The sequence below is a fragment of the Arthrobacter sp. Y3225209 genome (genome assembly GCF_059090685.1).
On record NZ_JBNHFW010000015.1, the window covers coordinates 1 to 55,365 of the forward strand.

Consider the following 55,365-nt stretch of genomic DNA (forward strand, 5'->3'; position numbering starts at 1 on the left):
CACCCACTCGGAATCCGCCACGGATGTGCCGCTGCTGGGCAATTACACCGCCGAGCAGGTGGCAGAGATGGATACGCGCGGCTTTGATGTCGGCGGCTCAGGAAGGGGAGGTCGGTGCGGGGAGCCGACGATCGGTTGACGGCCATCGCCTAGAGATCGAATCCGAAGTCGGCGGCCAGCCCGCGCAGGCCAGTGGTGTACCCCTGTCCGAGGGCACGGAATTTCCAGTCCTCCCGGTGCCGGTAGAGCTCACCGAACATCATGGCGGTGATGGTGTCCCGGTTGGCGGCGGGCAGGTCGAAACGGACCAGTTCGCTGCCGTTGGGGCGGGCCACACGGATGTGGGCGCTGCGAACGGCGGCAAAGTTGCCCGGTCCGCGCATTTCCGGATCCGCGTAGACGGCAAAAACAATCTTGGACACCTGGGCGGGCACGCGGGAGAGGTCCACGTCGATCTGCTCGTCATCCTCCTCGCCGAGGAACTGCACGGAGGCTTCCGGGCTGGCGATCTGGTTGAAGAACACCAGATGGTCATCGGAGAGGACACGTCCGTCGGGGCCGCACAGCAGGGTGAGCGGGACCAGCTCGGACTGCGGTCCGCGGCTGGGAATCACGTCCCAGCCCATGCCCACCAGGATGGAGGTCAGGCCGGGGTTCTCCGCGGTCAGTGCGGCGTTGGCGCCGGCTACCAGGGTGCCCATCAGCGGTCTCCGAAGGTCAGTGAAGAGGGGGAGAACTTGTCGTCCAGGAACCGGCCGTGGGTGGACAGTTCAGCGATGGCACCGGTGCGGACCTGGTTTTCCAGGTCCCGGGCGATGCCCTCGAGGATGGTCAGTTGTTCAACGAGCAATGCAGTGGCCTCGGAATCGTCGGTCCGCTCCCGTTCGTTCAGGGCCACGTAGGCCCGCAGGGGAGTGGGGAGGTAGCTGGTAATGATGGAATTCAGCAGCACCCGCTGCTCGGTGGAGGCCCCGTTGCTGCCGATGTACTCCACCAGCGGCGCCAGGATGTCATCGATCTGGCGTACCTGGGAGGAAATCAGTGTGGGCATGGCAGCTCCGGCGCGGCGGACGGCGGTACGCAGGTTCACCAGGGAGCGTGCGGTCTCCCGGTGCTCGGCGTCCGGACCCGACGGCGGCTGGGCGGCAAGCTGTGCCTGCTGCGCCTGGCCGTCCGCGGGCCCGGACTCGGATGAGTTGCCAAAGAGAGATCCGATGAACCTGCCGATTACCACGTGGATGTCCTTTGCCTCGGAGCTGCCGTGCCCGGCACCTAGCGGGACTCGCTCTGGCGGGAGCGCTCCAGGTAGGGCTTGGCCTGGGTAATGGTGGACTCCAGCGACTTCACGGTGCCCTCCATGTTGCGGGCGGCCTCGGAACGGAAGGTGTCAATGGCGTCCATGGTCTGGAACACGTTGTCGAACGCCTTCTGCAGCGTTTCCACGCTCACTCCGGAGCTGGAGGCCTGCTGGTGGATCCGGGCCGTCTGGTCCTTGAGCATTTCGCTGGTGCTCAGGATCATGTTGTTGGTGGTGGCGTTCACGGCGTCGATCTGGTCCAGCACCATCTTCTGGTTGGCCAGGGCCTGGGCCACGATGACGGCGGTACGCAGCGCGGAAATGGTGGTGGTGCGGGCGCGTTCCACGCCCTTGATCAGTTCCACGTTGTTCTTGCGGATCAGGTCCATGGCCAGGTAGCCCTGCACGGAGACGGCCAGCTGGGTGAGGATGTCCTGGCGGCGCTGGCGGATCGGGAACAGCACGTCCGCCTCCAAGGCGTTGGCCTGCTCAATCTGCCCGGAGTTCTTGAGCTTGTCCACCTTCTCCACGCACGCGGCGTCCAGGGATTCGGCCAGCACCGAGTATTCGCTCAGGGTCTGCATGGTCTTCCACAGCTCAACCTTTTCCCCGGCAAGGGAAGCGTTGTCCTTGAGCAGTTCATCCTGCCCGGCCATCAGGGACTTGATGATGTGGTCCAGCTGCACCTGCGCGGATTCGTACTTCTGGAAGTACTTGGCCAGCTTGTTGCCGCCCGGGATCAGGCCCAGGATCTTGCGGCCGGTGCCCAGGTTCGCCTGGTTGGGGGTCAGGTCCTCCACCGTGCTCCGCAGGTCGCCCAGTGTTGAGGCCACCTTCTTCTGTGCGTCGTCACCGGAGCGCTTGGCGCCGGCCACCGAGGTGGAGGAACGGTCCAGCAGGCGGGTGGAGTACCCGGCGGAGGCGGTCATTTCCGCGCCGGCGAGCTTGTTGATGGAGTCCACCTGCGCCGTAAACTCCGGGCTGCGGGCATCAAGCTTGGAGACCTCATCCATGAAGGAACGGGCCTGGGCGGCGATTTCCTGGCGGCGTTCCTCCGGGACCGGGACCATGCCCGGGGCGTCGGCCGGAGCAACCGGGGCGGGCGGTTCGGGCGCCTGAAGCACCAGGGAGGCTTCGGAGGCGTCCGGAGGAGTCAGAGGTGAGGTCATTATTCAGCCTTTTCGTAGGTGAACTGCGGTATGGGTGCGGGGAGTGTTCCGGCCCGCGGAACACTCCCCGCAGGGTAATGCCAAGAAGGCGAGCCTAGCTGAGCTGCACGCCGAAATCGGTCACGATGCCGGCCAGTCCGCTGGCGTAGCCCTGGCCGACGGCCTTGAACTTCCATTCGCCGTTGTTGCGGTAGATCTCGGCAAAGATCATCGAGGTTTCCGGTGCGGCGTCCTCGCTCAGGTCAAACCGGACAATTTCGCTGTCGCTGTCCTGGTTGACCACGCGGCAGTAGGCGCCGCGGACCTGGCCGAAGTTCTGGTTGCGGACATCGGCCTGGTCGATGGACACCACAATAACCACGCGCTCGACGTCGGCGGCCATGGTGCTGAGATCGATCAGGATCTGCTCGTCGTCGCCGGCGCCCTCACCCGAACGGTTGTCACCCAGGTGGGTGACGGATCCGTCCTTGGCGGCGGGCTGGTTGTAGAAGATGAAGTCATCGGAGGACCGCACCTTCCCGTTGGCGGCGATCATCAGTGCCGAGGCATCCAGATCGAAGGGCTCGCCCGTGGTGGTGCGGGGATCCCAGCCAAGGCCCACGAGGGCCTTCTGCAGTCCGGGATCGGTTTTGGTGAGGGAAAGGTTGTTGCCCTTGGAGAGGGACAGACCTGCCATGGTGTTCAGCTCCTTGTAACGAGGTATGGGGAATTAGTCGAGGACGACGCCGAAGTCGGTGGCGATGCCGTACAGGCCGGAGGCGTAACCCTGGCCGATGGCACGGAATTTCCATTCGCCGCGGTTGCGGTAGACCTCGGCGAAGATCATGGAGGTTTCCGCTGCAGCGTCTTCGCTGAGGTCGTAACGGACCACTTCGGCGTCGGTGTCCTGGTTGACTACGCGGCAGTACGCATCGCGCACCTGCCCGAAGTTCTGGTGCCGGACATCGGCCTGGTCAATGGAGACCACAATGACCACGCGGTCAACGTCGGCGGGCAGGAGGCTGAAGTCAATCAGGATCTGCTCGTCGTCGCCGTCGCCCTGGCCGGTGCGGTTATCGCCCTGGTGGACCACCGAGTTGTCCTTGGCCGCCAGCTGGTTGTAGAAGATGAAGTCGTCCTGGGAACGCACCTTGCCGTCGGCGCCCAGCAGCAGTGCCGAGGCATCCAGGTCAAACGGGTCCCCGCTGGTGGTACGCGGGTCCCAGCCCAAGCCCACCAGGGCCCGTTCCAATCCGGGATCGGCTTTGGTCAGGGATAGGTTGTTGCCTTTGGTCAGTGTCAGGCTGGACAAGGTGCGCTCCTTCGCGACGTTCGGTTTAGAGTGTGCGGGCTGCCATGGGAATCAGGTCCATGACAGTGCGGCCCTGGGCGCGCTCGCCGAGGGCCTTGAAGGTCCAGCCTGATCCTTCGCGGGCAACCTTGGCCATGATCATGGCGGTGTGGTTGCCCGAGTCGGTCAGCTGGTAGCGGGCGATTTCCGGGCTGCCGGGAGTGGAGTCATCCACCAGCCGGCAGAACGCGTTCTCCACCTGGTCGAAGGTCTGGCGGCTGTAGCTGGAGATGACGAAGACAATCTGCTGCACGGCCGGGGATACGGCCTGCAGGTTGACCAGGATGACTTCGTCGTCGCCCTCGCCGGCGCCGGTCAGGTTGTCTCCGGTGTGCTTGGAGGAGCCGTCCTTGCTGGCCAGCTGGCCGTACCAGACCTGGTCCAGGGCGTTGCCGTTGGCATCAAAGAAGATGGCCGAGGCATCGAGGTCCACTTCAGCGGCCTTCTTCGTGCCGAAGAGTCCGCGCTTGACCGGGGCTGCGGAATCCCAGCCCAGTCCCAGGCGCGTCTTGCTGAGTGCGCCGCCGTCCTTCTTCGTCAGTGACAGCGACTGACCTTTTTGCAGGCTCAGGCCCATGATTCTCCCTTGTTAGTTCGAGTAGACAGGTTTTGTGGGGGTGCCGGAGGACGCGCTGCGCCTGTTGCGCACGATCGAGGAGATCAGGGACGCCAGAATGAAGACGACGCCAATCAGGCCGGTGATGATCTCGTTGATTTCCAGTTCAATGGTCAGCAGCAGGATCGCGGCGAGGGCGCCGATGGCCCAGTGCGCACCGTGGTCCAGGTAGACGAACTCATCCAGCGTGCCCTGCCGGACCAGGAAAACGGTCAGCGAGCGGACAAAGATCGCACCGATCAGGCCGAGGCCGAGGGCGATGATGATCGGATCCGAGGTGATGGCGAAAGCGCCGATGACACCGTCGAAGGAGAAGGACGCGTCGATCATTTCCAGGTAGAGGAAGAGCATAAACGCTGCCTTGCCGGTGGCCTTGACCAGCTCGCCGTTGCCGGACTTCTTTTCCACCCGCTTGATGGCGTCTTCGTCATCGAAGTCGCCGTCGCCGTCGACGTCAAACAGGCCACCCAAACCGGTGACAAGAAGGTAGGTGATAAGGCCTGCGGAACCGGCGACAAAAATATCGGTGGTGTGCTCGGCGTCGGCCAGGCTGGCAGCTGCCAACAGGACCGCAAGGCCGGCAATCAGGGACGCACCGTTAAGCTTGCCGATTTTGGCCAGCGGGGCCTCGATCCAGCGCAGCCAGCGGATGTCCCGGTCCTCGAACATAAAGTCCAGGAAGATCATCAGCAGGAACATGCCGCCGAAGGCAGCGATCTGCGGGTGCGCCTCGTGCAGCAGGTAGCCGTAAGTGCCCGGCTGCTCAGGGTCGCCCTTCTCCAAGGCCAGCCGCAGCGCTTCAATCGGATTCATGCTGGCTGTGACGCCCACAATGACCAGCGGGAACACAATGCGCATACCCACCACGGCAATCAGAATGCCTACGGTGAGGAACATTTTCTGCCAGAAGGGGCTCATTTTTTCGAGGATGCGGGCGTTGACTACCGCATTATCGAAGCTGAGGCTGATCTCAAGAACACCGAGAATGGCACAGAGGATGAGTGCCTCTATCCCCCCGTAGAAGAACGCTGTGACCAGCGCGGCGGCCGTGATGGCGAATGACCAGCCGAAAGTCTTGAAAAACACTCTGCCTTGCAGCTCCTTCAGTTCCTGCACGCAGCCGGCGGCCGGATAAGGCAAAAACTTTGATAGAGGATTGCTCGATCCAAGAACGAATAGGCTTCAGTATGTCGCACCCCGGACACCGCGGGCAACTATCTCCGGCCGCTGCCGCGCGGAATCCTAGCCTGCGCCGGGGGCGCCGGGCCAGAGCCGGGGCCGGTTCCGGCAGCATCCGGGTGCGTCTTTGTCTTCTCCCGTCCCCGATCAGCGCTGCCGGTGCGGACGGTTTGGGCTTGGTGCCGGGGTCTGCAAGGATGATTGAAAGCCTACTGATAAAGGCCCGCGTTTGAAGGAGGACTGCATGCAGGACGAGATTCAGAAGCCAGGACACCGGACGGCAAGCCCGGTCATGAACATTCCCGCTGCCGATGTAGTGGCGGATGCCGGTGCCTCCGCCGCCCCGGCCTCCCGGGTGAATCCCGCGGAAGTGGCCCTCCTGGCGCAGGCCGAGGATCCGGGGACCAGCTCCCTCCGGCTGCAGGAGCTGGCCACCGATCACCCGATGGTGCGCCCGGCGGTGGCGGCAAATCCGGCAGCCGGTCCGGAGCTGCTGAGCTGGCTGAAGGCACTGAACGACGACGGCGTGAACGCCGCCATCGCCCGCCGCGGCGCGTAGCCGCCGCCGGACGAGGCTGACGGCGGCTACGGCCGCCGTCAGCGCCTGTCTACAGCTCGGCCGAGGCCAGCAAAGGCAGCGTGGGGGTTTCTGAGCCGCCCTCCGGTTCCACCGTCATGGCCACAGCTCCTGCATCGGTGACGTTGCCGCTGAGCCAGATGCGGACGTCGTCCCCGCCGTCGAAGCGTACATTCGGGATCGGGGTCTCTTCCTCCAGCAGCCACAGCTGGTATTCCCGGCCCTCGCCGGGATCCGGAAGGTCTCCGGCAACAAACAGGGCAGAGTCCGCGTCCCGGGAAACCACCAGGGTGGCCGGAACACCGTTGACGTCCAGCTGGCGGGTGGTGACGTCCGGTGCCGCCAGCAGCCGGTTCTCCCGACCCTGCTCGGCAGCCGCGATCTGCTCCTGTTCCCGCTGTTCGGACTGGACGCCCAGCGCCCAGCCGCCCAAGGCAATGCCCGGCACCAGCACGGCAGCCGCTGCCGCGGCGAGCACCATACGGGTCCTGCGCCGCCGCCGGTCCTGGAGGGAAGTGACTTCCTCAGCCGGTAGTAGGCGGGTCCCGGAAATGGCGGAGAGCACGGCGGTGCGCAGCTCCGGCGGTGCTTCCTGTGCGGCTCCGGCGGCCAGGGATGCTCCGACCTCCGAGTAGTCCGCCACCTCGGCACGGCACTGCGCGCACCCGGCCAGGTGCTGTTCAAAATCGGCCCGCTCCTGCGGGTCCAGGGCGTCCACTGCGTACAGCGGCGCCAGATCATGGGGGCTGCCGGCGTCATGGAAGCCTCCGGATCCCGGCGAATGGTTGTGGCTGCTCACCGTTCACCTCCCAGTGCTGAGCGGAGACTTTTCAGGCCGTCCCGGATGCGGGCCTTGGCCGTTCCGAGGGGAATATCCAGGTATTGGGCCACCTGGCGGTACGTCCGGCCCTGATAGTAGGCCAGCGAAACTGCCTCCCGTTGGAGGGGGCTGAGGGTATCCAGCCCGTCGCGGACCTCATGGGTGTCCATGCTCTGTTCCACTTCCTGCCAGGTCTGGTCAACCGGTGTGTCTGTCCGCTGGTCCTCGTACGTCTGTTCCCGCTCACGTTCCCTGGCCACCTGGCGGATCCGGTCCACGGCCCGCCGGTGGGCGATGGTGCACAGCCACGCCAGCACCGAACCCCTGGACGCATCGAACCGCGCCGACTGCTGCCAGGCCATCAGATAGACCTCCTGGACAACTTCGGCGGCAATCTCCGGCGACCGCGTCACCCGCACGGTGAGGCCGTAAACCTTCGCCGAGGTGGCGTCATACAGGGCGGCGAAGCTCGCCTCATCCCCTTCACCGCTGCGGCGCAGCAGGCGGGCCAGCTCGGCAGCCTGATCCTCCCGGCCGGTCGCGGCGACGGGCTCCGGAACGCCGGGCGGCGAACCGGCGCGAAAAGCATCAGGGGAGGGCAGCTCAGTCATGCGCTTCCAAGGACGTTCCCTTCGACGACGGCGCCCCGCCGGGTCGGCGAACGGGGACATTCCCGGGGAGAAGACTGCCACATCTTCGCTCGGGGCCGCCAGCCGGGGCAGCACCGGGCCGGCCGGAGCCGGGCTTCGGTGATGCAGGGGAATGTCCATACCTGCTGTTCGGTGCGGGTGGCGGAACGGACGGGTGCCCGTCGCTGTGCACGTGTTTCAAAACTTTTTTCAGGTATTTCGATCCGGGACACATCCGCCCGGCGCTCAGCTCCGAACCTGTGGTGTTGCTAGAGAACCCACGACGAAGGACACGATGATGAATAAGAAGATGCGTCTGCTTGCCGTCCCCACACTGGCCCTGGGAGCCCTGGCTCTTTCCGGCGGTCCCGCCATGGCACACGGCGAAGATTCCTGGAGCAGCCAGGCCACGCTGAACACCATGAACAATTCCGGCACCACCGGACAGGCCATGGTGGATGTGCACGGCACCGAGGCAGTTGTAACCGTCAACGTTTCCGGTGCAGCGGAAACCTTCATGGACGGTCCCTTCCCGCACGCCCAGCACATCCACATCGCGGCGCAGGGAACCTGCCCCGGCCCGGAAGCGGATACCGACGGCGACGGCGTGGTGAACACCACCGAGGGCCACCCCTTCTACGGCCACATCGGCACCTCGCTGACCACTGAAGGCGATTCCAGCCCCGATTCCGCCCTGGCGGTTGAGCGCTTCCCGGGCGGATCCGCCTACACCTACGAGCGGACCCTTGAACTGAGCCCCGAGACCGCTGCGTCGCTGAAGGACGGCAGTGCGGTAGTTGTGGTGCACGGTGTTGATCCCACCAAGATGCCTGCTGCGGCGGCTGAGAAGATGTCGGACCTGGATCCCAGCCTCCCGGCAGCGGCCACCCTTCCTGCAGCCTGCGGCACCCTGGTCGGTTCCCAGATGGCTGCCATGCCCGAGGGCGGAGCTGACACCGGTGTGGAGACGGCCTCCGACAACGGCGTTGCCGGCACTGCAGTTGCCGGTGCGGGCGTTCTGGCCCTGGCCGGTGCGGCAATGGTGGCCCTCCGCCGCCGGGCCCGCGCCTAGGGAACCCGTGAGTAGCTGAGGCGATCCCCATGAAGGAATCCCCGAACGGCCGCCGTGCAGGTCTGCTGACCTGCGCGGCGGCCGCGCTCCTCCTGTTCACCGGGTGCAGCACCGCGTCCGCGCCGGAGGCCGGAGCCCCGACGAGCGCGTCAGCGACCGCATCCTCCGCCGCGCCGTCAGCCCCCGCGCCCACAGCGGCCACTCCGTCGCCGGGGACCGCTGCACCGGCTGAAACGCCGGCCGCCGCGCCGCCTGCCTCCCTGTCCATCCCGTCCACCGGAACGGAATCCGCGCTCCTTCACCTGGGGTTGCGCGAGGACGGTTCCCTGGAAGTGCCGCCCGAACCGCCCGGCTCACCGGCCAGCTGGTTCACCGGCTCGCCGGCTCCCGGCGACCAGGGTCCGGCGGTACTGCTGGGCCACGTCAATGCCACCGGCGGGGGACCGGGCGTGTTTGCGGACCTGCGGGCCCTGAAACCCGGGGACCGGATCAACATTGCACGCGAGGACGGCTCCACGGCGGTATTTGCCGTGGACAAGGGGGAGCAGTACGGAAAAACGGACTTTCCCACCCTTGAGGTTTACGGAAACACCGAGCAGCCCGAACTGCGCCTGATAACGTGTGACGGTTTTGATGCCGCCAGCGGGGAATTCGAGGATAACTACGTTGTGTATGCCACGCTGATCCCGTAATTCCCCTCCGCGGACATTCGCCCCGGGCCCCGTCATAACCGGCGGTGCATATATGCCCCGTGTTAGGGTTTTATGCGAACGTATCTGTTGGCTCGGGGGGACCATCACTTACTCCTTCCGGGCGTTTACTACCTGGGGGAGAATTGAAGAACTGCACGTCCTGCGGCGCTGAACTACAGTCGCACTGGAAATTCTGTACCAATTGCCAGGCGCCGCAGCCGGCACAGAGCGGCGGCAGTGCTGCCGCCGAAACCACTCAGCCGGACCACGACGCCGTCCGCAGCGAGCAGCCCACGCAGCGATTTGAGCAGGCACCCGGCCAGAGCGCCGCAGACGGGCAGCCGGGGCAGCGGGCAGAGAGCACCGCAACGTCCACATCGGTTTTTGATCCGCCCGTTATGGCGCCGGCCGCCAAGTCCGCCGACGCGACGGGTACCAGCGGTTCCGGCTTCGCCGCTCCCGGCACCCCCGCCGGTCCCGGCGGCACGGGCAACAACGGTCCCGGCGGCATGGGCAACAACGGCCCATCCGGTCCGCAGGGCCCCGGCGGAACGAACACGCCGCCCTCCGCCCCGAAGGGACCCAGGAAACGGTCCCGCAAGGTCATCATCCTCGTCTCCGTCCTCGTTGTCCTGCTGGCAGTGGGGATCGGGGCCTTCTTCTACGTCCAGAACCTGATCCGCGGCGGAGCCAGCTCCCCGCAGGGTGCTGCAGACCAGCTGATGGAGTCCATTGAAACCAAGGACATGATCGGCCTTGCCACGCTGGTCCCGCTGGAAGAGCGCGAACCCATCCAGCGGATCCAGGAGCACCTGGCGGACAAGATGGAGGAGTTCAAGCTCGAGGAAGCCCTGACGAAGGTGGGACGCGATGAAGAGCTCAGCGAGGACGAGTTCTCCTTCGACGGCGTCACCATTTCCATGGAAGGCGTCGAACCGGAAATTAAGGAAATCGACGAGAGCACCGCGCTGATCAGGTACGCCAGCGGCGAAGTCAAGGTCGACATCGATCCGGCGGCAACCACCGGAACACTGCGCACCATCTTCGATTCCCTGGAAGAGGAAGAAAAGGTCAGCGAGACCATCGAACTGGGCGAACTGGGCCCGGACGGATCCCCGCTGACCCTGGTCGCCACCGAACGCGACGGCCGCTGGTACATCAGCCCCATGTACAGCGTTGCCGAAATGGTCAACGCCAGCGAAAGCTATGACCGCGGCAGCGTCCCGGAGGCCTCCACCGGCAGCAACAGCCCGGCCGAAGCAGCCAAGGCCATGGTCGAAGCCGTGCCCTCCGTGATCTCCGAAGGAAGCCTCAGCCCGCTTGCCGGCACGCTCTCCATTCATGAAGGCAGCCTGCTCTACCTCTACCAGGACATGTTCGACGACGCGATGTCGGGCATGAACGGCGAAGAGATCAGCGTCAGCGACGTCCGTTTCACGGAAGGCGAGAAGGACGGCAACCGTGCCACCGCCGTCGTCGACAACATCAAGCTGGAAAATGACTACGGCGACGAAATCACCCTGACCAGCGAATGCATCAAGGGTGAAAGCGATTCGGACAGCTTCTGCCTCAACGGTTCCGGTTACACGGTTGAACCGTCAGCCCAGATGTTCGGCGGCCTGCAGAACCTGTCGGTGACCACGCTGGAGGAAAACGGCAAGTGGCGGGTCAGCCTGGGCCACACCCTGGCCGACGCGGTTATTGACTGGACCGATTCCCTCACCCGCGAGCAGGCCCTCGCGCTGCTCTCCCTGGCACACAGTGAAGATGCCTCCGGCGACATTGCCGTGGATGACTCCACTGACGTGACCTTCAATTCCGCCGGCTTCGCGGTGCTGAACCTCCGCGTTGACGAGGAAATGAGCCTGGCCGCCGAAGACGAGTACGACTTCGGTGACATGACCGTCTACTCCAAGGACGGCAAAGAGGAAATCACCACTCTCGGCTACGGCGACGAGATCCCTGAAGGGGACTACAAGCTCGTGGTGTTCGCCGGCCCGGAATGGGACGAGGAACGCGCTGAAGACGGCGGCGACATTGACTACTCCAAGGAACTGACGCTGGTGGAGGACTCGGGTACCTCCTTCTCGGACTCCTACCTGGACCCGGGCAAGGATTACTTCTACGGCCTGCTGTCCCTGAGCGGGGAGGCCATGACCCACACGCTGAAGGGCATTGAGGACGACGGCGAGCTGATGTTCGAGGTGTCAGGTTCGGTGCTGCCCATCGGTACGCCCGGCACAGTAGTAGTGACCATGGACGGTAAGGAACACGAACTGAAGCTCGTGGCCGGCGAGCCGGCCACCGTAACCATCCCGTACCCCGGTGACGGTGAGGAACACGAGGTCACCGTAGAGCTGTTCCCCGGTGAGGAAGCCACCACCGCGTTCCTCAGCTACAACGGCGAGCTGAGCGCAAACTAATACCCAGGGACGGTCCTGCCGCAGCGCGCGGCGGGACCGTCCTGCCCTTTGCCGGCTACGGCATCCACAGTTTTCGAAAATCCAAGGAAGGCACCATGAAATTCTGTCCCGAATGCGGCAAACAACAGGAACCCGGAGGCCGGTTCTGTCCGGAGTGCGGGTTCGCGATGGGCACTGATGCCTCTGCCGCGCCGTCAGGGGCGCACGCTCCCGCCACAGCATCAGCGGCTGCCTCACCGGCAGCGTCACCGGAACGGCAGCCCGAGTTCGCAGCAGCCGGCCACCCCGGCCAGGGCATGAGCCAGCAGCACCAGGACCAGCACCTGGGCCAGGCGCAGCAGTACTCCGGGACCCCCGCCCCCGGGAATTCCCCCTACGGCCAGGCGCAGGCTCCGGCTCAGCCGGCCCAGAAGCGTCCCTCAGCCTTCGCCGGAGTTCCGGTCAGCGACTACGTGCGGGACGGTATTGCCGTCCTGCTGCTGTTCTTCTCCCTCTTTATGACCTGGACCTTCGGCTCCGGAAGCTACTACGGGGCCGAGTCGACGGCGGGCACCCGACTGGACGTCCTGCTGATTACCCTGCTGAGCATCTTCTCGGTGGGCGTGAGCTACCTCTGGCGCGCCGGGGTCTTTGGCCCCAAGATCGGCTACCGCCAGGTCCAGGACATCAAGGCACTGGCCAACCTGCCCTACCTCATCCTCGTGGTGGTGTATCTGGTGATGAGCATGGCGGCAGCGGGTTCCTTCGACTCGAGCCTGAGCATCCTCGATGCCGCTCCGGCCTTCGGCCTGGCAGGCGCCATCATGGCGGCACAGCCCCGCCGCGGCGAAATTGCCCCCGGCACCGTGGACGCACCCCGGAACCGGCGCTGGGTCTTCGTCACCATGGGAATCGCCGGCCTTGCCGCAGTGACGGTCCTGGCACAGATCATCATCCGCATTGTGGAGGTTGCCGGCCGCGGCGACGATCCCATCTACCAGTCCCTGGGACTGGGCAACCCCTGGATCCCCACCCTGCTGCTGTCCCTCGTTGGCCTGGTCTCCGTAGTCGTCCTGGCGCTCGTGGCACTGAACGTCTTCCGCGGATCCGACACCTGGCGGTTCACCGGAGTCTGCATCGGCGTCGGCGCCTTGTTCCTCGGCCTGATCTCCCTGATGGGCGCCTACGGCGTATCCCTGGACTACTACGCCGGCTCGCCGTCCTTCTCGCTGATCTTCTGGATGGCCTTCGGCGCTGCCGTTTCGGCGCCGTCGGTCGCACGCCTGACCCAGCACACCCAGGCAGCACCGGCGGACCGGCTCACCGCGCTGAAGCCGGCGATCCTGCTCACCCTCATCCTGACGTCCGCACTGGCCGCCCTGTCCCTGTTCTCCATGGTCTGGACGCTCGTTGAAGATTACGACGGCGCCGCCACCTGGGCCATCTCCTTCGTCTTCGCGCTGGTTATGGTTGCCGGCGCCGTCATGCTGCCCAAGGTAGCTGCCCGCGAGCAGCGTTCCGCCTACGTGATGGGCAGTGCCTACGCAGCCATCCTGTTTGTGCTCGGACTCATCCTGATGATCATCCGGATTGTCCGCAACGACGGCTCGGCAAATGAAGTGGGCACCGGCAGCACGGCCACCATCATCATGGTGCTCACCTGGGTCATGCCGTTTGTGATCCTGGCTGTCCTCTGGCTGGACAAGGCGGCCCGGGAACACTTCAGGACACTGGCACCGACCGGCGGCGTTGGCGCCGGCTTCACGTTCGACGCCGCTCCGCAGCAGCAGGCGCCGGGTCACAACGCACCGGTCCAGCACGTACCGGGTCAGCCGGTTCAGCAGACTCCGGTCCAGCAGACTCCGGTCCAGCACGCACCGGTTCAGCCGGCCCCGGCCTCGGCCAGCCAGGCAGCTCCGGCCGCCTCGGCCGCAGGACAGGGTGCTGGCGTGGAAGCCCCGGCTGCCGGATCCCCGGTTGCCGGCACCGGCAGCACCGCTGACGAGAGTGTTCAGCCCGCCGCAACAGGAACGGCTCCGGAAGCCGAAAACGCTGCCGAAGCCGGAACAGCTGCGGACCCGGATGCCACACTGATCGCCGAGGCCGCTGATCCGGCCACGGCTCTGGCCCGGCTGCAGGAACTGGCCACCCACCCGCGGGCACGGGTGGCCGTTGCCGGCAACCCGTCCACCTACCCGGATCTGCTCAACTGGCTGGGCCAGCTGGGGGATCCGGCAGTGGACGAGGCACTGCGGCGCCGGCAGTAAGCATGAAACGGCTGGCGGCGGGTGTCGTGGCAGCGGTGGTAATCCTCACCGCCTGCACGGCGACGCCTGCCGCCGGCCCCTCCGGCCCGGCCGGAGAAACAACAACATCGGGGGTGTCACCATCGGCGGAAGCCCCGGTGTCGCCGTCGGCGCCCGTACCATCGGCACCCGTACCTTCAGCATCGGAGCCTGAACCCTCCCGTCCCACCGGCTGGCTGGCCGCCGTCACCGGCGACACCGGGCGCTTGGCCATCCTGGGGGATTCCTTCGCCTCCGGCGAGGGCGCCGGCAGCTACCGGCCCGCCGGCGACGCTCGCCGGGATTCCTGCCACCGCAGCACCTACGCCGTGGCCTCCGAGCTCTTTCCCCCGGACAGTATTGCCAACCTGGCCTGTTCCCGGGCGACCACCGGGCATCTCACCGCCCCGCAGAAGCTGGCGTTCCGTGAGCCCACACAGCCCGGCGCCGGGCCGGGGGCCGTCCCGCCCCAGCTGCAGCAGCTGCAGGGCTTCGACCCCACGCTGGTGATCCTTTCCGTGGGCGGCAACAACCTGGATTTCGCCGGTATTCTGCAGGCTTGCCTGCTGGATACCAGGCCCTGCACCGAAAACCCCGCCCTGCGCGCGGATGCCGCTGTGCAGCTCGCGGCGCTGCAGCCGGACCTTGAAGCGGCCTATTCAGCACTGGCCAGCGCCGTTGCCGCACCCGTCCTGGTGCTTCCCTATCCCCAGCTTTTTGATGCGCCCGACGGCGGCTGCGGGCGCCTCAGCGTCGAGGAACAGGGGTTCGCCCGGGAGCTGGTGGGAGAACTGAACACCGTGATCCGTGCGGCGGTAAACAATGTCCCGCAGGCAAACGTGTATTTCGTGGAGACCGCGCAGGACGCCCTGGCCGGCCACGGTGCCTGCAGCGAGGAACCCTACCTGCATGCCGCCAATGTCTCCGGCCTGCTGCAGGCCGCCGATTCGCCCACCGCCAACCAGGAACTGCTGCACCCCACCCGGCAGGGATACCGGGCCATGACTGATGCCATCGTCGAATGGGCTGCGGCGTACCCCGTCACAGCCGGATAACCGGCCCCGCCCTCTACCAGGGACTGCCGCCGTCACCGCCGGAAGGACTGCCGCCGTCGGCAAGGGACCCGGCAACCACTGGACCTAGCCACAGGACCCGACAACCACAGGACCCGGACACGGAAAGACCCCCGGGACGTGATGTCCCGGGGGTCCGGTAAAGCCGTGGGGCGGACTATGCCTGCGTTGCGGCCTTGCGGGCGTCCTGCCCGGCAGCGTCCGGCAGTTCGTCCTGGGTGCTGAAGCTGTCCGAGCTGGCGTACCCGTCGCCCATGTTCCTGGACCGGGCCAGCAGGCCCAGCACACAGCCGATGGTCAGGCCCACGTGCACCAGGGCCAGGGCGACCACCGCCAGGATGGAGCCGCTGACGTTGAGCAGGTACTGGCCCATCATGGGCGCCGTCCCGGCAAACAGGGTGGAACTGAGCTGGTAGCTCAGGGAAATGCCGGTGTAGCGGATATTCGGCGGGAAGGATTTGGCCAGGATCCCGGCCAGCGCGGCGTAGTACATGGAGTGCGGGATGGTGGCCACCGCCATGCCCACCACGGCCAGCAGGTAGTTCCCGGTCCCGATCATGATGAACATCAGCGGCATAAAGACCAGTTCCGGCACCAGCAGCAGCAGGACGGCCTTGCGCAGGTCCATCTTCGAGGCGATGACGGCGCCGAAGGGCTGCACGCAGAACTGCACCACCAGGGCAATGGTCACGATGGTCAGGAAGGTGGAGCGGTCAAACAGCCCGCTGTCCACGGCCCAGGCCAGAGCGAAGGTCCCCTTGAAGTAGGTGGCGGAGACGGCGATGATGCAGGCGCCGATGCCCAGGACCACAATGCCCTTGGAATGGCGCAGCACCTCGGTGAACGGGGTCTTGGCGACGGTCTTGGTGACCATCATTTCCTTCATGGCCGGGGATTCCTCGATGCTCAGCCGGATGAACAGGCCAATGCCCACCAGGACGGCGGAGAGCAGGAACGGAATGCGCCAGCCCCAGGAGAGGAACTGTTCGTCCGGCAGCTGTGCCACGGCGAGCCACACCAGGGTGGAGAGCAGGTTGCCCATGGGGGAGCCCTGCTGGGCGAAGGCGCCGTAGATGATGCCCTTGCCCTTGGGTGCGTGTTCAGCGGCCAGGACGACGGCGCCGCCCCACTCGCCGCCCATCGCGATGCCCTGGATGAGGCGCAGGAACACCAGGATCACGGCGGCCCACATGCCGATCTGTCCGTACGTGGGCAGCAGCCCGACGGCGGTGGTGCAGATGCCCATCATCAGCAGGGTGGTGACCAGCGCCTTCTTGCGGCCGAACTTGTCACCGAAGTGGCCGAACACCACGCCGCCCAGCGGCCGGGCCAGGAACCCGACCCAGAAGGTGGCGAAGGCGGCAAGCGTGCCCACGGCGGCGTCCTCGGCCGGGAAGAAGATCTGCCCGAAGACCAGGGCCGAGGCGGTGCCGTAGGCGTAGAAGTCGTACCACTCGACGGTGGTTCCGGCGAAGGAGGCGAAACCGGCCTTCTTTGCCATCCGGGTGCGCGTTTCCGCGTCAACCGCTGGGGTTTGATTAGTGCTCACAACAGCTCCGGTGTAAGTGACGGGGGGGATGTGTGACAGGCCACACATAAAGATTTCCTCACTCACCTTGCCAGTACGCACTGAGAGCGTCCAATAACCAATCTGACCAACAGTAGGACGAAATATTACTGAATTACCGAGGAGGGCCGGCTTTCCTCGGGAATCGGGGTGGGAAGGACTTCTTCGGCAATCTTCAGCACCGCCTGAACCGCTGCGGAAGCATTGTCCTTCCGCCAGGCCAGGACGGCGGCCATCTCCGGAATATCGTCATCGAGATTCCGATAAACCAGTCCGGGGGTATTGATGTGCTGGACCGAAGAAACCGTAATTGTTACGCCAACGCCCGCCGCCACCAGGCCCAGGATCGTGTAGGAATCCGGAGCCTCCTGCATGATGCGCGGCGTGAAGCCGGCATTCATGGCCACCTGGATCAGGGCATCCCGGACGGTGGAGCCGCGGGTCCCCGGGAACGTCACGAAGGGTTCCTCGGCCAGGTCCGCCGCACTGATGCTCTCGCGGCCGGCGAGGAGGTGGTCGCTCGGCAGGGCAGCGACCAGCCGCTCGTATTCGTACACCCGGGTGCTCAAGGCCGAATCACGCACCGGCAGCCGGGCAAAGCCGATGTCCAGGGTGCCTGCCGTGACTTCGGCCAGGGCCGCGCCGGCGTAGGTCTGGCCCTGCAGGACCAGCTCGATGCCGGGTTGTTCGGCGCGTACGGCCCGGGCCAGTTTGGGCAGTGCGGCACGGCTGCTGGCGCCGGCGAAACCCACCACCACCCGGCCCACGATTTCCGAGTTGCCCAGCACCGCTGCGCGCTTGGCCACTTCGACGTCGGCGAGCACCTGCCGGGCCGGGCCCAGCAGTGCCGCACCGGCGTCACTCAGCGTCACGGACCGGGTGTTGCGGTGGAAGAGCTGGACCCCGAGTTCCTTTTCCAGATGCCGGATCTGCTGGCTCAGCGCCGGCTGGGCCGTGTGCAGGCGCGCGGCGGCCCGGCCAAAATGCAGTTCCTCCGCCGTTGCCACAAAGCCGATCAAATGCCGAAGTTCCATGGTCCGTCCCGCTACTAGGTAATCATTGAGATCTATTTCTTATCACACAAGGCATTTCTAGGTATTGGACCGTTATAGATCGGCGGTGCCAGTATGAGGGGCACCACAAAAACCCGGAGGCCGTACAGAAATGATCCAAAAGCAGTATTCCCTTCAGGATGCCGTTGCCGAATTCGTCAAAGACGGGGACACGGTGGCGCTGGAGGGATTCACGCACCTGATTCCCTTTGCCGCCGGGCATGAAATCATCCGGCAGGGCCGGACCGGACTGACCCTGGTGCGCATGACACCCGACATTGTGGCGGACCAGCTGGTAGGTGCCGGCGCCGTGGACAAAATGATCTTCGCCTTCACCGGCAACTCGTCGGTGGGCTCCCTCTACGCCATCCGCCGTGCCGTGGAGGCAGGCGGTCCCGGGTCACTCACGCTGGAGGAATACAGCCACTACGGACTCCTGGCCCGCTACCAGGCCGGCGCTGCGGGGATCCCGTTTATGCCGGTGCGCTCCTACGCCGGCAGCAGCCTGCCGGAGGTGAACCCCAATCTGCGCAAGGTTGCCTCGCCCTTTGACCCAGGGGTGGAGACCTACGTGGTTCCGGCACTGAATCCCGACGTTGCCATCATTCACGCCCAGCGCGCGGACCGGCACGGCAACATCCAGAGCTGGGGCATTCTCGGACCGCAGCAGGAAGCGGCGTTCGCCTCCAAACGCACCATTGCCCTGGTGGAGGAGATAGTGCCTGACGAGGTGATCCGCTCGGATCCGAACCGCACCGCCGTCCCGGGGTTCGCCGTCGACGCCGTGGTGGAGGTGCCCTACGGTGCCCACCCCTCCTTTGTCCAGGGCTACTATGACCGCGACAACACGTTCTACCGCTTCTGGTCGGCCATCAGCAAGGACCCTGAACGCCTTGAGGCCTGGCTGCAGGAATGGGTCCACGACACCGGAGACCACGCCGGCTACGTCGCCAAACTCGGCCCGGACTTCTTTGCCCCGCTGACCCCCGAACCGCACCTGTCCACCCCGGTAAATTACGGAAGCGTCCGATGACTCCCTTCACCGCCCTCCCGAACGACACCGCCGCCGCAGACGACGCGGCCGCACCCGCATACACTTCCAGCGAACTGCTGGCAGCGGTCAGCTGCCGTTACCTGCAGGGCACCCGCCGGGTCTTTGCCGGCATCGGACTGCCCACCCTCGCCGTGGCCCTGGCCCAGAAGTCCACCAGCCCGGACATTGAGCAGGTCTATGAATCCGGCGTCTGCGGCGCCCATCCGCCCCGGCTGCCCGAGACCATTGCCGATGCCTCGCTGGCCACCGGTGCCGAGGCCATCCTCACCATGCCCGTGCTGTTCGGCTACGTGCTCCAGGGCGGCTGGATTGACGTGGGGTTCCTGGGGGCGGCGCAGATTGACCGGTTCGGCAGCCTGAACTCCAGCGTCATCGGAGACTGGGAGTCTCCGGACGTCCGGTTGCCCGGTTCCGGCGGCGCGGCCGAAGTGATGGCCAACTCCGCCGAGGTTTTTGTGGTGATGCGCCGGCACAACCCCACCTCCTTTGTCCGCGAGCTGGATTTCTGCACCAGCCCCTCACCCCGGATTGCCCGGGAAAAGGACCCGCTGGTTCCCGCCCAGGGCCGCGGGGTGACCACCGTCATCAGCGATCTTGGCGTGCTTAAGGCGGATGAAACCGGGGAACTGTGCCTGGCCACGGTGCACGAGGGTGTCAGCGTGGAACAGGTGATCGAGGCCACCGGCTGGCCGTTGAAGGTGCTGCCCGGCTTGTCCGTGACCCCCGCACCCACCGCGCAGGAACTGGACCTGCTGCGCAATGAGATCGATCCCGGCCGCGTGTACCTGCGCTGATCACGGACAAGGAGACCAGCATGTTCAGTACCCCCGTTTTCGCCGGGCGCACCGCCCTGGTGACCGGCGGCAGCGCGGGCATTGGCCTGGCGATCGCCGGGACACTCGCCGGCCTCGGCGCGAAGGTAGCGGTGGTCGGCCGGAACAAGGACCGGTTGGACGACGCCGTCGAACAGCTCCGCGCCCACGGCGGCGAGGTGCGCGGCTACGCAGTGGATGTCCGGGACGCCGCGGAAGTGGCAGCCGTGGTGGACGCCGTCACCGGCGACCTTGGCCCGGTGAGCCTGCTGGTGAACAACGCGGCGGGCAACTTCCGCGTGGACCCGCTGCAGCTCTCACCCAACGGATGGGCCGCCGTCGTGGACATCGTCCTCACCGGAACCTGGAACGTCACCTCCGCGGTGGCCCGTACCGCCGTGGATACGGGCACCGGGCTCTCCGTGGTCAGCATCGGCACCTCCGCCGCCGTCACCGGCAGCGCCAGCACCGTCCACTCAGCCAGCGCCAAAGCCGGCGTGGAAGCCATGACCAAATCACTGGCCAAGGCCTGGGCACCGCACGGTTTCCGGCTCAACGTCCTGACCCCGGGACTCACCGAGGGCACGGGCGGCACCACGGCGCTCTACCCGGACGCGGACGCGGTGCAGGAGCATGTGCACCGGATTCCGCTGCGCCGGCTGGCCCGCCGCGAGGAAATAGCCAATGCCTGCGCCTATCTGCTCAGCGATTACGCTTCCTACATCACCGGCACCACACTGCTGATCGACGGCGGCCGGCAGCTGGGCGACCAGTGAGCCCCGCACCCGTTTCTGTTCCACCGACCCTAAGCGAGACCTGACAATGACGTCCCTTTTTGCCGAATCCGCGTTCACCACGCTGCTGGTCACCGAGACCGAAGACCGGATCCAGGTCCAGCTGAACCGGCCCGAGGTGCGCAACGCCATCGACGCGGCCATGGTGGAGGAACTGCACGCCGTCTGCGCCGTGCTGGAGCGCCACCCGCGGATCCTGATCCTCTGCGGCACCAGTGCTGGCGGCCGCGGGGTGTTTGCCTCCGGCGCCGATATTTCCCAGCTGCGCGAGCGCCGCCGGGATGACGCGCTGGCCGGCATCAACTCCAGCGTTTTTGCCCGCATTGCCCAGCTGCCGCTGCCGGTGATTGCCGCACTGGACGGTTTCGCCCTGGGCGGTGGCGCGGAACTCGCGTACGCCGCCGACTTCCGGCTGGGCACACCCACGCTGAAAATCGGCCAGCCGGAGGTGGGTCTGGGCATTATGGCCGCCGCGGGGGCCACCTGGCGGCTGAAGGAACTGGTGGGGGAGCCGCTGGCAAAGGAACTGCTCCTGGCCGGCCGCATCCTCAACGCGGAGGAAGCCCTGCAGGCACGCCTGGTCACCGAACTGCACGAACCCGTGGACCTGCTGCCCGCCGCCCATGCCCTGGCGGACCGTATTGCCGCACAGGATCCGCTGGCCGTCCGGCTGACCAAAAGCGTGTTTGCCGCCCCGCGGGAGGCACACCCGATGGTGGAAACCCTCGCACAGGGCATCCTCTTTGAATCCGAGGCCAAGTTCGAGCGGATGCAGTCCTTCCTGGACCGCAGTGCCGCCCGGCAGGCCGCCAAGCAGGCAGCGGCACCCGCCGCATCCAGTTCCACGCCGGCATCCACTTCCACACCCGCACCGAATTCCACTCCCGCACCGAAGGACAACGCATGAGCACCGCCGAAAATCTTTCCGCCCCGACCAACCCGTCCGCCGAAACAACCGAGGCCGGCACCGCTGCCGTGCCCGCCGTCGTCGGCGTCCTGGGCGGCGGCCGGATGGGCGCCGGCATAGCCCACGCCTTCACCGTCGCGGGTGCGGACGTGGTGGTGGTGGAGCGGGACCAGGCCGCGGCCGACGCTGCCCGTGAAAGGGTGGCAGCCGCGCTGGCCAAGAGCGTGGACCGCGGTACCACCACACACAGCCTCGATGAGCTGACCGGCCGGCTGAGCGTCTCCACCGACTACGCGTCCTTTGCCGGGTGTGATCTGGTGGTTGAGGCCGTGCCCGAGGACTTTGAGCTGAAGTCCTCGGCCCTGAAAGCTGTGGAGGAACATTTGGCCGACGGCGCCTGGCTGGCCACGAACACGTCCTCGCTGTCCGTGGCGAAACTGGCTGCCGGTCTGGCCCGGCCCGAACGCTTCTGCGGCCTGCACTTCTTCAACCCCGTTCCCTCCTCGCTGCTGGTGGAGGTGGTGCTGACGGATAGCACGTCCGCGGAACTGGGGGAGGCCGCCCGGGAGTGGACCGCCGCGCTGGGGAAAACCGCCGTCGTTGTCCGGGACGCCCCCGGCTTCGCCTCCTCCCGCCTGGGGGTGGCCATTGCGCTGGAAGCCATGCGGATGGTCGAAGAGGGCGTGGCCTCGGCCGAGGACATTGATGCGGCCATGGTGCTGGGCTACAAACACCCCGTGGGACCGTTGCGCACCACCGACATGGTGGGCCTGGATGTGCGGCTGGGCATCGCGGAGTACCTGCACGAGACGCTCGGAGAGCGGTTCGCGCCGCCGCAGATCCTGCGGGAGAAGGTGGCCCGCGGGGAATTGGGCCGCAAGAGCGGCCAGGGCTTCTTCAGCTACTGATCCGCTTCTTCAGCTACTGATCCGCGTCTTCAGCTACTGATCCAGGGCCAAAAGTAAGGGCCGGGGCACCATGCCCCGGCCCTTCCTTTATGTGCGCTGCGCTGCTGCTGCCTACTCGCCCTTGAGCGCGTTGATGCCGGTAATTTCGCGGCCGATCAGCAGGGACTGGATGGAATCCGTTCCTTCATAGGTGTAGACCACCTCCATGTCCGTCATGTGCCGGGCCACCTGGTACTCCAGCAGCAGGCCGTTGCCGCCGAGCATGTCCCGGGCCTCGGAGCAGATCCAGCGGGCCTTCTTCGCGGTGTGCATCTTGGCCATGGAGGACATGGGGCCGGTGAGCTTGCCGGCCTCCTGCAGATTGGTGATGCGGAAGCAGATCAGCTGCATGGCGGTCAGCTCGGCCAGCATGTTCGCCAGCTTGTTCTGGACCAGCTGGAACCCGGCAATCTGCTTGCCGAACTGCCGGCGCTGCAGCGAGTAGGCCAGTGCTGCTTCATAGGCCGCCATGGCGTGGCCCAGTGCTTCCCAGGAGGCGTTGCCGCGGGTGGCCATCAGCACCCGGCTGACATCGCGAAATCCCTTGGAATCCACCAGCACGTTCTCCGCCGGGATGCGCAGGTTGGTGATGGTGATGTCCGGCTGCAGGATGGCCCGCTTGCCCACCTTTCCGGTGATGACCTCCGCCTGGTATCCCTGCGGATAGGTGCCGTCCGCGTTCTTCTCCATCACGAAGCCCTTGACCTTGCCGTCGGCTTCATCCCGCGCCCAGATCACGACGACGTCGGCGAAGCTGGCGTTGCCGATCCACCGTTTTTTGCCGTTGAGGATGTAGGAATCCCCGTCCCGGCGGGCCGAGGTCTCCAGCCCCACCGAATCCGAGCCGTGGTCCGGTTCGGTGAGGGCGAAGGAGCCGATGGCGTCCAGGTTCGCCATGCGCGGCAGCCAGCGGGTTTTCTGTTCCTCGCTGCCCAGCAGGTTGATTGAGCCCATGGTCAGGCCGGACTGCACACTCAGGAAGGTGTTGACGCTGCCGTCCACCCGGGACATCTCCATGGAGACCAGGGCGGAGGAGAGCCGGTCCATGCCGGGGCAGCCGTAGCCCTCAATGGTCGTGCCCACCACGCCCAGGCCGGCCAGCTTGGGAACCAGCTCAAAGGGGAACTCGGCACGGTCCCAGTAGTCGTTGATGATCGGTGCCACCTGCTCGTTCGCGAAGGTGCGAACCCGCAGCTGCACCTCGCGCTGCTCATCGGTCAGGGATTCCTCGAGGAGGTAGAAATCGGTTGCGTCGGTCATTGCTTCTCCGTAGTTCTGCCGGGGCGAGCCGGGTGGTTATCGTGGGGGTTCGGTGGGGGAAAGGTAGCGGGACAGGTAGTCCGTTTCGGCCGGCTGCAGCGTGCGTGAGGTTCCGGCGGCCGGGTCCAGCGGCACCAGGACGGTGCTGCCGGTAAAGCAGGCCTCACCGGACTGCAGTGCCCGGTAGGCAATGGTGAAGGACCGCGAACCGATCCGGCTGATCCACAGTTCCATCTCCAGCTGCCGGTCATATTCCACCGGGCGGCGGTACTCCACGTTGAGGGAGGCCACCACCTTGGGATCGCTGAAGCTCCCGACGCCGGCGGAAGCCGCCTGCCGGTTCAGCCACAGGATGCGTGCCTCTTCCATGAGGGTCACAATCCGGGCGTTGTTCACGTGCCCGTTCAGGTCCTGGTCCGACCAGCGCAGCGGCAGGACACAGGTGAACATACCGGCGTCGGCTTCTCCTGGTGAGGCTGTCCCGGGTGAGGCCGTCCCGGGTGCGGCTGTCCCGTGCGGGGGCGCCTGGTCATGCGCGGCGGAAGTGCCATTCATGGGAGTGTCCTTTGGTGATAACCGGTGGGGTCGATAACCGGTGCGGCCAGGGATAGGTGAACAGAGGAACCGGTGGACTTAGCGGCCGGTGAATCCGGGGGAGCGGCGCTCGCGGAAGGCAGCCTTGCCCTCGGCGAAGTCCACGGTGAAAAACAGCTTGGGCTGGTGTTCGGCCTCTGCTTCCAGCGCGGCTTCCAATGTGGGTGTTCCGGAGGCCAGAACGGCCTTCAGTGCGGCGACCGCCAGCGGTGCCTGTCCGGCCAGGCTCTCTGCCTGCGCCAGGGCAGCGGCGGGCAGATCGGCGGCGGGATGCACGGCGTCGGCCAGCCCGGCTGCCAGGCACGCGTCCGCATCCAGGACGTCGGCCTCCAGCAGGATCTGGCGTGCGCGGGAGGCGCCCGCCCGCTGCGCCAGCGTGGCGAGCAGGCCGCCGTCCGGGATCAGGCCCAGGCGGGTGAACGGGAAGAGCAGGCGCGCGTCCGCAGCCATCAGGACATAGTCGCAGGCCAGGGCCAGGCCGGCGCCCATGCCCGCGGCAGCCCCCTCCACCACAGCGATGGTGGGAACGGGGAAGCCGGCCAATAGCCGGATCATGTCCCCAACGTCGCGGAGCCGCCGAGCGGCGGTGGCCGGGTCTTCGGGCGGCATGGCGGTGAGATCGCCGCCGGCGCAGAAGCTGCCCTGCGCCCCGCGCAGCAGCACCACCCGCACCTGCGGGTCCCCGGCGGCCGCCGTCAGTGCGGCAGTGAGCTCCTCGCGCATGGCATTGCCCATGGCGTTGCGCCGTGCCGGGTCATTGAGGGTCAGCGTCAGGATGTGATCCTGCCGGTCCGCTTTGATGAGCAACTGCGTCTCCTGTTTTATTTAAACCGGATGTGTCCGCTGCCACTCTTCCAAACGCGATTATAAATATCCAATACTTATTGCCTATCCGATTTATCGGTAAATCAGCTTAGTGAGGAATCATTCATGCACTCACCGGTACCTGTTAAGCACGTGGCGGTCCTGGGCGGAGGCATCCTGGGGGTTTCGACGGCGGTGCACCTGCTCCGGGACGGCGCGTCCGTGGTGCTGGTGACGGAAGCAGGCGTGGCCAGCGGGGCCTCCGGGCGGTCCCTGGCCTGGCTCAATTCCGCCGGCGGCCGGCCCGAGGCCTATCACCGGCTGCGGATGGCCGGCATTGACCGGTACCGGACCCTGCTGGCGCAGCATGCCGGGATTGACTGGCTGGGATTCGGCGGCGGCATCCACTGGGACGGACCCGGCAGCGGGGAGGCTCTCCGGGAGCGGCACGACGCCGAGACCGGCCATGCTTATGCCTCCCGTCTGCTCCGCGAGGGCGAGGTTGGGGAAGCTCTCGCCGGAATTGATCCCGCGGTGGACCTCGGATCGGTAGCCGGTCCGGCGGTGTCCAATCCCGGCGAGGGATGGGTCAGCCTTCCGCACCTGATCCGGCACCTGCTCGTTGAGTTCCGGGCCCTGGGCGGCGAGCTGCATGAGCATGCCGGCAAGGCCGCCGTCGCCGTCGAAAACGGCCGGACCGTCGGGCTGCAGCTGCCCGGCGGCGGTACCGTGCGCGCGGATGCGGTGCTGGTGGCTGCCGGTGCCGACACCCCCGCCGTAGTGGGGGAGCTGGGCATTAACCTGCCCGATGCCTCGGACCTGGCCATGCTGGTGATTACCGAACCCGCCGGTACGCCGCTGTCCTCGGTGCTGAACACGCCACGGGTTTCGGTACGCCCGCACCCCGGCAACCGCCTGGCCATGGACCATACCTGGTTTCTGGACCGCATCATCCGGGATCCCTCCGGCGCCTACAGCATTGATCCGGCCACCGTGCAGGAACTGGCCGATGAAGCCTCCCGGGTCCTCGCCGGGCACCCGGCCCTGCATCCGGCGGAATATCTGATCGGCCGGAAACCGGTCCCCGGAGACGGGCTCCCGGTACTGGGGGAACTCAAGGGTGCACCCGGATGCTTTGTGGCGTTCACGCACTCCGGTGCCACGCTGGGGCTGATTGCCGGCGAACTGCTGTCGCGGGAGATCCTCACCGGCCGCCGGCATCCGATGCTGGCGGAGTTCCGGGCGGAGCGGTTCAGCTAGCTTCGGTGGCCGCTATGCCGTGCGAGGGGGCGGCCAGCAGCGGGGCAAAGGCCAGTTCGGCGGCGCCCACCAGCAGCAGCTCCGAGCGCAGCTCGGCCCGGCGCAGGCTCACCCGTTGGCCCAGGCCGGCAATGGCCTCTGCCGCCACGGCATCGGCGAGCCGCTCCGGTGCGCAGGAAAACAGGGTGCCCAGGAAGCCGCCCAGCACCACGGTTTCCGGGTTGAAGATGTTCACGAAGTTCGTCAGTGCCACCGCCAGGTAATCAAGCTGCCGTTCCACCTCCGTCTGGAGTGCCGGGGTCCGGGGGCCGGTCATCGCGGTGTCGAGCGCATCCTGGTCAGCGCGCTGGAGTCCCAGCACCCCCAGTAGCCGGGCCAGGCTCACTTCGGTTTCCAGACAGCCGCGGCGGCCGCAGTGACACTGGGCGCCATCGGTGCGGACCAGGGTATGGCCCAGTTCCCCGGCATACCCGTCGGCACCGCGCAGCGGACTGCCCGCTGCCATGATTCCGCCGCCGATGCCGCTGGCGCTGCCGTTGAGATATACCGTGTTCCCGGCGTCGGCGGCAGCGCCGAATAGGCTCTCTGCCAGTGATCCCAGGGTGGCGTCGTTGCCGGCAGCCACCGGCAGCTCCAGTGCCTCGGCCAGCGGCGCCGCCAGCGGTTCCTGCCGCCAGCCCAGATGCGGAGCCAGCAGGACCAGCCCGTCGGAGGTGCGGGTGAGTCCGGGAACGGCGACTCCTACGCCAACAATCCGGTCCATGGCGGCCAGATCGGTGGACATTCCGGCCAGCACGGCCCGGGTGATGGTGACGGTCTCGGCGACGCTCGGAGCGGCGGTGGTGTCGTGCCGGACGCGCCGGTGTACGCGCCCGCCCAGCCCCACGAGGCCCACCGTCACGGCGTCCACATCCGGATGCACCACGACGGCGGAAACCTGCGAATTCGGGTGCACCAGCGGGCTCGGCCGGCCCACCCGGCCGGCGGGGGGATCGGTTTCGTAGGCCAGTCCCATGGCTGCAAGTTCCGCGGCCAGGGCGCCGACGGTGGAGCGGTTGAAGCCGGTCAGCCGGGTCAGTTCGGCCCGGGAGAGCGGGCCGCGGCGGTGCAGCAGAGTCAGCACCCGGGAAAGGTTGGCGGTGCGCAGGCTGTCGGAGCCGCCACCTGCAGGCGCCGGTGGGGTGCCGCCGTTGCTACCGTCCATCGCCGTGCCTTCCCTGAATCCGTTGCGTCAGCCTCCACAGTACCTGTCCCGGAAGCGGATTAGTTGGGATGGCAAACAAATGGGGCTACCACCGGCTCCGCTGTGCGGTGGAGTACTGGGGGCGCGGCCGAAACGGCGGATCGGTCAGTTGAGAAAACCATTGACAGGCCGCGTGCAGGCCAATATGTTGTGGCTACCAACTAATTCTGTGATCTGGAGCTAACGTGACAATGACGCCATCGCCTTCCGACCGGTTTACCTTCGGCCTCTGGACCATCGGGTGGACGGGAACGGACCCCTTCGGCACTCCCACCCGTGCGGATCTGGACCCCGTCGAGGGCATGCACAAACTCGCTGAACTCGGCGCCTACGGGGTGACCTTCCACGACAATGACCTGGTTCCCTTCGACGCAACGCCGCAGGAACGGGACCTGATCCTGAAGAACTTCACCAACGCCCTGGCCGAGACCGGTCTCAAGGCACCCATGGTGACCACCAACCTGTTCACCCACCCGGTCTTCAAGGACGGGGGCTTCACCTCCAATGACCGCTCGGTCCGCCGCTTCGCGCTGCGCAAGGTACTGCGCAACATCGATCTCGCCGCCGAACTCGGGGCGGAGACCTTCGTGATGTGGGGAGGCCGCGAAGGCAGCGAATATGACGGGTCCAAGGACTTCGCCGCCGCCTTCGAGCGGATGAAGGAAGGCGTGGACACGGTTGCCGGTTACGTCAAGGACAAGGGCTATGGGCTGCGCCTGGCCATTGAGCCCAAGCCCAACGAGCCGCGCGGCGATATTTTCCTGCCCACCATCGGGCACGCCCTGGCTTTTATTTCCCAGTTGGAGCACGGCGACATTGTGGGCCTGAACCCGGAAACCGGGCACGAGCAGATGGCCGGGCTGAACTTCACCCACGGCATCGCCCAGGCCCTCTGGTCCGGGAAGCTGTTCCACATTGACCTCAACGGGCAGAAGTCCATCAAGTTCGACCAGGACCTGGTCTTTGGCCACGGCGACCTCACCAGTGCCTTCTTCACCGTGGACCTGCTGGAAAACGGCTTCCCCAACGGCGGTCCGCGCTACGAGGGTCCGCGGCACTTCGACTACAAGCCCTCCCGGACCGAGGGTTATCCCGGCGTGTGGGAATCGGCCAAGGCCAACATGGACATGTATCTGCTGCTCAAGGAACGGGCCGCGGCCTTCCGGGCCGATTCCGAGGTGCAGGAAGCGATGGCCTACGCGGGCATCGGTGAACTGGCCGAACCCACGCTCGCCGCGGGCGAAACTGTCAGCGATTTCCTCGCCGATGCCGCCTCCTTTGAAACCTTCGACGCCGCTGCCGCTGCGGAGCGGGATTTCGGTTTTGTGAAGCTGAACCAGCTGGCACTGGAACACCTGATGGGTGCCCGCTAGGCTGCCTCCACCACTCAGCACCGGTAGTAAAAGACTGCTGCCGCCCGGCCTGTGACGGGCCGGGCGGCAGCACCCCGTGGAAAAGCAGCACCCGTTGAAAGGCGCCGCCCGTTGAAGGGCGCCCTCGTTTGAAAGGCACAGCCATGCCCCTTGTCGCCGGAATCGACAGCTCAACCCAGTCCTGCAAGGTTGTCATCCGCGACGCCGCAACCGGCGCGCTGCTGCGTGAGGGCTCGGCCCGCCATCCCGCCGGTACCGAGGTGGACCCCGAGGCCTGGTGGACAGCCCTGCAGCAGGCCGTGGCCGCGGCCGGCGGCCTTGCTGATGTTGCCGCGGTATCCGTGGGAGGGCAGCAGCACGGCATGGTCTGCCTGGATGAGACCGGCGCCGTCGTCCGCCCGGCGCTGCTGTGGAATGATGTCCGTTCCGCTGCCGCGGCGGAGAAAATGGTGGCCGACGCCGGCCCGGACGGCGCTCGCTACTGGGCGGAGCGCACGGGGTCGGTGCCGGTGGCCTCGTTTACCGCTGCGAAGCTGCGCTGGCTGGCGGAAAACGAACCGGCGAACGCCGCGCGCACGGCTGCGGTCTGCCTGCCGCACGACTGGTTGAGCTGGCGGCTGGCCGGCTACGGACCCGGATCAGGTGCTGACGGCCTGGCCGCACTCACCACCGACCGGTCCGATGCCTCCGGCACGGGCTACTGGTCACCGGCCAGCGGAGAATACCTGCCCGACGTCCTGGAACAGACCCTGGGTCATGTACCCCGGCTTCCCCGGGTGCTCGGGCCGCTCGAGGCGGCGGGACGGACCCCGTCCGGCGCCCTGATCGGACCCGGTGCCGGTGACAACGCTGCGGCCGGGCTGGGTGTTGCCGCCGGTGTGGGGGACGTTGTGGTTTCCATCGGCACGTCCGGCACGGTGTTCGCCGTCGCCGATGCCCCTACGGCGGATTCCACCGGGCTGGTGGCCGGCTTCGCTGATGCCGGCGGGAACTTCCTGCCGCTGGCCTGCACTTTGAACGCCTCACGGGTGCTGGATGCCACCGCCGGGATGCTCGGCGTCGACCTGCCCGAACTGACCAGGCTGGCACTGACCGCGCCGAGCGGGGCGGAAGGCCTGGTTATGGTGCCCTATTTCGAGGGGGAGCGGACCCCTAACCTGCCCGATGCCACCGGCTCGCTGCACGGGATGACGCTCACGAACTTCACCCCCGCCAACCTGGCCCGCGCCGCCGTAGAGGGCGTGGCCTGCTCCCTCGCCGACTGTTTTGCCGCCCTCAGCGACACCGGCGTCACGCCAGAACGCGTGATCCTGGTGGGCGGTGCCGCCCGATCCGCGGCGATGCAGCAGATGATCGCGGCAGTCTTTGAGCTGCCGGTGAGTGTGCCCCCACCCGGGGAGTACGTGGCCGACGGCGCCGCCCGGCAGGCCGCCGCCGTCCTCACCGGTGCCTGGCCGGCCTGGGATGACGCGGCGTCCACCACCGTGATCACTGCCGATCCCGCGCCCGCGGTGCTGCGCCGCTACCGGCAGGTGGCCGGACACGCGGGACTGCCCGCCACCCGATAGGCTCGATGCCATGACTACTTCCTTCGGCCCCAACGGCACCCCCGTGGAACTGTCCGCCGGCCCGTACCGCGCCACCGTTTTCCCCGTCGGCGCCACTCTGGCCGCCCTCACCCGCGACGGCCGGCACGTGGTGCTGCCGCTGGCCGAGGACACCGTGCCGCACGCCTATACCGGCAAGGTGCTGATGCCCTGGCCCAACCGGATCACCGGCGGCCGCTACTCCTTTGAGGGCACCGACTACCAGGTGCCGGTCAACGAGCCCGAGACCGCGATGGCGCTGCACGGGCTGGTCTGCTGGGACGAGTGGGAGGTCGCGGACTCCGCGCAGGACCGGGTGGTGCTCAGGCATCGGCTGATGGGCCAGCCGGGCTATCCGTTCCCGCTGGAGCTGGAAGCGGTCTACATGCTCGACGCCGAGACCGGGCTCAGCGTGGAACTGGCCGCACGGAACGCCGGCACCTCGGCGGCCCCGTACGGTGTCTCCACCCATCCGTATCTGACCGCAGATCTGGCGCCGGTGGACCGGTGTGTGCTGGAGGTGCCGGCGGCGCAGGTTCTGGGCGGACCGGACCAGCCGGGACGTCCCCTGGACCTGTCCGAACTGCAGGATGTAGCGGGCAGCCCGCTGGAGTTCACCTCCGACGAACCCATCGGCAGCCGCACCGCCGATCACGCCTATGCCGGCCTGCCCGACGGCGAGTGGCAGGTGCGCCTGACCGATCCGGAAACCGGCATCGGGTCCGTACTGTCGGCGGACGGTAAGTCCGCGCCCTGGCTCCAAATCTACTCCGGCGAGCAAATGGGCCGCCTCGGTGTTGCCGCCGAACCCATGACCTGCCCGCCGGATGCCTTTAACTCCGGCGAGGGCCTGATTGTGCTGGCCCCCGGGGAAGAACACCGGCTCGGATTCCGGATCGCCGGGATCTAAGCGCCGGCCTCTGTTCCCGGCAGCCCTGGGCAAGTCAGTACCCTGCCCAGGGCGGACGTAGACTGCTCCGATGCTGACCCTCGAAACCCGCCGGCTGCTGCTGCGCCCGTACACGTCCGCAGACGCGGACTTCGTTCTGGACCTGTACTCGCGAATGGAGGTCCAGCGGTACATCGGCAATCCTCCACAGCTGATGCAGAACCGGTCCGAGGCACTGGCCCTCATCGAAGCGTGGCATCGGCGGGACGACGGAACCTGCGGCATCCGGGCGGTGGAGGACAAGCACTCCGGAGAACTTGCCGGGACCCTGCTGCTCAAGCCTATTCCGGCGTCGGGCCCGGAACGGCGGCCGTCCGGTGATATTGAAATCGGCTGGCATTTCCACCCGGATAGCTGGGGAAAGGGATACGCGTCGGAAGCGGCAGCCGTTGTGTTGCAGCATGCGTTCGATGCCGGCCTGCCGCGCGTTGTGGCGGTCACCATCCCTGCGAATGCGGCGTCCATGCGGGTTTGCGAGAAAACCGGCCTGCAGTACCGGGGACCTACGGATCGCTACTACAACACTGTGTGCGAGCTGTTTACTGCTGATAACCCGCAGGCGTAGGTCCTGACCCGTCCTACCCGCCGCCGAGCTGTTTCTGCAGGAAGTCCAGTGCGGCCAGGTCATCTTCGATACCGCCGGCCTCGTGCCCGTTAAAGGGCCACACCCCCAGATCCTTGGGACCGGCATAGTTGTTGTATGCGGCGTAGACCGTGGACGGCGGAGTGATCGTGTCCATCAGACCTACGGAGAACAGCGCCGGCGCCTTGGAGCGCCGGGCCAAATGGACGGCGTCGAAATAGCGCAGTGTTTCCATCACCCGGTCGGTGGACCCGCGATGGACGGCAAGGAAGTCACAGACTTCCCGGAAAGGGTACGCATCTGTGACGCTCACCGCCCGCGGAATGTCTGCGAGGTACGGGACAAAGGCGACGACGGCGGCCACCTGGGGACAGAACGCCCCGGCTGCCAGTGCCACGGATCCTCCCTGGCTCTGCCCCAGTACGGCCACCCGGTCCGGATCCACGACGCCGCGCAGGTCAGCAGCACCGTCCGGACCGCCAACTTCGGCTGAATCCAGTGAACGCAGGGACTGCACCGCCCGTACGGCGTCAGTAAACAGCCGTCGGTAGTAATAGGTCTCCGGATCCAGTATCCCGCGGGTCATCACACCGGGACCCTGCGGGCCGGCACTGCCCGCGCCGTCGGGCGTTGCGCCCTTACTCCAGCCGGCGCCCTGGCCGCGGGAATCCATGTGAAGATGCGCGAAGCCGGCGGACGCCCAGAACAGGTTCTCGTGTGCGTCGCCGCGGCCACCGCCGTACCCGGCAAACTGCACCACACCCGGGATGGGGCCCTCGGTGCGCAGTGGCTGGGCCGGCAGCCGCAGCCAGGCGCGGATCAGTTCACCGCCGAAGCCGGAAAAGACGACGTCGTACAGTTCCACCGTGCGCAGTGTTGCCGGGCACGGGGTGACTTTCAGCGCCAGCGGGTAGAGCCGGGCATCGTCCAAGGTGTCTTCCCAGAACGCATCAAAGTCCTTGGGCTCGCTGGTGGTGCCGCGGTACGTGGCGAGCTGGTCGACAGGCAGATCGGAGTACATCGGCGGGTCCTCGTTTTCAGTGCTTGTTCCGGTGCTGGTGTCAGGCCGGGGTCACGGCCGCGGGGCAGTGCAGCCGCCGGGTGTGGTCCACCTCCCGGACTGTTCCGATCAGGCTAACCGGCAGGGCGGCGCGGATGTCGCCGCTGGAGGCCCCGAGTCGCAGTTCCAACTCTCCGGGCTCCACAATACGGTGCCCGTCCCGACCGGTGAAGGACGCAGCGTCAGCGGGCACAGTGAAGGACACCCGTGCCGACGCGCCCGCGGCCAGCGGCACCCGGGCGAACCCGGCCAGCCGCTGCACCGGACGGACCACGGACGCCACCGGATCATGCAGGTAGAGCTGGACGATCTCCGCGCCGTCGCGTTCGGAAGTGTTGGTGACCGTCACGCCAACCGAGGTTTCGCCGTCGACGCCGAACTCCGCCGGACCTTCCAACGCGGCATCGGACCAGGCGAAGGTGCTGTAGCCCAGCCCGTGGCCGAACGCGAACGCGGGCGTCGGGTCAATGCTGGAAACGTCACTGGACTGTGCCAGCGGCGCCGCCAGGTAAGTGGAGGGCTGGGCGCCGGGGGAGGCCGGCACACTCACCGGCAGCCGGCCGCTGGGATTGACCCGGCCGCTGAGTACCCCTGCCACGGCAGGTCCGCCTTCCTCGCCAGGAAAAAAGGCCTGCACTATTGCTGCTGCCCCGGTTACTGCACGGCCCAGCGCGTAGGGACGGCCGGTCAGCAGCACCAGGACCACCGGGGTCCCCGTGTCCAGCAGTGCCTCGAGGAACTGCTGCTGCACGCCGGGCAGTACCAGCGATTCGGTGTCGCAGCCCTCCCCGCTGGTGCCGCGGCCAAACAGCCCGGACCGGTCACCCAGGACGGCTACGGCAACGTCCGCGCCCCGGGCCGCTGCGAGCGCGGCAGCGAATCCGTCGGCTTCCGGCCCGTCCACGCTGCAGCCCTGGGCCACGGTGATCTCGCTGTTCGGGAACTCGGCCCGCAGCGACGCGGCCACGGTGGGCAGTTCGATTCCGGCGGCTACTTCCGGATGCTGCACTCCCACGTGGGCGGGGAAGGAGTAACAGCCCAGGAAGGCCATGGGGTTATCCGCATTGGGCCCGACGACGGCGATCCGTCCCGGCGCTGCCAGGGGCAGAATGCCGTGGTTGGCGGTCAGCACCAGTGCCTGTTCGGCCACTTCGGCGGCCAGGGCGCGGTTCTGCGGTCCGTCCAGGTCCACGGAACCCCGGACGGCGGCGGGGTCCGGATCCGTCCCGGACAGGACCGGGGGTGCGGGGGACCAGTCCGGGTCCAGCAGGCCCAGCTGGATCTTCTGGGTCAGGACGCGGTGCAATGCCGTGTCGATGACGGCTTCGTCCAGCCGGCCGGACTCCAGCTCGGCCAGCAGCGGCTCGCCGAAGGCATCCACGGTGGGCAGTTCGACGTCGACGCCGGCGGTCAGCGCCGCCGCGGCGGCCTGGCCCATGGTGCCGGCCACGCGGTGCAGTTCCTTGAGGAACCCGACACCGAAGTAGTCCGCGACCACGGTGCCCTCGAACCCCCACCTGTCCCGCAGCAGCCCGGTCAGCAGGTCCCGGTCCGCGGCGGAGGGCACGCCGTCGACGTCGGTATAGGCGTGCATCACCGAACGCACCCCGGTTTCCCGCACCGCCATTTCAAAGGGGACCAGCAGGACGTCGTTGCGCTCGCGGACGCCGATGGACACGGGGGCGAGGTTGCGCCCGGCCTTGGACGCCGAATAGCCCACGAAGTGTTTGAGGGTGGCCACCACGCCGGCGCCTTCCAGGCCCCGGATGTAGGCGGAGGCGATACTGCCCACCAGATAGGGATCCTCGCCGATGGTTTCCTCCACCCGTCCCCAGCGGGCGTCGCGGACGACGTCGAGCACCGGGGCCAGGCCCTGATGCACGCCCACCGAACGCAGGTCCGTACCGATGGCGGCCCCTACCCGGCCAATGAGCTCCGGGTTGAAGGTGGCGCCCCAGGACAGCGGCACCGGATAGGCGGTGGCACCCCAGGCAGCGAAGCCGGCAAGGCATTCCTCGTGCGCCATGGCCGGGATGCCGAACCGGTTGGCTGCGGCGATCCGCTCCTGGGTGCGCATCAGGGACAGGGCCCCCATCCCGGCATCCACCGGATGGGTGCCGAACGGCCGGGTGAGCTGGCCGAGTCCGTCGGGGAGCAGGTCCTCCAGCGGTACGGGTTCCTTCATGTCGTGCTGGTGCGGAGCCACCTGGCCGCCTTCGCTGGAGGCTCCCACCCAGACGCCGAAGAGCTGGGCCACCTTCTCGCGACGGGTCATCTGTGCCGCCAGCAGGGAGGCACGGTCCTCAGTGGTCCGGGAGGTGTCCCGCCAGGGGAGGTAATCAACGGTTGTTTCGCTCATGTCTACTTTCCGCCCACGCCCATAAGGCCCTGGACCAGCGCTCGGCGCGCGAAGAGGTACACCAGCAGCACCGGAACCATGGAGAGCATCACTGCGGCGAGGATGCCCGGCACGTTGATGCCGTACTGGGTTTGGAAGTTGAAGAGGCCCAGAGTGACCACCTTCGTGGCATCGGACTGGGTCAGGATCAGCGGCAGCAGGAACCCGTTCCAGCCCTGCAGGGCGGCAAAGACGGCAATGGTGGACAGCCCGCCCTTGGACAGCGGCAGCACCAGGCGGATAAAGGTCCGCCAGGTGCTCGCACCGTCCACTGACATTGCCTCATAAAGCTCGGGGGTAATGTCCCGCATGGTTCCCGAAAGGATCAGCGTGCAGATGGGCAGGGCAAAGGCCGCAGTGGGCAGGATGATGCCCAGCAGCGTGTCATACAGGCCCACCGAATTGATCAGGTAGAACATCGGCACAATCACGGCCTGGACCGGAATAGCCAGGCCCAGCAGGAAGAACCGGAAGATCAGCGTAGTGGCCCGGGACTGGCTGCGGACAATGGCGTAGGCCAGCGGCGGCACCACCAGCAGCACAATGCCCACCACACCGGCGGTGACCAAAAACGTGTTCAGGAAATACCTGCCGAAACCGCTGTTGAACACCTCGAGGAAGTTGTCCAGGGTCAGGTTGGTGGGCAGTGCCACCGGTCCGTTGGCACTGAAATCGGAACGGGTCTGCACGCTGGCCGCCACCATCACGTACAGCGGCAGGGCCACGATCAGGAGCCAGACGGTGACCGCAGCCCCGGCAATGTAATTGGGTCGGGTACGCATCAGACTCCCTCCATGGTGCTGCGCATCTTGTCGTAGCCGGAGAGCTTGACCATGATCAGCGAGATGGCGGTGGCCACCACCACCAGGACCAGCGCAATGGCCGAACCCATGCCGAAGTTGTAGCGGCGGAAGGCTTCCTCAAACATGTAGAAGGCGGTGATGGTGGTATCCGTGCCGGGACCGCCGTTGGTCAGGATCAGCACCGTTTCGAAGGTGGTCAGTCCGCCCACCACCATCAGGATCACGGAGGTGATCATGCTGTTGCGCAGCTGCGGAAGCGTGATGGAGAAGAACTGCCGGATCCGTCCGGCCCCGTCCACCTCCGCGGCCTGGTACAGCACCGGTGGAACGGACTTGGCGGCGCCCTGGTAGATCAGCGTGTGGAACGGGGTGAACTGCCACATGCTCACAAAAATGATCACGCCGATGGCAGTGGACTGGTGGCCAAACAGGTTGCCGTCCCCGAACAGCCACCGGAACTGGGCCGGTACACCGAAGTTCGGGTCCAGCAGGGCGCGCCACAGTACGGAGATGGCGGCCGAGGAGAGCAGCAGCGGAAGGAAGAAGATGGCGCTGAGCACTGCACGGTTTCGCTGCGGGCCGGCGGCCCAGACGCCCAGCAGGATACTCACCGGCGTCTGGGTCACCACCCCCAGCACAATGAACAGCAGGCTCAGCCACAGGCTCTTGAGCATCACCGAATCACCGGCGAGCGTCTGCCAGTTCTCCATGCCCACAAACTTCGGTTCCCCCAGCCCCGTCCAGGTCATAAAGGACAGCACAACGACGGCGACCAGCGGCACTGCGGCGAATAGCAGGAAAAAGATGGTGGCCGGCAGGGTCCAGGCCACGCCCGGACGGTTGAGCCGGGCCCGGCCCGGCCGCACCGGAGAACCCTTGCCGGGGTTATCCGATGCGGCCGGAGGCCGGGGTGGAAGCAGAGTAGTCATGGTTCGGCCTTCGCTCCGGCTACTTCTTCAGGGACTGCATGGCGGCAATAAAGCCGTCTTCGTCGATACTTCCGGCGAAGAAATCGGACACGGCGCTATGGATGGTGGGCGTTGCCGCCGGCGGGTACGCCTGGTCCCAGGAGAGCTGGAAGTTCGGGGCGTCCTGCACCAGGCCGAACTGGAAGCTGGCATAGTCCGGGTTGGCCGCCTGGTCCAGGAACTGCTCGGTGTTGGTGGTGGTGGGCAGGTTGCCGATGGCCATGTGCTCCTGGACGAACTCATCCGAGTACATCAGTTTCAGGAAGTCGCGGGCGGCGTCCGGGTACCGGGTGTCCTTCAGGACCGAGTAGTAGTTGTTGGTGTTGCCGACCAGGTTGGCAGCGTCACCCTTGCCGCCTTCGATCTCCGGGAATTCGCTCCAGCCCAGGCTGTTCTCCGCAAACTCAGGGTTGATGTCCTGGATGGTGGAGTACTCCCATGAGCCCATCAGTTCGAAGCCTGCCTCACCGCTGGAGAGCAGGGTGTGGGAGCCGCCGTCGGTGAACTTCACCGACTGGAAGTTGGTGCCGAACGCCCCGGAATCCACGAGGTCGCGCAGCATGCCCAATGACTCCCGGCTTTCCTCGGAGTCCCAGACCTCGGTGTCGCCCTCGAGTGCGGAGGCGAAGAGTTCGGGACCGGCCACCCGGTCATAGACGTAGGAGAACCACATCTGGGTGGGCCATTCGTCGCCGCCGCCCAGGGCGATCGGAGTCTTGCCGGCGGCCTTGAGCTTATCCACGGCGTCGAGCAGGTCATCCCAGGTCTGCGGGGGCTCGGAGATGCCGGCGGAGGCCAGAACCTCTTTGTTGGAGAAGAGCATGACGGGCTGGGTTCCGCGCATCGGAATGCCGTACGGGGTGTCATCCACCCTGGCGACGTCGAAGACTGAGGGCAGGAACGCCTCCTCGAGCTGCGGGTCCTCCTCGATGAAGTCATCCAGGGGCATCAGCAGATCAGCCTCCACGAAGTCGGAGATGCTGCCGCCGCCCCAGTTGAAGAAGATGTCCGGTGCTGCATCCGTGCTCATGACCGTTTGCAGCTTCTGCTGGTATTCCGCGCCCGGGATGGTGTCCAGCACAACCTTCACATCGGAAGTTTCGTTGAACTTGTCGACCATGGCGTTTTCAACGTCGTTGCTGGCGTCGCCGTACACCAGGACGTGGATCTCGTTTTCAGGACGGTCTGAGCCTGCGGAGTCACTGCCTCCGCAGCCTGCCAGGGAGAGGCCGAGCGCCAGTACACCGGCGGCGGCCAGGACCGGGGTCCGTAGCGATGGGTTGTTCCTCATTGAACACCTTCCGAAAGTTTCGGTATATTGATCGAAAGTTACTTGACGCCGTCAGCATAAGTTGCGCGTAATGTGATGCGCAACACTTTCTATAAACTGATTTCCGCTGTGTTGTTTCGAAGACTCTAAGGATCCCCATGCCGCCAACTGCGCCGCAGAACCCCGTCACCCTGGCGGACCTCGCTGCCGAAGCCGAGGTTTCGCTCTCGACGGTTTCGAAAGTCCTCAACGGCAGGACCGACGTTTCCCGGCACACTCGCGCGAAAGTGGAGGCCCTCCTGGAGGACCACGGCTACCGCCGGAAGGGCGGAGCCAAGTCCCGGCTGCTGGAACTGGTGTTCCATGAACTCGAGAGCGCCTGGGCGCTGGAAATCATCCGCGGGGTGGAAAACGTGGCCCGTGAAAAAGGGCTGAGCGTGGTCCTGACCGAAAGCGGCACCCGGCATGCGCCCTCGCCCGAGTGGGTGGAAGGGGTGATTGCCCGCCGGCCGGTCGGCGTCGTGCTCGTTTTCTCCGACCTGGCGCAGGATTCGCGCCGCCAGCTGGAGGCCCGGTCCATCCCGTTTGTCATCATCGACCCGGCCGGGGACCCTGCCCCGGACGTGCCCTCGGTGGGCTCGGCAAACTGGTCCGGCGGCATGATGGCCACCCGCCACCTGATCGAGCTGGGACACACCCGGATTGCCGCCATCACCGGCCCCGAGGACATGATGTGTTCCTTGGCCCGCATCGACGGCTACCGGTCAGCGTTGAACGCCGCCGCGCTGCCCCTGGACAAGGACCTGATCCGTTACGGCAATTTCCATGTGGACGGCGGCCGCGACCACGCCCTGGAGCTGCTGTCACTGCCGGACCGGCCCACCGCAATCTTTGCCGGCAGCGACCTGCAGGCTCTCGGGGTGCTCGACGCCGCACGGCAGCTGGGCATTGCGGTTCCGGAGGAACTGTCGATTGTCGGGTATGACGATCTGCAGGTGGCGCAGTGGTCCAGTCCGGCGCTCACCACGGTGCATCAGCCGCTGATCGAAATGGCCGAAGAGGCGGCGCGAATGGCGGTACGCCTGTATGAGGGGGAGCGGCCGAACAACCTGCGCCTGGACCTGGCCACCTCACTGGTGGTGCGCCAGAGCACGGCGCCCGTGGCTGCCTCGGTGGCGAAGCGGTAAATCCCTAAGCCGGCTCAGACCGCCGGAGGGGACAGGACTTCCACCCGGTTCCCGAACGGGTCCCGGCAATGGAAGCGTTCATATCCCTCGAAGGTGTGCCGTTCCGTCCAGGAGACCTCGAAGCCGTGGGCCTGAAGCCGGCCGCCGAGTTCCTCCAACGCTGCCGCCGAGTCAAGGACGAATGCGGGATGCGCCTTCTTCGCCGGGACAAAGGGGGAGTCAACACCCAGGTGGATTTCCGCCACCACCGCGTCGCCGTCGAACGCCCGGAACCAGCAGCCGCCCCGCCCGGCCAGCGACGGCGGCTTGGGCACCTCGGTCAGTCCCAGTGCATCGGCGTAGAACCGCCGGGCTGATTCCTCGCCGTCGCTGGGTATTGATACCTGGACATGGTGTAACCGCACATTTCCCCCACTGCATAAAGGTCGTATTTCCTACGCCGGAGTTTTCCTCCGCCGTTAGCCTACTGTTCTCCGGCACGTAAACTGCACCGTTTAGCGTGGCACACATATAGTCGTGGGCCTCGGCACGTATTTACGGTCAAAGTGCGAATCGGGCCTACCATCGACGAGGACAGGTCCCCGGCGCGGGGGCGGAAAAACCAAGCGGAAGTGGTCCCGGCAGGTGGCAGAAAAAGCAGAATCTAACGTTCCGGGACGGCATATTCCGCTGGTGGTGGGGCACCGCGGCAACAGCGGGTTTGCGCCGGAAAACACGGCGGCCGCCTTTGCACAGGCCGCTGTGGCCGGGGCAAACATGATTGAAACCGATGTCCGGCTTACCGCCGACGGTGAATTGTTCCTTTTCCATGACGAAACCGGCGTCCGCACCACCAACGTGGCGCAGGTATACCCCCTGCGCGCCGAGGATCCCATCACCTCTTTCACCGCCGGGGAACTGCGCAGGCTCGACGCCGGAGCCCATTTCGGCCCGGAGTACGCGGGCGAGCCGATTGTGTTCCTCTCCGAGCTGCCTGCAGCGCTCGGCTTTGAGCTCGGCGTTAACCTTGAGATCAAGTCACCGGCCAGTTCACCGGGGGTGGAGCAGGAACTGGCCCTGATGCTGGCGGGGAACCCGGACTGGGTGCAGCTGCTCGAAACACAGCAGCTGGCCGTGAGCTCCTTTGACCCCGCCTCCGTCAGCAGGCTGGCCGACCTGCACCTGCCTGCCTGGCAGCTGGTCTCCACCGATCCGGACGCCGTGCTGCTTGCGGGCACGGACCCCCGGGTCAGGGGAGTGGTGGCTGATCACCGGTGCCTGACCGCACAGGGTGCAGCGGCCGTCCGTGCCGCCGAACTGGGGCTGTGGGTCTACACCGTGAACTCGGATGCCGACACGGCTGCCGTCCTTGCGCTGGGCGTGGATGCGGTCATCACGGATTTCCCGGGGAACCTGCTGGCGCCGGCTGTTCCGGGCGGACCCGCGGATGCAGGCCGGGACACCAGCGAGGAGCCGCCGGCCGTCCCGGTTGTCCGCTAGCCCGGCCCCCCCCGAAACGCGCCTCCGTTGACCCGGCCAGGGGCAGGTTTCAGACTGGGTGAAGAGCACGTTCGCTGTCCGTCACCGACCAAAGGCGGGTCCCATGGACAAGAACTTCCTGAGCTTTCCCGACTGGCAGGCCACTGCGGACACACTGCATCTGTATCTCCAGGTGGCGGGCAAGGTGAAACTGCAGCGCAGCTATCCGGAACCTGAATGGGGGCACGTGCGGATGCCGCTCAGCGTGCAGGGCATCGGCACCGGCGTCATTCCCGGCCCGGACACAAACTTCGAAATTTACTTCAACCTGCGCCGGCACCACGTGGACGTCCAGGACAGCAGCGGCATCCGCACCAGGCTGGACCTGAATGACGGCCTGAGTGTTGCAGACTTCTACCAGCAGCTGATGGCGGGCCTCGAGTTCATCCAGGCACCCACCGCAGTCAACACGCAACCGCAGGAATTCCATGATCCGGTGCCTTTTCCCGAAGACACCAGGCACCATACCTATGACCGGCATGCCGTGGAGTTGTTCCTGGACAACCTGCACTTCGCACAGCGCGGCCTGACACAGTTTCTCGCCCCGCAGCGCGGCAAGGTGCACCTCCCGGCCTATTGGTTCGGATCCATGGACTTGTCCGGGGCCCTCTACAGCGGGCAGTCCGCCCCCTATCCGGGCCGCGGCCGGATCTCGGCCAACAGTTTTGATGAGAGGTTCTGCGAGTTCGGTTTCTGGCCCGGGGACCCGTCCTTCACTGACCCGGCCTTTTACGTGATGCCCTATCCGTTCCTCTCCGACATCGGCAGTTACGGCAGTATGCTCTCCCCGTCCAAGGCACGGTTCCTGGCCAAATCCAGCGAATTTGTCCTCACCCTCGAGGACGCCTTTTCCTATGCCAATCCGCAGCAGGCCGTGGTGGATTTCTGCCGCACCTGCTTTGACATCCTGCAGCGGATGGATCCGTGGAATGACATCGAGTGGATTACGGAACCGCTGACCTACGCGCCGTCAGGGTAAACCCGCGCCTGTGACCGCCGTCGCGGTCCGATCCCGCGGCCCTGACCCGCGACCTGGGCAAGGTGGGGGCCGGGCAGCTGGCCGCCACCGGATACCGCCGTCGCGGCAGTCTTTTTGTGGTGGCGGGTAATACCCGATATCCGCCGAGAGTGTTCATCGGGTGTTGGTCCTGCGTTTATTGTCTAGGCGGAAAAATTCGCTAGTGTGACAGATGTAACACTAATATCTCGGTGCCCAACGCACCGCATACGCATGGACGGAAATAACTGATGAGAATTTCATGGGGTGAATTGCTGCAGCTGGACGGAACCGTCCAATGTCCGCGCAGCACACAAACGGCCGGGTTCCCCAATCCCGGCACGGGTGCATGAGCACCGTTAGTAAACCGGTAGGCACCACCCGGAAAACAGCCAAAACGGAGCAGGACCGTCAAACGGATCGTGGCAGTTTCAAGGCTCTGTGGTACCTCGTGCCAGCCCTTGTGGTTTTCGCGGCATTTCTTTTCTATCCCCTTCTGCGCTCGGTGTTCCTGTCATTTCAGGGCAGCGACCTGTTCGGGCGCCCCTCGGGATTTGTCGGGTTCGACCAGTACACACGCCTGTTCACGGATTCGGGTTTCTGGACGGTTATGTGGGTAACCCTGGCCTTCACCGTCATGACGGTGGTTCCCTCCATCGCCCTGGCGCTGGGCCTGGCCCTGCTGCTGCATCAAAAGATCAAGGCGGTGCGGTTTTTCCGTACGGCCTTCGCACTTCCCTTCGCCTATTCCGTGGCCACCGCCTCGGTGATTTTCGGGGTGATGTTCAACCAGGCCACCGGCGTACTCAACGGCATGTTGGGCTTCTTCGGGCTGGACCGCGTCGGCTGGCTGACGGACCCGGCCTGGGCGCTGCTCTCGGTCTCGCTGGCCACGGTCTGGATGCAGCTTGGCTACAACCTGCTCGTCCTGTCCGCCGGCCTCGGAGCGGTTTCCGAGGACGTGGTGGAAGCGGCCCGGCTGGACGGAGCCCACGGCTGGCGGATGCAGCGCTCCATCATCATGCCGCTGCTCACGCCACAGCTGTTCTTCCTGCTGGTGACCGGCACCATCCACGCCCTGCAAAGCTTCGGACAGATCCACATCCTTACAAAGGGAGGCCCGCAGGACAGCACCACCACGCTTGTTTACTCCATTTACGAGCAGGCCTTCGCCAATAACAACTCAAACTTCGGCTATGCCTCCGCCCAGGCCGTAGTCCTGCTGATCATTGTGGTGGCGGTATCCGCCATCCAATTCGGCGTCCTGGAACGAAAGGTGTTCTACCGATGAGCAGCACTGCAGTCCCGGCCGCCGAGAAACCCCGCGCCGCCGCACCCGCACGGCGCGAGCAACGCGCTGCTGCACCGAGGGCACGGCAGCGGCGTCCGCTGACCCTGGGACGGGTGCTGACCTACCTGGCGCTTTCGCTTGGTGCGGTTATTGTTCTCTTCCCGGTTTACTTTGGCTTTGTCGGCGCGTTTATGGGGCCGGCGGACATCAACGCCTACCCGGCGTCGCTCTGGCCCTTTAACGGTTTCCGGGCCGAGAACTTTGCCGGTGCGCTGAACACCATTCCGCTGGGCCGGCAGTACGTGAACTCGGTGGTGATGGCAGGACTGATCACTCTGGGCCAGCTGGTCACCTCCCTGCTCGCCGCCTACGCCCTGGTGTTCCTGAAAGTACGCTGGCGGTTCTTCTGGTTTGCCCTGTTTATGTGCAGCATGATGGTGCCGTCCGAGGCCATCATCATTCCGAACTACCTGACCATGTCCAATGCCGGACTGATCAATACGGTTCCTGCCCTGGTGCTGCCGTTCCTGGCCCACGGATTCGGCATCTTCCTGCTGCGGCAGGCTTTTATGTCCTTTCCGGTGGAACTCTGGGAAGCCTCCCGGATTGACGGCGCCGGCCACATGCGCTTCCTGCGTTCCGTACTGGTGCCGCTTTCCAAGCCCACATTGGCTGCCCTGGGAATCTGGTCCTTCCTCTCTGCCTGGAACATGTACTTCTGGCCGCTGCTGGTCACCCAGACTCCGGAAATGCAGACCATCCAGATCGGCATCACCCAGCTGCGGTCCGCGGACAACTTCAACGCGGGGCTGGTGCTGGCAGGAACGGTCCTGGCCATCATTCCCACCCTCATCCTGGTCATCTTCGGACAGCGCTTTATTGTCCGCGGCCTCACTGCCGGCTCGATCAAGTAACCCCGGCAACCAATCACTCAGCATCCTCCGGCGGGCACACCGCCGGCCGAACCTTGAAGGGAATTCAATGCGAACCACACCACGAGCACTGCGCCTGCCGCTGCTGGCAGGCGCCGCCGCTCTCGCCCTGGCACTGTCCGCCTGCGGCGGCGGAAGCGAGGGGGCGGCCGGCGAAGCGCCTGCCGCTGACGCCCTGGAACAGGCGGAAGGGGTAACCGAGGTCAATTTCTGGCACTCCATGGACGGCACCAACGGTGAAACCCTGGACAAGCTGATCGCAGAGTTCAACGCTGCCAACGAGGGCAAGGTTGAAGTCAAAAGCGTCTACCAAGGTGATTACGACACCACCATCACCAAGTACAAGGCTGCGGTGCAGTCCAACAGCGCGCCCAGCATGGTGCAGATCTATGACATCGGCACCCAGTTCATGATTGATTCCGGCGCCGTACTGCCCACGCAGGCGTTTATTGACCGGGATGAATATGACGTCTCGGACCTGCAGCCCAATATTGCCGGCTACTACACCATCGATGACGAGCTGTGGTCCATGCCGTTCAACACCTCCATGCCGGTGCTCTACTACAACAAGACCCTCTTCGAAGCAGCAGGCCTGGACCCGGAGACGGCGCCGGCAACGCTGGATGAAGTCGGGGATGCAGCCAATAAGCTGTCCAAGGTCAACGGCGGCCCCGCCGAGTTCGGCTTCAACGCCGCCATTTACGGCTGGCTGCTGGAGCAGGAAATTGCTGCCAACGGCGAGCTTTACTGCGGCCCGGACAACGGCCGGTCAGGCGAGCGGGCCGGCGAATACACGTTCAATAATGACACCGCCGTCCAGTTTGTCGACTGGTGGAAGGAACTGGTGGATACCGGGGTAGCCGGCAACACCGGCCGGGTCACCGCAGACGCGCAGAATGCCTTCAAGAGCGGCACCATCGGCATCACGCTGGAATCCACCGGCGCCCTGGGCGGTATGCAGAAGGCAGCCGACGAACAGGGCTTTGAGCTCGGCGTGGGCTTCTACCCGAAGATCGAGCAGAACGATTCGGGACCCATCATCGGCGGAGCATCGCTCTGGGTCTCCGACGAGGGTCACTCGGAAGCGGAGAAGCAGGCTTCCTGGGAGTTCATGCAGTTCCTCGCCCAGCCGGAAAGCCAGGCAACCTGGCACACCGGCACCGGCTACTTCCCGATCTCCAAGGCTGCACTGGATGAGCCGAAGGACGTGGAGTGGCGCGAGCAGCACCCGCAGTTCAACGTGGCCGTGGACCAGCTGGAAGCCACCGAGTTGACGTCGGCCACCCAGGGCTGCTCGGCCGGCACCATGCCGCAGGCACGGGAGGCAGCAGAGAACGCCCTCGAAGGTGCACTGCTTGGCGGAGACAGCAAGTCCGAGCTCACGGATTCAGTGACTGAGCTGAAGGTTGAAGTGGAGAACTACAACAACTCGGTGAAGTAACCACCCGCACCGGCCGCCCCGGCCGGAGGGCAGCAGGACCCGCGGCACATCCCCTGTGCCGCGGGTCCTGCTGCGTCGGCGGGATTCGCATCCACTGACGGCATCCTGACATACTGTTGGTAAATCTCTGCAGAAGGTGGTTCCCGCATATGACCCCCCGCAAACTCTTCCGCGCACTGGCTTTCGCGGAGGCGGTGACCTGGACCCTGCTGATTGCAGCACTGGTGTTCAAGTACGGCTTCGAGAATGAGAGCTTTACCCCGATTGCCGGCGGCCTGCACGGTTTTGTGTTCCTGGCCTACGGCGTGGTCACCCTCTTTGTCTGGGCGAACCAGAAGTGGCCGGTACGCACCGGCATCCTGGGCCTGGTCACCACGGTGATCCCGTGGGCAACCATTCCGTTCGAAAAGTCCGTGGACCGCCGCGGACTGCTGGACGGCGGCTGGCGAATGGCGCCGGGCGGCGAAAAGCCAACCAACGCCGTCGACAAGGTTGCCGCCATGGTGCTGCGCCGTCCGATAGCCGCCGGCGCCGTGGCGCTGGTGGCCGTGGCCGTGGTGTTTAGCGTCCTGCTGATCCTGGGTCCGCCCATCCCGAAGGGCTAGCGGAGGCCCGGCGCCGGGGGAACGCCTCAGACGGCTCCGGGCTCCGTTCCCTGTCGCAGCCGGCGCCGTCCGGGCCGGTTGGAGGCGTCGCCCCGGTACGCCGTCGTCGCCGTGGCCAGGATCAGGACGATCAGTGCCGCGCAGCCGATAATCACCGAGACCATCGCCATCGCGCCGCCGCCCAACAGGCCTACCAGCGGGCTGATGAGTCCGGCCAGCCCCACCTGCAGGGCACCGATCATGGCGGCGGCACTGCCGGCCATGTGGCCGTAGTCGGCCAGGGCCAGCACCGAGGAGTTCGCGGCAATAAAGCCGTGCATGGCCAGCACCAGCCACAGCCCGGCGGTCAGGCCCGCCACGCCGCCAAGGCCGGTCACCAGAATGACCGGCAGCAGCACCGCCAGGCCCAGCAGCACAATCACGGCAACCCGCAGAATGCCCATGGGGGAGTACCTGCCCACCAGCCAGGCGTTGAGCTGGGCGGAGATCACCATGCCGACGCCGTTGATGGCGAATACCAGCGCGTACTGCGCGGGGCTGAGCCCGTACTCGTCCTGGAAAACAAAGGGCGATCCCACCACATAACTCATGATCACTGCCATGCCCAGGCCGGGAATGACGGCCAGTGCGAGGAACCTGCGGTCCCGGAACAGGACCCGGAAGCCGCTGAACGTGCTGGCTCCTGCCTTGGTCCTGCGCCGTTCCGGCGGCAGGGTCTCGGGCATCCACCGGAGCACAATCGCCCCGAGGACGACGCCGATCAGTGCCAGCGCGAGGAACACCGCCCGCCAGTTCCACAGGCCGGACACCGCCTGGCCGATGGACGGTGCCAGCAGCGGGGCTAGCCCGATTATCAGCATCAGCCGCGACAGCATGGCGGCGGCGGTGGAACCGGTGAACCGGTCGCGGACCACGGCCAGCGCCACCACGCCGGCGGCGGCATTAAAGAAGCCCTGCAGCAGCCGGAGGACAATCAGGGCGCCGATGTTCGGGGCCAGGAAGCAGGCCAGGGACACCAGCACGTGCAGGGCGATGCCGATGATCAGCGGCAGCCTGCGGCCGAACCGGTCCGAGAACGGTCCGATCACCAGCTGTCCCACTGCGGCCCCGAGCAGCGTCCCGGACAGGGTGAACTGCGCTGCGGCGGCACTGGTATGCAGGTCCTCCGCCACCTGGGGCAGTGCCGGCAGGTACATGTCCGTGGTGACTGCTGGCAGCGCGGCCAGGGCGCCGAGCATCAGGATGTACTTGATGCTGGTGCGGCCGCCCGTGCGTGCGGGCCGGGCGGAGGCGTCGGCTCCAGATGAAGTGGAGCCGGGTGGTACGGTTTCGGGCGGTGTTTCGCTCACTCGGCACTCCTGGTGCGGTTACTGTCGGAACGGAAAAAGCTATGGATGCCGGACTCCGGTGCCGGCCAGGACGGCCCGGTACCCTTCGCGGAACGTGGGGTAGGCGAACTCGAATCCGGTGCCGAGCAGTCTCCGGTTGCTGATCCGGCGGTTGCCGCCGCGGCTGCTTCCGGAGTCGGACGGGGCGGGAAGCTCCGTACGGAGTTCGGCGGCCAGGAACTGCAGTACATCGGCCAGTTCCACCGGCTCCTCATCTACTCCAACATAGAGCGGGTCCGGATGTGAAACCTGTGTGCTCAGATGCACTATGGCGGCGGCTGCATCATCCCGGTGGATGCGGTTGGTCAGCCGGGTCCCGGCGGGGACGACGGCGGTGCCTGCGGACACGGTATCGATCAGGCGGGTGCGTCCGGGTCCGTAGATGCCGGCCAGTCGCAGCACCACGGCATCGGGGCGGCGGTCGTGGAGGAGCCGCTCGGCTTCCAGGATCACTTCACCGGTCACCGAGGCAGGAGCCGGCGGGGTGTGCTCATCCACCTCGCCGCCGCCGGCGTCGCCGTAGACCGCGGTGGAGGAGACAAACAGGATGCGCCGGGGCCGGACGCCGTCGCGCTCCAGGGCGTCCAGCACGTTGGCGGTCCCGTCCACATAGGCGGCCCGGTAGGCCGCTTCGCTGCGTTCGCCGGCGGCCACGGCAATCACCACTACGTCGGTGCCCGCGGGAATCCGGGGCAGTTCGCCCGTCCTGCCGGTCAGGTCCGCGGCCTGGCCGGTAATGGGAGCGGGGAGGTTTTCCGGGGAGCGCCGCCAGCCGAGCACGGAAAAGCCGGCTGCGGCGAACCGCAGGCCGGCTTCCGTACCCAGATCGCCACAGCCGGCGATCAGGACTCTCACGTAGTTACTCGGCCAGAGCGGAGATGACGGCCTTGGCCACATCTTCGCTGGACTGGGGGTTCTGGCCGGAGATCAGGTTGCGGTCGCGGACCACGTAGCTGGTCCAGGCCGGTCCGGTCTCCACTTCGGCGCCCTTGTTCCGCAGGACTTCCTCGACGAACCAGGGGGTGTTCTCCCCGGTGCCGCCGTTGAGTTCTTCCTCGTCGGTGAAGACGGTGACCTTGCGGCCGGCGAAGACAAAGTCGCCGTTGTCGGTCTCGGCGCTGAGCAGGCCGGCCGGGCCGTGGCAGAACGGGGCAATGATCTTGCCGGCGGCGTCCGCCTCGGTGAGGATCCGGCCCAGGTCCTTGTCGAAGGCGAGGTCGCTCATGGGCCCGTGCCCGCCCGGCATGACCACGGCGTCGTACTCGGTCAGGTCCGCGTCAGCGAGCACCAGCGGGTTGGACAGCTCGGCGTCGATGAACGCAATGTACTGGGTGAAGGCGGCGGCCTTTTCGGCGCTGCCGGCGGACTCGGGGGCCAGGGATACCTGGTCCACGGTGGGCTTGGCGCCCCCCGGGGTGGCGATGCGGACGGTGTGCCCGGCTTCGCGCAGGACGCGGTGGGACTCGACGAGTTCCTCGGCCCAGTAGCCGGTGGGATGCTCGCTGCCGTCCCGCATGGTGAGGGAATCGGCGGCGGATACGACCATCAGAATGTTAGCCATGTGTTGTGTCTCCTTGGTGCTGTGGAAAAAAGATAAGAGGCGGGAAGGTTACTTGGCGTCCGCGGCTGCGGCGGCACCGGCGGCGTCGAGCTCCGCGAAGGTGGCGTCGTCAAGGGAGATGTTCGCCGCTCCCAGGTTGTCTTCGAGGTGCGCAATGGAGCCCGTGCCCGGAATCGGCATCATGACCGGCGAGCGGCGCAGCAGCCAGGCCAGGGCCACCTGCGATGTGCTGGCACCCAGGCGCTTGGCCGCTTCATCCACCGGGCCGCCCTGCTTCGCCAGTTCGCCGGCGGAAATCGGTGCCCACGGAATGAAGCCGATGCCGTTGTCCTCGGAGTACTTCAGTACGTCCTCGGAGGAACGGTCGGTGAGGTTGTAGCGGTTCTGCACGGTGGAAACGGTGAAGAACTTCGCGGCGGCCTCCAGGTCTTCAACGGAGACCTGGGACAGGCCGAGGGCCTTGACCTTGCCTTCCTGCTGAAGGTCGCGCAGTACGGCGAACTGCTCGTCGCGGTCCACCTTGGGGTCGATGCGGTGCAGCTGCAGCAGGTCCAGGGAGTCCACCTTCAGCTTGCGCAGCGACAGTTCGGTCTGCTGGCGCAGGTACTCCGGGCGGCCCACCGGCACCCAGACATCCGGTCCGGTGCGGACAAAGCCGACCTTGGTGGCGATGCGCACGCCGTCCGGGTAGGGGTAGAGCGCTTCGGCGATGATCTCTTCGCTGATGTTCGGGCCGTAGGAATCGGCGGTGTCGATGAAGTCGACGCCCAGCTCGACGGCGCGGCGGACCACGTCAACGGCGGTGCCGCGGCTTTCGGGCTCGCCCCAGACACCGGGTCCCACAATCCGCATGGCGCCGAAGCCCAGGCGGTGTACGGTGCCGAGGTCCAAGAGGTCGATGGTGGGGGACAGGGCGGGTGAAGTATCCGTCGTATCAGTCATGTAAGCGCCAACGTGCCGTGCAGCCGGCTTATTCCTCAGCAGGCTTACAAGCACCGCGGGGGATACCCTTGCAGCGAGGGGGAATTGCCGCGTGAGTGCAACGAAGTGGAACGTCGAACGGAATCTGCGTGCCGGAATGGTGCTGCTGCCGGCAGGAATGTGCGTCCTGTACTTCGGGCAGGCCCTGGCCGAAGCATTGGCCTTCTTCCTGCTGGGGGCAATCTACGGCGCCCTTCTGTATCGGGTGGTCAACCTGTCGCAGCGGGCCTTTATGGTCATGGGAGCCCCTGCATTCCTGCTCATCCTGGGAAGCCTGATACTGCTTCAGCAGGACGTGGGAATCCCTGCGGCGGGTCCGTGGATTTTGGGCTTCATTGCCGGTGGCATCATGGGCGGATATGTCTGGCTTGGCCCGCGGGCCGGAGCGGAGTTCCGCCGGAAAAACCCGCGCCGCCGCAATGCAGAGGGCAGCTATCCGGGAGGCTGGCAGCCGGCGGCCGTCAATGCCGTGAGCGCTCTGCTGCTGCTGGGGCTGGGGACTGCCCTCTTCCTGCTCGCATCGCCCACGATCGAGGTGGGTGCGTGCCTGGTCGGCGGGGTCCTTGCGGGGTGCGCGCTGATGCGTTGGCCAAAGACCCCGGAGCAGAGGTTCCTGGCGTCGCTTGCCCTGCCGGTACTGTTCCTCGTGTTGCTCCTGGCTGGTCAGACCGTTTTTGGGCTGGTATTTGGTTTCGGAGTGTCGGCCGGTGTCCTCATCGGCGGGCGGTTCTGGACCGGTCCCCGGTTCGGTGAGCCGCGACCGCCCATGAGCGGCCAGGGACCGCGGCGGCGGAAGAAACGGCGTCCCAAGCCCCGGCCCGAGGCCGCGAAGAAGGCCGGGAAGACGGCTGCGCGGTAATCCGCTCTGCCGCCAAGGACATGCCTTGTCCGCAAAGGGGGTTCCGGGGCTGTTCGGGCCGGTCTAGCGTGGCGCCATGGACTGGAGAATCGAACTTGTACCGGTGCCGGTGTCCGACGTCGACGCCTCCAAAAACTTCTACGTGGACCAGGTGGGCTTCACCGCCGATTTTGACGAACGGGTGGATGAGAGCCTGCGGTTTGTGCAGCTGACTCCGCCGGGATCAGCCTGCTCGGTGGTGATTGGCCCGGGCACCACGGACATGGTGCCGGGGACCCAGCGGATCCAGGTGGTGGTGCCCAGTGCGGCCGAGGCGCGGCAGCACCTGGTGGATCACGGGGTGGCCGCCAGCGAGATTACCCCGCTGGATTGGGGAACCTTCGTGTATTTCAGTGACCTGGACGGCAACCAGTGGTCGCTGCAGGAGCTCCCCGCGATTCCGCCCACGCTGCCGTCGGAGTCCTAGCGGCCGTCTGCCGGGCGCCGCTTCTTCCTAAAGCTCCGCCGCCACGGCGTTCAGCACCTCGGTCAGATCGGCCTTGCCCTGGCCGTAGTCAAAGATGGTGGTGGCCAGCTGGGGTGTGCTGGTGGCGAGGACCCGCGTGGTCCCGGCGTCGATCGGCTCGAAGCTCAGGACAATGTCCTCGCCGAAGCTCTTCCACGTGGTCCCCGCCGTGAGTTCCGCCCGTTCCATCCAGATTCCGGTAACGGTCATCCGCGGAAGCCTGTAGGAAGCGCGTTCGACGGCGGCGGGCAGTTCGGCCACCGGCGCCTGGACCACCAGCTCGCCACGGGCACGGGCCCGTTTCGAGGTGACGTTGAGACTGATTGTTTTGGTGTTCCCCATAGTCATGCATCAGAGAATAGCGCAGGCCGGAGGCACCCGCAGCGGAGGCTGAAACTACCTGCTTGCCGGCTCAGGCATACCAATGACGGGGAGTATGTTTGAAGATGGTCAGACAATGCGGGCCGCCGTCAGGCCGGCCCCGCAACAGGCCGTTGACAGTACGCCGAAGGGCAACCAATGAAGATTGCACTTTTCGCCACCTGCATAGTGGACGCGATGTACCCCTCCACGGCGCGCGCCACCGTGTCCATCCTCGAGCGGTTAGGCCACACCGTGGTGTTCCCCGCGGGACAGGTCTGCTGCGGCCAGATGCACATGAACTCCGGATATTTCCCGGAGGCCGTGCCGGTGGTCCGCAACCACGTGGAAGCCTTCGAAGCGGAGGATTACGACGTCGCCGTGGCACCTTCCGGCTCCTGCGTTGCCTCCGTGAAGCACCAGCACGCGATGCTGGCCCGCACCATTGGCGACGCAGACCTGGAAACCCGTGCCAACGCCGTCGGCGCCCGGACCTATGAGCTTTCCGCACTGCTGACCGATGTCCTGGGCGTCACCGATGCCGCCGCGCAGCTTGGCTCCTGGTATCCCCACCGGGTGACCTACCACCCCAGCTGCCACGGTATGCGGCTGCTGCGGCTGGGAGACCGGCAGGCGGACCTGCTGCGCACGGTGGAGGGCCTGGAACTGGAACCGCTGCCGCAGGCGGACCAGTGCTGCGGCTTCGGGGGAACCTTCTCGATGAAGAACGCCGATGTCTCCTCGGCCATGCTGGCGGACAAAAACGCCAACATCGCCGCCACCGGAGCCGGGCTGTGCACCGGGGGAGACGCATCCTGCCTGCTGCACATCGGCGGCGGACTCTCCCGGCAGGGCAGCACCATCTCCACCCTGCATTTCGCCGAGATCCTCGCCAGTACGCGGGACAACCCGGCACCAGCACCGGACCGGATCGGCAGTGCCGCCGGCATCAGCGGAAAGGCCGGCCGATGAGCTCCACCTATCTGGGTATGCCGGGACGGCCGGTTTTCGGAGACGGCAACCTGCACGCCACGGAGGCGTTTCCCACGGCGGCCCGGCGGGAACTGGGCAACGCCCAGCTGCGCGCGAACCTGGGCCATGCCACCCACACCATCCGGGACAAGCGGCTGCGGGTGGTGGCGGAACTACCGGACTGGGAGGAGCTGCGGGACGCCGGAAGCGCAATCAAGGAATCCGTTATGGCGCGGCTGCCCGAACTGCTGGAGGAGTTCGAGGCGAACTTCACCGCCCGGGGCGGGAAAATCCACTGGGCGCGGGATGCCGCTGAAGCGAACAAAACCGTGCGGGACCTGATCCGCGACGCCGGTGCGGACGAAGTGGTCAAGGTCAAGTCCATGGCAACGCAGGAAATCGGCCTGAACGAATACCTCGAAGAGCAGGGCATCGCCGCGTTCGAAACCGACCTGGCGGAACTGATTGTCCAGCTGGACCATGACAAGCCCAGCCACATCCTGGTCCCGGCCATCCACAAAAACCGCACCCAGATCCGGGACATCTTCCTGCGGGAAATGCCGGATGTGGATCCCGGCCTCACCAACAACCCGGCCCGGCTGGCCGAAGCGGCCCGCGTGCATCTGCGCCGGAAATTCCTGTCCGCCAAAGTTGCCGTTTCGGGCGCGAACTTCGCCATTGCCGAGTCCGGAACCCTCGCCGTCGTCGAATCCGAAGGCAACGGGCGGATGTGCCTGACCCTGCCCGAGACCCTGATCACCGTGATGGGCGTGGAGAAGCTGCTGCCCTCCTGGCAGGACCTGGAAGTTTTTATGCAGCTGCTGCCGCGTTCCTCCACGGGGGAGCGGATGAACCCGTACACCTCGCTGTGGACCGGTGTGACCGAGGGCGACGGACCGCAGAACGTGCACCTGGTGCTGCTGGATAACGGACGCAGTGCTGCCCTGGCCGATGAAATGGGACGGTCCGCCCTGCACTGCATCCGCTGCAGTGCGTGCATGAACGTCTGTCCTGTCTACGAGCGCACTGGCGGGCATGCTTATGGCTCCACCTATCCCGGTCCCATCGGGGCTATCCTCTCGCCGCTGCTCACCGGGATTACCTCCGAGGAGAACGCCTCGCTGCCCTACGCCTCCTCGCTGTGCGGCGCCTGCTACGACGCCTGCCCGGTGAAGATCAACATCCCCGAAATCCTGGTTCACCTGCGGGCCGAGGACGTGGACAGCAGACGCGGAACCAGAAAAATCCCCGGGCAGATGGACGTAGCCATGAAAGCGGCGTCCTGGGCCATGGGTGCGGGCCGGCGTATGGCCTTGGTGGAAAAAGCCCTTCCGCTGGGGAAGCTGGCCGCCGGTCCGGACAGGAAAATCAAAAAGCTTCCCGGCATTGCTGCCGGATGGACGCAAAGCAGGGATATCCCCGCACCGCCCGCACAGTCCTTCAGGGACTGGTGGGGGAAGGAACGCGGGAAGTCCGCCCCAGGGGAGAACGCCCCCACCATCACCAGGCAAAAGGAAAAGGAATGAGCGCCCGTACTGAAATCCTGGACCGGCTCCGGTCGGCTCTCCATGATGCACCGGCAGCTCCGGACATTCCGCGCCATTACCGGCACGAATCCGGCCTGCCCGGGGATGAACGCATCGAACTGCTGCGCGACAGGCTGCTGGATTACAAGGCCGGCGTCTGTGTAGTGGATGAGCCCGACGTGCCGGCCCGCGTGGCCGAACTGCTGGGGGAGGGCACCACCTACGTGGTCCCGCCGGGACTGGAGGAAGCCTGGACCGCGCTCGCTCCCGGCCGCATCACCGATTCTGCGGAGGAACCGCTCTCCGTTGCTGAGCTGGATGCGGCAGACGCAGTGGTCACCGGATGCGCAGCAGCCGTCGCGGAAACCGGGACCATCATCCTGGACGGCAGCCCCGATCAGGGACGCCGGGCCATCTCCCTTATCCCGGATCACCACATCTGCCTGGTCCGTGCCGGTGACATTGCAGGTGTGCTGCCCGAAGCCCTGCGCGGGCTGGACGGTACCCATCCGCTGACCTGGATCAGCGGTCCCAGCGCCACCAGCGACATTGAGCTGGAACGGGTGGAGGGCGTCCACGGCCCGCGGACCCTCGACGTGGTGATTATCCGCGGGTGAGGGACGCGCCCGGGCTAGAACGAGCCGGAGCTGCCTGAACCCGAGAAGCTGCCGCCGCTGCTCCCGTAGCCGGTGGTGCTGGAGGTGTCCGAGCGCACCGAGCTGATTTCGGCTGTACCGTTTTCCAGATCCGTGGTGAACGTGGCCACTGAGTAGAAGGCGTAGTACGGAAAGACCGTGTCCAGGATGCCGGGCCGGTA

Annotated in this window: 55 protein-coding genes (1 of these 55 only partly in view); 28 read left to right on the top strand and 27 right to left on the bottom strand. The window is 66.2% G+C overall.

Annotated features, from left to right (window positions below):
* Window positions 1-149 precede the first annotated feature (149 nt).
* From AC5RVB_RS09720 to AC5RVB_RS09750, 7 genes are all read right to left on the bottom strand, one after another.
* Complete coding sequence (locus AC5RVB_RS09720; protein WP_227905296.1) at window positions 150-701, bottom strand: TerD family protein; 552 nt, start codon at window positions 699-701, stop codon at window positions 150-152.
* The gene (locus AC5RVB_RS09725; RefSeq protein ID WP_227905295.1) at window positions 701-1,234 is read right to left on the bottom strand and encodes a hypothetical protein; all 534 of its coding nucleotides are present in this window, start codon (window positions 1,232-1,234) and stop codon (window positions 701-703) included. Before AC5RVB_RS09725 ends, AC5RVB_RS09720 begins: the two co-directional genes overlap by 1 nt.
* Window positions 1,235-1,272: 38 nt before the next feature.
* A complete protein-coding gene (locus AC5RVB_RS09730) occupies window positions 1,273-2,466 on the bottom strand; it encodes a toxic anion resistance protein (RefSeq protein WP_227905294.1) in 1,194 nt (397 codons plus the stop codon).
* Between the two features lie 94 nt (window positions 2,467-2,560).
* Window positions 2,561-3,142 (bottom strand): TerD family protein, encoded by a 582-nt coding sequence (locus AC5RVB_RS09735; RefSeq protein ID WP_227905293.1) that lies wholly within the window; start codon window positions 3,140-3,142, stop codon window positions 2,561-2,563.
* Between the two features lie 33 nt (window positions 3,143-3,175).
* Window positions 3,176-3,757, bottom strand: coding sequence for a TerD family protein (locus AC5RVB_RS09740; RefSeq protein ID WP_227905291.1), 582 nt, complete (start codon window positions 3,755-3,757; stop codon window positions 3,176-3,178).
* Between the two features lie 25 nt (window positions 3,758-3,782).
* Window positions 3,783-4,373: a TerD family protein gene (locus AC5RVB_RS09745; RefSeq protein ID WP_494142584.1), complete on the bottom strand. Its 591-nt coding sequence runs from the start codon at window positions 4,371-4,373 to the stop codon at window positions 3,783-3,785.
* A 12-nt stretch (window positions 4,374-4,385) separates the two neighbouring features.
* Entirely contained in the window at window positions 4,386-5,498 is a 1,113-nt protein-coding gene (locus tag AC5RVB_RS09750; RefSeq protein ID WP_227905287.1) for a DUF475 domain-containing protein, read from the bottom strand.
* Window positions 5,499-5,835: 337 nt separating this feature from the next.
* Here AC5RVB_RS09750 and AC5RVB_RS09755 point away from each other — a divergent pair, with 337 nt between their 5' ends.
* Window positions 5,836-6,150, top strand: a complete 315-nt coding sequence (locus AC5RVB_RS09755) for a variant leucine-rich repeat-containing protein (protein ID WP_227905284.1) — start codon at window positions 5,836-5,838, stop codon at window positions 6,148-6,150.
* Between the two features lie 49 nt (window positions 6,151-6,199).
* Here AC5RVB_RS09755 and AC5RVB_RS09760 read toward each other — a convergent pair whose 3' ends face one another.
* Complete coding sequence (locus AC5RVB_RS09760; RefSeq protein ID WP_494142585.1) at window positions 6,200-6,967, bottom strand: anti-sigma factor; 768 nt, start codon at window positions 6,965-6,967, stop codon at window positions 6,200-6,202.
* Window positions 6,964-7,599: an ECF RNA polymerase sigma factor SigK gene (gene sigK, locus AC5RVB_RS09765; protein WP_227905276.1), complete on the bottom strand. Its 636-nt coding sequence runs from the start codon at window positions 7,597-7,599 to the stop codon at window positions 6,964-6,966. The genes AC5RVB_RS09760 and sigK overlap by 4 nt, the downstream gene beginning before the upstream one ends.
* A 313-nt stretch (window positions 7,600-7,912) precedes the next feature.
* Here sigK and AC5RVB_RS09770 point away from each other — a divergent pair, with 313 nt between their 5' ends.
* The 5 genes from AC5RVB_RS09770 to AC5RVB_RS09790 all read left to right on the top strand — a co-directional run bounded on the left by AC5RVB_RS09770 (window position 7,913) and on the right by AC5RVB_RS09790 (window position 15,123).
* Window positions 7,913-8,689, top strand: a complete 777-nt coding sequence (locus tag AC5RVB_RS09770; RefSeq protein WP_494142586.1) for a hypothetical protein — start codon at window positions 7,913-7,915, stop codon at window positions 8,687-8,689.
* A gap of 29 nt (window positions 8,690-8,718) precedes the next feature.
* Window positions 8,719-9,381, top strand: a complete 663-nt coding sequence (locus tag AC5RVB_RS09775; protein WP_227905271.1) for a class F sortase — start codon at window positions 8,719-8,721, stop codon at window positions 9,379-9,381.
* Window positions 9,382-9,524: 143 nt separating this feature from the next.
* Window positions 9,525-11,804, top strand: coding sequence for a hypothetical protein (locus tag AC5RVB_RS09780; protein WP_494142587.1), 2,280 nt, complete (start codon window positions 9,525-9,527; stop codon window positions 11,802-11,804).
* A gap of 95 nt (window positions 11,805-11,899) precedes the next feature.
* Window positions 11,900-14,050, top strand: coding sequence for a zinc ribbon domain-containing protein (locus AC5RVB_RS09785; protein WP_494142588.1), 2,151 nt, complete (start codon window positions 11,900-11,902; stop codon window positions 14,048-14,050).
* A 2-nt stretch (window positions 14,051-14,052) separates the two neighbouring features.
* A complete protein-coding gene (locus tag AC5RVB_RS09790) occupies window positions 14,053-15,123 on the top strand; it encodes an SGNH/GDSL hydrolase family protein (RefSeq protein ID WP_494142589.1) in 1,071 nt (356 codons plus the stop codon).
* Window positions 15,124-15,298: 175 nt separating this feature from the next.
* On the opposite strand, the gene AC5RVB_RS09795 is transcribed toward AC5RVB_RS09790, so the two are convergent.
* Window positions 15,299-16,690 carry an MFS transporter gene (locus tag AC5RVB_RS09795; RefSeq protein WP_227905265.1) on the bottom strand — a complete coding sequence of 464 codons (1,392 nt, stop codon included), beginning with the start codon at window positions 16,688-16,690 and terminating at the stop codon, window positions 15,299-15,301.
* Between the two features lie 125 nt (window positions 16,691-16,815).
* Window positions 16,816-17,742 (bottom strand): LysR family transcriptional regulator, encoded by a 927-nt coding sequence (locus AC5RVB_RS09800; protein ID WP_494142590.1) that lies wholly within the window; start codon window positions 17,740-17,742, stop codon window positions 16,816-16,818.
* A 130-nt stretch (window positions 17,743-17,872) separates the two neighbouring features.
* Between AC5RVB_RS09800 and AC5RVB_RS09805 the strand changes: the two genes are divergently transcribed.
* From AC5RVB_RS09805 to AC5RVB_RS09825, 5 genes are read left to right on the top strand one after another with little or no spacing between them, the layout of a single operon-like run.
* Entirely contained in the window at window positions 17,873-18,793 is a 921-nt protein-coding gene (locus AC5RVB_RS09805; protein ID WP_494142591.1) for a CoA transferase subunit A, read from the top strand.
* Window positions 18,790-19,608 (top strand): CoA-transferase subunit beta, encoded by an 819-nt coding sequence (locus AC5RVB_RS09810; RefSeq protein WP_494142592.1) that lies wholly within the window; start codon window positions 18,790-18,792, stop codon window positions 19,606-19,608. The genes AC5RVB_RS09805 and AC5RVB_RS09810 overlap by 4 nt, the downstream gene beginning before the upstream one ends.
* Before the next feature lie 20 nt (window positions 19,609-19,628).
* Window positions 19,629-20,402 carry an SDR family oxidoreductase gene (locus AC5RVB_RS09815; protein WP_494142593.1) on the top strand — a complete coding sequence of 258 codons (774 nt, stop codon included), beginning with the start codon at window positions 19,629-19,631 and terminating at the stop codon, window positions 20,400-20,402.
* Between the two features lie 46 nt (window positions 20,403-20,448).
* Entirely contained in the window at window positions 20,449-21,327 is an 879-nt protein-coding gene (locus AC5RVB_RS09820) for an enoyl-CoA hydratase/isomerase family protein (RefSeq protein WP_494142594.1), read from the top strand.
* On the top strand, window positions 21,324-22,235 hold the full coding sequence (locus AC5RVB_RS09825; RefSeq protein WP_494142595.1) for a 3-hydroxyacyl-CoA dehydrogenase family protein: 912 nt from the start codon (window positions 21,324-21,326) through the stop codon (window positions 22,233-22,235). The genes AC5RVB_RS09820 and AC5RVB_RS09825 overlap by 4 nt, the downstream gene beginning before the upstream one ends.
* A 111-nt stretch (window positions 22,236-22,346) precedes the next feature.
* On the opposite strand, the gene AC5RVB_RS09830 is transcribed toward AC5RVB_RS09825, so the two are convergent.
* The 3 genes from AC5RVB_RS09830 to AC5RVB_RS09840 all read right to left on the bottom strand — a co-directional run bounded on the left by AC5RVB_RS09830 (window position 22,347) and on the right by AC5RVB_RS09840 (window position 24,935).
* On the bottom strand, window positions 22,347-23,534 hold the full coding sequence (locus AC5RVB_RS09830) for an acyl-CoA dehydrogenase family protein (protein ID WP_494142596.1): 1,188 nt from the start codon (window positions 23,532-23,534) through the stop codon (window positions 22,347-22,349).
* Between the two features lie 36 nt (window positions 23,535-23,570).
* A complete protein-coding gene (locus AC5RVB_RS09835) occupies window positions 23,571-24,089 on the bottom strand; it encodes an acyl-CoA thioesterase (RefSeq protein WP_494142597.1) in 519 nt (172 codons plus the stop codon).
* A gap of 78 nt (window positions 24,090-24,167) precedes the next feature.
* On the bottom strand, window positions 24,168-24,935 hold the full coding sequence (locus AC5RVB_RS09840) for an enoyl-CoA hydratase/isomerase family protein (protein WP_494142598.1): 768 nt from the start codon (window positions 24,933-24,935) through the stop codon (window positions 24,168-24,170).
* Between the two features lie 123 nt (window positions 24,936-25,058).
* Between AC5RVB_RS09840 and AC5RVB_RS09845 the strand changes: the two genes are divergently transcribed.
* A complete protein-coding gene (locus tag AC5RVB_RS09845) occupies window positions 25,059-26,192 on the top strand; it encodes an NAD(P)/FAD-dependent oxidoreductase (RefSeq protein WP_494142599.1) in 1,134 nt (377 codons plus the stop codon).
* On the opposite strand, the gene AC5RVB_RS09850 is transcribed toward AC5RVB_RS09845, so the two are convergent.
* Window positions 26,185-27,396 (bottom strand): ROK family transcriptional regulator, encoded by a 1,212-nt coding sequence (locus AC5RVB_RS09850; RefSeq protein WP_494142600.1) that lies wholly within the window; start codon window positions 27,394-27,396, stop codon window positions 26,185-26,187. The genes AC5RVB_RS09845 and AC5RVB_RS09850 overlap by 8 nt on opposite strands.
* Before the next feature lie 230 nt (window positions 27,397-27,626).
* On the opposite strand from AC5RVB_RS09850, the gene xylA reads away from it, so the two are divergent.
* The 4 genes from xylA (at window position 27,627) to AC5RVB_RS09870 (ending at window position 31,908) form a co-directional block, all read left to right on the top strand.
* Window positions 27,627-28,808: a xylose isomerase gene (gene xylA, locus AC5RVB_RS09855; protein WP_494142601.1), complete on the top strand. Its 1,182-nt coding sequence runs from the start codon at window positions 27,627-27,629 to the stop codon at window positions 28,806-28,808.
* 143 nt (window positions 28,809-28,951) lie between these two features.
* Complete coding sequence (locus AC5RVB_RS09860; RefSeq protein WP_290245521.1) at window positions 28,952-30,376, top strand: xylulokinase; 1,425 nt, start codon at window positions 28,952-28,954, stop codon at window positions 30,374-30,376.
* Between the two features lie 10 nt (window positions 30,377-30,386).
* Complete coding sequence (locus AC5RVB_RS09865) at window positions 30,387-31,304, top strand: aldose-1-epimerase (RefSeq protein WP_494142602.1); 918 nt, start codon at window positions 30,387-30,389, stop codon at window positions 31,302-31,304.
* 70 nt (window positions 31,305-31,374) lie between these two features.
* Window positions 31,375-31,908 carry a GNAT family N-acetyltransferase gene (locus AC5RVB_RS09870; RefSeq protein WP_494142603.1) on the top strand — a complete coding sequence of 178 codons (534 nt, stop codon included), beginning with the start codon at window positions 31,375-31,377 and terminating at the stop codon, window positions 31,906-31,908.
* 13 nt (window positions 31,909-31,921) lie between these two features.
* On the opposite strand, the gene AC5RVB_RS09875 is transcribed toward AC5RVB_RS09870, so the two are convergent.
* From AC5RVB_RS09875 to AC5RVB_RS09895, 5 genes are read right to left on the bottom strand one after another with little or no spacing between them, the layout of a single operon-like run.
* Entirely contained in the window at window positions 31,922-32,947 is a 1,026-nt protein-coding gene (locus AC5RVB_RS09875) for an acetylxylan esterase (RefSeq protein ID WP_494142604.1), read from the bottom strand.
* 40 nt (window positions 32,948-32,987) lie between these two features.
* Window positions 32,988-35,345 (bottom strand): beta-xylosidase/alpha-l-arabinosidase, encoded by a 2,358-nt coding sequence (locus tag AC5RVB_RS09880; RefSeq protein WP_494142605.1) that lies wholly within the window; start codon window positions 35,343-35,345, stop codon window positions 32,988-32,990.
* Window positions 35,346-35,347: 2 nt separating this feature from the next.
* Window positions 35,348-36,166, bottom strand: coding sequence for a carbohydrate ABC transporter permease (locus AC5RVB_RS09885; RefSeq protein ID WP_227904027.1), 819 nt, complete (start codon window positions 36,164-36,166; stop codon window positions 35,348-35,350).
* Window positions 36,166-37,116, bottom strand: a complete 951-nt coding sequence (locus tag AC5RVB_RS09890; protein ID WP_227904029.1) for a carbohydrate ABC transporter permease — start codon at window positions 37,114-37,116, stop codon at window positions 36,166-36,168. Before AC5RVB_RS09890 ends, AC5RVB_RS09885 begins: the two co-directional genes overlap by 1 nt.
* 19 nt (window positions 37,117-37,135) lie before the next feature.
* Window positions 37,136-38,446, bottom strand: a complete 1,311-nt coding sequence (locus AC5RVB_RS09895; RefSeq protein ID WP_227904030.1) for an ABC transporter substrate-binding protein — start codon at window positions 38,444-38,446, stop codon at window positions 37,136-37,138.
* Between the two features lie 137 nt (window positions 38,447-38,583).
* On the opposite strand from AC5RVB_RS09895, the gene AC5RVB_RS09900 reads away from it, so the two are divergent.
* On the top strand, window positions 38,584-39,612 hold the full coding sequence (locus AC5RVB_RS09900; RefSeq protein ID WP_227904031.1) for a LacI family DNA-binding transcriptional regulator: 1,029 nt from the start codon (window positions 38,584-38,586) through the stop codon (window positions 39,610-39,612).
* A gap of 14 nt (window positions 39,613-39,626) precedes the next feature.
* Here AC5RVB_RS09900 and AC5RVB_RS09905 read toward each other — a convergent pair whose 3' ends face one another.
* Complete coding sequence (locus AC5RVB_RS09905) at window positions 39,627-40,016, bottom strand: VOC family protein (protein WP_227904033.1); 390 nt, start codon at window positions 40,014-40,016, stop codon at window positions 39,627-39,629.
* A gap of 220 nt (window positions 40,017-40,236) precedes the next feature.
* Between AC5RVB_RS09905 and AC5RVB_RS09910 the strand changes: the two genes are divergently transcribed.
* From AC5RVB_RS09910 to AC5RVB_RS09935, 6 genes are all read left to right on the top strand, one after another.
* Window positions 40,237-41,091, top strand: a complete 855-nt coding sequence (locus AC5RVB_RS09910) for a glycerophosphodiester phosphodiesterase (protein WP_494142606.1) — start codon at window positions 40,237-40,239, stop codon at window positions 41,089-41,091.
* Between the two features lie 103 nt (window positions 41,092-41,194).
* A complete protein-coding gene (locus AC5RVB_RS09915; protein ID WP_494142607.1) occupies window positions 41,195-42,109 on the top strand; it encodes a DUF5996 family protein in 915 nt (304 codons plus the stop codon).
* A 367-nt stretch (window positions 42,110-42,476) separates the two neighbouring features.
* Window positions 42,477-43,418, top strand: coding sequence for a carbohydrate ABC transporter permease (locus tag AC5RVB_RS09920; protein ID WP_494142608.1), 942 nt, complete (start codon window positions 42,477-42,479; stop codon window positions 43,416-43,418).
* Window positions 43,415-44,332: a carbohydrate ABC transporter permease gene (locus AC5RVB_RS09925; protein ID WP_227904041.1), complete on the top strand. Its 918-nt coding sequence runs from the start codon at window positions 43,415-43,417 to the stop codon at window positions 44,330-44,332. The genes AC5RVB_RS09920 and AC5RVB_RS09925 overlap by 4 nt, the downstream gene beginning before the upstream one ends.
* Window positions 44,333-44,399: 67 nt before the next feature.
* On the top strand, window positions 44,400-45,791 hold the full coding sequence (locus tag AC5RVB_RS09930; protein WP_494142609.1) for an ABC transporter substrate-binding protein: 1,392 nt from the start codon (window positions 44,400-44,402) through the stop codon (window positions 45,789-45,791).
* A gap of 149 nt (window positions 45,792-45,940) precedes the next feature.
* On the top strand, window positions 45,941-46,396 hold the full coding sequence (locus AC5RVB_RS09935) for a DUF3817 domain-containing protein (RefSeq protein WP_227904044.1): 456 nt from the start codon (window positions 45,941-45,943) through the stop codon (window positions 46,394-46,396).
* Between the two features lie 26 nt (window positions 46,397-46,422).
* Here the strand turns inward: AC5RVB_RS09935 and AC5RVB_RS09940 are convergent, their stop codons facing one another.
* Genes AC5RVB_RS09940 through AC5RVB_RS09955 form a run of 4 tightly spaced genes read right to left on the bottom strand, consistent with a single transcriptional unit; the run spans window position 46,423 to window position 50,287 of the window.
* A complete protein-coding gene (locus AC5RVB_RS09940) occupies window positions 46,423-47,745 on the bottom strand; it encodes a multidrug effflux MFS transporter (RefSeq protein ID WP_494142610.1) in 1,323 nt (440 codons plus the stop codon).
* Window positions 47,746-47,784: 39 nt separating this feature from the next.
* A complete protein-coding gene (locus tag AC5RVB_RS09945) occupies window positions 47,785-48,639 on the bottom strand; it encodes an SDR family oxidoreductase (protein ID WP_227904047.1) in 855 nt (284 codons plus the stop codon).
* Between the two features lie 4 nt (window positions 48,640-48,643).
* Window positions 48,644-49,345 carry a type 1 glutamine amidotransferase domain-containing protein gene (locus AC5RVB_RS09950; RefSeq protein WP_227904049.1) on the bottom strand — a complete coding sequence of 234 codons (702 nt, stop codon included), beginning with the start codon at window positions 49,343-49,345 and terminating at the stop codon, window positions 48,644-48,646.
* Window positions 49,346-49,393: 48 nt separating this feature from the next.
* A complete protein-coding gene (locus AC5RVB_RS09955) occupies window positions 49,394-50,287 on the bottom strand; it encodes an aldo/keto reductase (protein WP_227904051.1) in 894 nt (297 codons plus the stop codon).
* Window positions 50,288-50,378: 91 nt separating this feature from the next.
* Between AC5RVB_RS09955 and AC5RVB_RS09960 the strand changes: the two genes are divergently transcribed.
* Both AC5RVB_RS09960 and AC5RVB_RS09965 read left to right on the top strand, forming a co-directional pair.
* A complete protein-coding gene (locus AC5RVB_RS09960; RefSeq protein WP_227904053.1) occupies window positions 50,379-51,185 on the top strand; it encodes a hypothetical protein in 807 nt (268 codons plus the stop codon).
* A 76-nt stretch (window positions 51,186-51,261) separates the two neighbouring features.
* Window positions 51,262-51,651: a VOC family protein gene (locus AC5RVB_RS09965; RefSeq protein ID WP_227904055.1), complete on the top strand. Its 390-nt coding sequence runs from the start codon at window positions 51,262-51,264 to the stop codon at window positions 51,649-51,651.
* Window positions 51,652-51,678: 27 nt separating this feature from the next.
* On the opposite strand, the gene AC5RVB_RS09970 is transcribed toward AC5RVB_RS09965, so the two are convergent.
* The gene (locus tag AC5RVB_RS09970; RefSeq protein ID WP_227904057.1) at window positions 51,679-52,038 is read right to left on the bottom strand and encodes a hypothetical protein; all 360 of its coding nucleotides are present in this window, start codon (window positions 52,036-52,038) and stop codon (window positions 51,679-51,681) included.
* A gap of 171 nt (window positions 52,039-52,209) precedes the next feature.
* On the opposite strand from AC5RVB_RS09970, the gene AC5RVB_RS09975 reads away from it, so the two are divergent.
* Genes AC5RVB_RS09975 through AC5RVB_RS09985 form a run of 3 tightly spaced genes read left to right on the top strand, consistent with a single transcriptional unit; the run spans window position 52,210 to window position 55,165 of the window.
* A complete protein-coding gene (locus tag AC5RVB_RS09975) occupies window positions 52,210-53,022 on the top strand; it encodes a (Fe-S)-binding protein (protein ID WP_494142611.1) in 813 nt (270 codons plus the stop codon).
* Window positions 53,019-54,548, top strand: a complete 1,530-nt coding sequence (locus AC5RVB_RS09980; RefSeq protein ID WP_227904060.1) for a LutB/LldF family L-lactate oxidation iron-sulfur protein — start codon at window positions 53,019-53,021, stop codon at window positions 54,546-54,548. The genes AC5RVB_RS09975 and AC5RVB_RS09980 overlap by 4 nt, the downstream gene beginning before the upstream one ends.
* Entirely contained in the window at window positions 54,545-55,165 is a 621-nt protein-coding gene (locus AC5RVB_RS09985; protein ID WP_227904065.1) for a LutC/YkgG family protein, read from the top strand. The genes AC5RVB_RS09980 and AC5RVB_RS09985 overlap by 4 nt, the downstream gene beginning before the upstream one ends.
* A 14-nt stretch (window positions 55,166-55,179) precedes the next feature.
* Here AC5RVB_RS09985 and AC5RVB_RS09990 read toward each other — a convergent pair whose 3' ends face one another.
* A protein-coding gene (locus AC5RVB_RS09990; RefSeq protein ID WP_494142612.1) for a DUF5129 domain-containing protein crosses the window boundary here: on the bottom strand, window positions 55,180-55,365 show its final stretch. It continues 1,260 nt past the right edge of the window; the window shows 186 of its 1,446 coding nt (coding positions 1,261-1,446); the start codon falls outside the window, past its right edge — the gene reads right to left on this strand; its stop codon occupies window positions 55,180-55,182.

What these genes read in the sequence shown, in the direction of transcription:
- AC5RVB_RS09875 (WP_494142604.1), bottom strand. Translation starts at nt 32,947, where the DNA reads ATGTACTCCGATCTGCCTGTCGACCAGCTCGCCACGTACCGCGGCACC.
- AC5RVB_RS09915 (WP_494142607.1), top strand. Translation starts at nt 41,195, where the DNA reads ATGGACAAGAACTTCCTGAGCTTTCCCGACTGGCAGGCCACTGCGGAC.
- AC5RVB_RS09955 (WP_227904051.1), bottom strand. Translation starts at nt 50,287, where the DNA reads ATGACTGATACGACGGATACTTCACCCGCCCTGTCCCCCACCATCGAC.
- AC5RVB_RS09850 (WP_494142600.1), bottom strand. Translation starts at nt 27,396, where the DNA reads ATGGACGGTAGCAACGGCGGCACCCCACCGGCGCCTGCAGGTGGCGGC.
- AC5RVB_RS09845 (WP_494142599.1), top strand. Translation starts at nt 25,059, where the DNA reads ATGCACTCACCGGTACCTGTTAAGCACGTGGCGGTCCTGGGCGGAGGC.
- AC5RVB_RS09815 (WP_494142593.1), top strand. Translation starts at nt 19,629, where the DNA reads ATGTTCAGTACCCCCGTTTTCGCCGGGCGCACCGCCCTGGTGACCGGC.
- AC5RVB_RS09895 (WP_227904030.1), bottom strand. Translation starts at nt 38,446, where the DNA reads ATGAGGAACAACCCATCGCTACGGACCCCGGTCCTGGCCGCCGCCGGT.
- AC5RVB_RS09755 (WP_227905284.1), top strand. Translation starts at nt 5,836, where the DNA reads ATGCAGGACGAGATTCAGAAGCCAGGACACCGGACGGCAAGCCCGGTC.
- AC5RVB_RS09975 (WP_494142611.1), top strand. Translation starts at nt 52,210, where the DNA reads ATGAAGATTGCACTTTTCGCCACCTGCATAGTGGACGCGATGTACCCC.
- AC5RVB_RS09965 (WP_227904055.1), top strand. Translation starts at nt 51,262, where the DNA reads ATGGACTGGAGAATCGAACTTGTACCGGTGCCGGTGTCCGACGTCGAC.
- AC5RVB_RS09970 (WP_227904057.1), bottom strand. Translation starts at nt 52,038, where the DNA reads ATGACTATGGGGAACACCAAAACAATCAGTCTCAACGTCACCTCGAAA.
- AC5RVB_RS09735 (WP_227905293.1), bottom strand. Translation starts at nt 3,142, where the DNA reads ATGGCAGGTCTGTCCCTCTCCAAGGGCAACAACCTTTCCCTCACCAAA.
- AC5RVB_RS09785 (WP_494142588.1), top strand. Translation starts at nt 11,900, where the DNA reads ATGAAATTCTGTCCCGAATGCGGCAAACAACAGGAACCCGGAGGCCGG.
- AC5RVB_RS09770 (WP_494142586.1), top strand. Translation starts at nt 7,913, where the DNA reads ATGATGAATAAGAAGATGCGTCTGCTTGCCGTCCCCACACTGGCCCTG.
- AC5RVB_RS09835 (WP_494142597.1), bottom strand. Translation starts at nt 24,089, where the DNA reads ATGAATGGCACTTCCGCCGCGCATGACCAGGCGCCCCCGCACGGGACA.
- AC5RVB_RS09935 (WP_227904044.1), top strand. Translation starts at nt 45,941, where the DNA reads ATGACCCCCCGCAAACTCTTCCGCGCACTGGCTTTCGCGGAGGCGGTG.
- AC5RVB_RS09980 (WP_227904060.1), top strand. Translation starts at nt 53,019, where the DNA reads ATGAGCTCCACCTATCTGGGTATGCCGGGACGGCCGGTTTTCGGAGAC.
- AC5RVB_RS09900 (WP_227904031.1), top strand. Translation starts at nt 38,584, where the DNA reads ATGCCGCCAACTGCGCCGCAGAACCCCGTCACCCTGGCGGACCTCGCT.
- AC5RVB_RS09830 (WP_494142596.1), bottom strand. Translation starts at nt 23,534, where the DNA reads ATGACCGACGCAACCGATTTCTACCTCCTCGAGGAATCCCTGACCGAT.
- AC5RVB_RS09720 (WP_227905296.1), bottom strand. Translation starts at nt 701, where the DNA reads ATGGGCACCCTGGTAGCCGGCGCCAACGCCGCACTGACCGCGGAGAAC.
- AC5RVB_RS09790 (WP_494142589.1), top strand. Translation starts at nt 14,053, where the DNA reads ATGAAACGGCTGGCGGCGGGTGTCGTGGCAGCGGTGGTAATCCTCACC.
- xylA (WP_494142601.1), top strand. Translation starts at nt 27,627, where the DNA reads ATGACGCCATCGCCTTCCGACCGGTTTACCTTCGGCCTCTGGACCATC.
- AC5RVB_RS09870 (WP_494142603.1), top strand. Translation starts at nt 31,375, where the DNA reads ATGCTGACCCTCGAAACCCGCCGGCTGCTGCTGCGCCCGTACACGTCC.
- AC5RVB_RS09810 (WP_494142592.1), top strand. Translation starts at nt 18,790, where the DNA reads ATGACTCCCTTCACCGCCCTCCCGAACGACACCGCCGCCGCAGACGAC.
- AC5RVB_RS09775 (WP_227905271.1), top strand. Translation starts at nt 8,719, where the DNA reads ATGAAGGAATCCCCGAACGGCCGCCGTGCAGGTCTGCTGACCTGCGCG.
- AC5RVB_RS09885 (WP_227904027.1), bottom strand. Translation starts at nt 36,166, where the DNA reads ATGCGTACCCGACCCAATTACATTGCCGGGGCTGCGGTCACCGTCTGG.
- AC5RVB_RS09805 (WP_494142591.1), top strand. Translation starts at nt 17,873, where the DNA reads ATGATCCAAAAGCAGTATTCCCTTCAGGATGCCGTTGCCGAATTCGTC.
- AC5RVB_RS09820 (WP_494142594.1), top strand. Translation starts at nt 20,449, where the DNA reads ATGACGTCCCTTTTTGCCGAATCCGCGTTCACCACGCTGCTGGTCACC.
- AC5RVB_RS09800 (WP_494142590.1), bottom strand. Translation starts at nt 17,742, where the DNA reads ATGGAACTTCGGCATTTGATCGGCTTTGTGGCAACGGCGGAGGAACTG.
- AC5RVB_RS09925 (WP_227904041.1), top strand. Translation starts at nt 43,415, where the DNA reads ATGAGCAGCACTGCAGTCCCGGCCGCCGAGAAACCCCGCGCCGCCGCA.
- AC5RVB_RS09745 (WP_494142584.1), bottom strand. Translation starts at nt 4,373, where the DNA reads ATGGGCCTGAGCCTGCAAAAAGGTCAGTCGCTGTCACTGACGAAGAAG.
- AC5RVB_RS09950 (WP_227904049.1), bottom strand. Translation starts at nt 49,345, where the DNA reads ATGGCTAACATTCTGATGGTCGTATCCGCCGCCGATTCCCTCACCATG.
- sigK (WP_227905276.1), bottom strand. Translation starts at nt 7,599, where the DNA reads ATGACTGAGCTGCCCTCCCCTGATGCTTTTCGCGCCGGTTCGCCGCCC.
- AC5RVB_RS09880 (WP_494142605.1), bottom strand. Translation starts at nt 35,345, where the DNA reads ATGAGCGAAACAACCGTTGATTACCTCCCCTGGCGGGACACCTCCCGG.
- AC5RVB_RS09730 (WP_227905294.1), bottom strand. Translation starts at nt 2,466, where the DNA reads ATGACCTCACCTCTGACTCCTCCGGACGCCTCCGAAGCCTCCCTGGTG.
- AC5RVB_RS09920 (WP_494142608.1), top strand. Translation starts at nt 42,477, where the DNA reads ATGAGCACCGTTAGTAAACCGGTAGGCACCACCCGGAAAACAGCCAAA.
- AC5RVB_RS09825 (WP_494142595.1), top strand. Translation starts at nt 21,324, where the DNA reads ATGAGCACCGCCGAAAATCTTTCCGCCCCGACCAACCCGTCCGCCGAA.
- AC5RVB_RS09865 (WP_494142602.1), top strand. Translation starts at nt 30,387, where the DNA reads ATGACTACTTCCTTCGGCCCCAACGGCACCCCCGTGGAACTGTCCGCC.
- AC5RVB_RS09890 (WP_227904029.1), bottom strand. Translation starts at nt 37,116, where the DNA reads ATGACTACTCTGCTTCCACCCCGGCCTCCGGCCGCATCGGATAACCCC.
- AC5RVB_RS09930 (WP_494142609.1), top strand. Translation starts at nt 44,400, where the DNA reads ATGCGAACCACACCACGAGCACTGCGCCTGCCGCTGCTGGCAGGCGCC.
- AC5RVB_RS09985 (WP_227904065.1), top strand. Translation starts at nt 54,545, where the DNA reads ATGAGCGCCCGTACTGAAATCCTGGACCGGCTCCGGTCGGCTCTCCAT.
- AC5RVB_RS09860 (WP_290245521.1), top strand. Translation starts at nt 28,952, where the DNA reads ATGCCCCTTGTCGCCGGAATCGACAGCTCAACCCAGTCCTGCAAGGTT.